General features: G+C 65.5%; 45 protein-coding genes, 2 tRNA genes and 1 pseudogene. 24 read left to right on the top strand and 24 right to left on the bottom strand.

Annotated features, from left to right (window positions below; translation table 11 throughout):
- The first annotated feature begins 196 nt into the window (after positions 1–196).
- Both ACFPMG_RS21450 and ACFPMG_RS21445 read left to right on the top strand, forming a co-directional pair.
- On the top strand, positions 197–1,075 hold the full coding sequence (locus tag ACFPMG_RS21450; protein WP_376997218.1) for a DNA/RNA non-specific endonuclease: 879 nt from the start codon (positions 197–199) through the stop codon (positions 1,073–1,075).
- On the top strand, positions 1,072–1,320 hold the full coding sequence (locus ACFPMG_RS21445) for a hypothetical protein (RefSeq protein WP_149651370.1): 249 nt from the start codon (positions 1,072–1,074) through the stop codon (positions 1,318–1,320). Before ACFPMG_RS21450 ends, ACFPMG_RS21445 begins: the two co-directional genes overlap by 4 nt.
- Positions 1,321–1,384: 64 nt before the next feature.
- On the opposite strand, the gene ACFPMG_RS21440 is transcribed toward ACFPMG_RS21445, so the two are convergent.
- The 6 genes from ACFPMG_RS21440 to ACFPMG_RS21415 all read right to left on the bottom strand — a co-directional run bounded on the left by ACFPMG_RS21440 (position 1,385) and on the right by ACFPMG_RS21415 (position 8,029).
- Entirely contained in the window at positions 1,385–2,173 is a 789-nt protein-coding gene (locus ACFPMG_RS21440) for a JAB domain-containing protein (RefSeq protein WP_376997217.1), read from the bottom strand.
- A gap of 22 nt (positions 2,174–2,195) precedes the next feature.
- A complete protein-coding gene (gene argH, locus ACFPMG_RS21435; protein WP_376997216.1) occupies positions 2,196–3,737 on the bottom strand; it encodes an argininosuccinate lyase in 1,542 nt (513 codons plus the stop codon).
- Between the two features lie 65 nt (positions 3,738–3,802).
- Positions 3,803–4,735: a DMT family transporter gene (locus tag ACFPMG_RS21430; RefSeq protein WP_376997215.1), complete on the bottom strand. Its 933-nt coding sequence runs from the start codon at positions 4,733–4,735 to the stop codon at positions 3,803–3,805.
- 27 nt (positions 4,736–4,762) lie between these two features.
- Positions 4,763–5,989 (bottom strand): ATP-grasp domain-containing protein, encoded by a 1,227-nt coding sequence (locus ACFPMG_RS21425; RefSeq protein WP_376997214.1) that lies wholly within the window; start codon positions 5,987–5,989, stop codon positions 4,763–4,765.
- A complete protein-coding gene (locus tag ACFPMG_RS21420) occupies positions 5,989–7,056 on the bottom strand; it encodes a cysteine synthase family protein (protein ID WP_376997213.1) in 1,068 nt (355 codons plus the stop codon). Before ACFPMG_RS21420 ends, ACFPMG_RS21425 begins: the two co-directional genes overlap by 1 nt.
- Before the next feature lie 7 nt (positions 7,057–7,063).
- Entirely contained in the window at positions 7,064–8,029 is a 966-nt protein-coding gene (locus ACFPMG_RS21415) for a GHMP family kinase ATP-binding protein (protein WP_376997212.1), read from the bottom strand.
- Between the two features lie 262 nt (positions 8,030–8,291).
- Between ACFPMG_RS21415 and ACFPMG_RS21410 the strand changes: the two genes are divergently transcribed.
- Positions 8,292–8,765, top strand: a complete 474-nt coding sequence (locus ACFPMG_RS21410) for an Lrp/AsnC family transcriptional regulator (protein ID WP_376997211.1) — start codon at positions 8,292–8,294, stop codon at positions 8,763–8,765.
- Between the two features lie 36 nt (positions 8,766–8,801).
- On the opposite strand, the gene ACFPMG_RS21405 is transcribed toward ACFPMG_RS21410, so the two are convergent.
- Complete coding sequence (locus ACFPMG_RS21405) at positions 8,802–9,221, bottom strand: thermonuclease family protein (RefSeq protein WP_417281710.1); 420 nt, start codon at positions 9,219–9,221, stop codon at positions 8,802–8,804.
- On the opposite strand from ACFPMG_RS21405, the gene ACFPMG_RS35430 reads away from it, so the two are divergent.
- Positions 9,220–9,651: a hypothetical protein gene (locus ACFPMG_RS35430; RefSeq protein ID WP_465252031.1), complete on the top strand. Its 432-nt coding sequence runs from the start codon at positions 9,220–9,222 to the stop codon at positions 9,649–9,651. The two genes, ACFPMG_RS21405 and ACFPMG_RS35430, sit on opposite strands and share 2 nt — an antisense overlap.
- 103 nt (positions 9,652–9,754) lie before the next feature.
- Here the strand turns inward: ACFPMG_RS35430 and ACFPMG_RS35425 are convergent, their stop codons facing one another.
- The 5 genes from ACFPMG_RS35425 to ACFPMG_RS21380 form a co-directional block, all read right to left on the bottom strand.
- On the bottom strand, positions 9,755–9,853 hold the full coding sequence (locus ACFPMG_RS35425; protein WP_465252030.1) for a hypothetical protein: 99 nt from the start codon (positions 9,851–9,853) through the stop codon (positions 9,755–9,757).
- A 462-nt stretch (positions 9,854–10,315) separates the two neighbouring features.
- Complete coding sequence (locus tag ACFPMG_RS21395; RefSeq protein WP_376997209.1) at positions 10,316–10,993, bottom strand: hypothetical protein; 678 nt, start codon at positions 10,991–10,993, stop codon at positions 10,316–10,318.
- A 39-nt stretch (positions 10,994–11,032) separates the two neighbouring features.
- The gene (locus ACFPMG_RS21390) at positions 11,033–11,614 is read right to left on the bottom strand and encodes a hypothetical protein (RefSeq protein WP_376997208.1); all 582 of its coding nucleotides are present in this window, start codon (positions 11,612–11,614) and stop codon (positions 11,033–11,035) included.
- Positions 11,615–11,666: 52 nt separating this feature from the next.
- Positions 11,667–13,391 carry a class I SAM-dependent methyltransferase gene (locus tag ACFPMG_RS21385; protein WP_376997207.1) on the bottom strand — a complete coding sequence of 575 codons (1,725 nt, stop codon included), beginning with the start codon at positions 13,389–13,391 and terminating at the stop codon, positions 11,667–11,669.
- A 106-nt stretch (positions 13,392–13,497) separates the two neighbouring features.
- Positions 13,498–14,376: an HNH endonuclease gene (locus tag ACFPMG_RS21380; protein ID WP_376997206.1), complete on the bottom strand. Its 879-nt coding sequence runs from the start codon at positions 14,374–14,376 to the stop codon at positions 13,498–13,500.
- Positions 14,377–14,698: 322 nt separating this feature from the next.
- Here ACFPMG_RS21380 and ACFPMG_RS21375 point away from each other — a divergent pair, with 322 nt between their 5' ends.
- From ACFPMG_RS21375 to ACFPMG_RS21345, 7 genes are all read left to right on the top strand, one after another.
- Positions 14,699–15,769, top strand: coding sequence for an IS630 family transposase (locus ACFPMG_RS21375; protein WP_376997205.1), 1,071 nt, complete (start codon positions 14,699–14,701; stop codon positions 15,767–15,769).
- A 357-nt stretch (positions 15,770–16,126) separates the two neighbouring features.
- Complete coding sequence (locus ACFPMG_RS21370) at positions 16,127–16,396, top strand: dsDNA nuclease domain-containing protein (RefSeq protein ID WP_376997204.1); 270 nt, start codon at positions 16,127–16,129, stop codon at positions 16,394–16,396.
- Positions 16,351–17,382, top strand: a complete 1,032-nt coding sequence (locus ACFPMG_RS21365) for a hypothetical protein (protein WP_376997203.1) — start codon at positions 16,351–16,353, stop codon at positions 17,380–17,382. Before ACFPMG_RS21370 ends, ACFPMG_RS21365 begins: the two co-directional genes overlap by 46 nt.
- A complete protein-coding gene (locus tag ACFPMG_RS21360; protein ID WP_376997202.1) occupies positions 17,379–17,930 on the top strand; it encodes a hypothetical protein in 552 nt (183 codons plus the stop codon). Before ACFPMG_RS21365 ends, ACFPMG_RS21360 begins: the two co-directional genes overlap by 4 nt.
- Complete coding sequence (locus tag ACFPMG_RS21355; RefSeq protein ID WP_376997201.1) at positions 17,927–19,876, top strand: AAA family ATPase; 1,950 nt, start codon at positions 17,927–17,929, stop codon at positions 19,874–19,876. Before ACFPMG_RS21360 ends, ACFPMG_RS21355 begins: the two co-directional genes overlap by 4 nt.
- Before the next feature lie 230 nt (positions 19,877–20,106).
- Positions 20,107–21,153: a hypothetical protein gene (locus ACFPMG_RS21350; RefSeq protein ID WP_376997200.1), complete on the top strand. Its 1,047-nt coding sequence runs from the start codon at positions 20,107–20,109 to the stop codon at positions 21,151–21,153.
- A gap of 14 nt (positions 21,154–21,167) precedes the next feature.
- Positions 21,168–21,806 (top strand): hypothetical protein, encoded by a 639-nt coding sequence (locus tag ACFPMG_RS21345; protein WP_376997199.1) that lies wholly within the window; start codon positions 21,168–21,170, stop codon positions 21,804–21,806.
- Between the two features lie 113 nt (positions 21,807–21,919).
- On the opposite strand, the gene ACFPMG_RS21340 is transcribed toward ACFPMG_RS21345, so the two are convergent.
- The 4 genes from ACFPMG_RS21340 to ACFPMG_RS21325 form a co-directional block, all read right to left on the bottom strand.
- Positions 21,920–22,060 carry a hypothetical protein gene (locus tag ACFPMG_RS21340; protein ID WP_376997198.1) on the bottom strand — a complete coding sequence of 47 codons (141 nt, stop codon included), beginning with the start codon at positions 22,058–22,060 and terminating at the stop codon, positions 21,920–21,922.
- Positions 22,061–22,330, bottom strand: a complete 270-nt coding sequence (locus tag ACFPMG_RS21335) for a HigA family addiction module antitoxin (RefSeq protein ID WP_247887856.1) — start codon at positions 22,328–22,330, stop codon at positions 22,061–22,063.
- Positions 22,331–23,006: 676 nt separating this feature from the next.
- Positions 23,007–24,536, bottom strand: a complete 1,530-nt coding sequence (locus ACFPMG_RS21330; RefSeq protein WP_376997197.1) for a DUF6538 domain-containing protein — start codon at positions 24,534–24,536, stop codon at positions 23,007–23,009.
- Positions 24,537–24,629: 93 nt separating this feature from the next.
- Positions 24,630–24,703: transfer RNA gene (locus tag ACFPMG_RS21325), tRNA-Gln, on the bottom strand.
- Positions 24,704–24,902: 199 nt separating this feature from the next.
- Between ACFPMG_RS21325 and ACFPMG_RS21320 the strand changes: the two genes are divergently transcribed.
- The 3 genes from ACFPMG_RS21320 (at position 24,903) to guaB (ending at position 28,299) form a co-directional block, all read left to right on the top strand.
- The gene (locus ACFPMG_RS21320; RefSeq protein ID WP_376997196.1) at positions 24,903–25,931 is read left to right on the top strand and encodes a Ppx/GppA phosphatase family protein; all 1,029 of its coding nucleotides are present in this window, start codon (positions 24,903–24,905) and stop codon (positions 25,929–25,931) included.
- 14 nt (positions 25,932–25,945) lie between these two features.
- Positions 25,946–26,656: an RlmE family RNA methyltransferase gene (locus tag ACFPMG_RS21315; RefSeq protein ID WP_094306430.1), complete on the top strand. Its 711-nt coding sequence runs from the start codon at positions 25,946–25,948 to the stop codon at positions 26,654–26,656.
- Positions 26,657–26,820: 164 nt separating this feature from the next.
- On the top strand, positions 26,821–28,299 hold the full coding sequence (gene guaB / locus ACFPMG_RS21310) for an IMP dehydrogenase (RefSeq protein WP_137105387.1): 1,479 nt from the start codon (positions 26,821–26,823) through the stop codon (positions 28,297–28,299).
- Between the two features lie 69 nt (positions 28,300–28,368).
- On the opposite strand, the gene ACFPMG_RS21305 is transcribed toward guaB, so the two are convergent.
- On the bottom strand, positions 28,369–29,130 hold the full coding sequence (locus ACFPMG_RS21305; protein WP_376997195.1) for a TrmH family RNA methyltransferase: 762 nt from the start codon (positions 29,128–29,130) through the stop codon (positions 28,369–28,371).
- A 149-nt stretch (positions 29,131–29,279) separates the two neighbouring features.
- Between ACFPMG_RS21305 and ACFPMG_RS21300 the strand changes: the two genes are divergently transcribed.
- Positions 29,280–29,528: a DUF1272 domain-containing protein gene (locus ACFPMG_RS21300; RefSeq protein ID WP_376997194.1), complete on the top strand. Its 249-nt coding sequence runs from the start codon at positions 29,280–29,282 to the stop codon at positions 29,526–29,528.
- Positions 29,529–29,549: 21 nt separating this feature from the next.
- Here the strand turns inward: ACFPMG_RS21300 and ACFPMG_RS21295 are convergent, their stop codons facing one another.
- Positions 29,550–30,068, bottom strand: a complete 519-nt coding sequence (locus tag ACFPMG_RS21295; protein ID WP_376997193.1) for a GNAT family N-acetyltransferase — start codon at positions 30,066–30,068, stop codon at positions 29,550–29,552.
- Positions 30,069–30,081: 13 nt separating this feature from the next.
- Positions 30,082–31,248: a murein transglycosylase A gene (mltA, locus tag ACFPMG_RS21290; RefSeq protein WP_376997192.1), complete on the bottom strand. Its 1,167-nt coding sequence runs from the start codon at positions 31,246–31,248 to the stop codon at positions 30,082–30,084.
- Between the two features lie 276 nt (positions 31,249–31,524).
- Here mltA and ACFPMG_RS21285 point away from each other — a divergent pair, with 276 nt between their 5' ends.
- Positions 31,525–32,871: an RsmB/NOP family class I SAM-dependent RNA methyltransferase gene (locus ACFPMG_RS21285; RefSeq protein WP_376997191.1), complete on the top strand. Its 1,347-nt coding sequence runs from the start codon at positions 31,525–31,527 to the stop codon at positions 32,869–32,871.
- A 48-nt stretch (positions 32,872–32,919) separates the two neighbouring features.
- On the opposite strand, the gene ACFPMG_RS21280 is transcribed toward ACFPMG_RS21285, so the two are convergent.
- Positions 32,920–34,146, bottom strand: a complete 1,227-nt coding sequence (locus ACFPMG_RS21280; protein ID WP_376997190.1) for a hypothetical protein — start codon at positions 34,144–34,146, stop codon at positions 32,920–32,922.
- 559 nt (positions 34,147–34,705) lie between these two features.
- Between ACFPMG_RS21280 and ACFPMG_RS21275 the strand changes: the two genes are divergently transcribed.
- From ACFPMG_RS21275 to ACFPMG_RS21255, 5 genes are all read left to right on the top strand, one after another.
- Positions 34,706–35,728 (top strand): purine-nucleoside phosphorylase, encoded by a 1,023-nt coding sequence (locus tag ACFPMG_RS21275; protein ID WP_376997189.1) that lies wholly within the window; start codon positions 34,706–34,708, stop codon positions 35,726–35,728.
- 124 nt (positions 35,729–35,852) lie between these two features.
- Entirely contained in the window at positions 35,853–36,410 is a 558-nt protein-coding gene (locus ACFPMG_RS21270; RefSeq protein ID WP_376997188.1) for a GNAT family N-acetyltransferase, read from the top strand.
- Positions 36,411–36,445: 35 nt separating this feature from the next.
- Entirely contained in the window at positions 36,446–37,996 is a 1,551-nt protein-coding gene (guaA, locus tag ACFPMG_RS21265; RefSeq protein ID WP_137141152.1) for a glutamine-hydrolyzing GMP synthase, read from the top strand.
- 509 nt (positions 37,997–38,505) lie between these two features.
- Entirely contained in the window at positions 38,506–39,288 is a 783-nt protein-coding gene (locus tag ACFPMG_RS21260) for a class I SAM-dependent methyltransferase (RefSeq protein WP_376997187.1), read from the top strand.
- A complete protein-coding gene (locus tag ACFPMG_RS21255) occupies positions 39,285–39,887 on the top strand; it encodes an alpha-ketoglutarate-dependent dioxygenase AlkB (protein WP_376997186.1) in 603 nt (200 codons plus the stop codon). The genes ACFPMG_RS21260 and ACFPMG_RS21255 overlap by 4 nt, the downstream gene beginning before the upstream one ends.
- Positions 39,888–40,678: 791 nt before the next feature.
- Here the strand turns inward: ACFPMG_RS21255 and ACFPMG_RS21250 are convergent.
- The 4 genes from ACFPMG_RS21250 to erpA form a co-directional block, all read right to left on the bottom strand.
- Positions 40,679–40,768: transfer RNA gene (locus ACFPMG_RS21250), tRNA-Ser, on the bottom strand.
- 205 nt (positions 40,769–40,973) lie between these two features.
- Positions 40,974–41,546 (bottom strand): hypothetical protein, encoded by a 573-nt coding sequence (locus ACFPMG_RS21245; protein WP_376997185.1) that lies wholly within the window; start codon positions 41,544–41,546, stop codon positions 40,974–40,976.
- 73 nt (positions 41,547–41,619) lie between these two features.
- Positions 41,620–42,405 carry an exodeoxyribonuclease III gene (locus ACFPMG_RS21240; protein ID WP_376997184.1) on the bottom strand — a complete coding sequence of 262 codons (786 nt, stop codon included), beginning with the start codon at positions 42,403–42,405 and terminating at the stop codon, positions 41,620–41,622.
- A 44-nt stretch (positions 42,406–42,449) separates the two neighbouring features.
- Entirely contained in the window at positions 42,450–42,818 is a 369-nt protein-coding gene (gene erpA / locus ACFPMG_RS21235) for an iron-sulfur cluster insertion protein ErpA (protein WP_040134010.1), read from the bottom strand.
- Positions 42,819–43,010: 192 nt separating this feature from the next.
- On the opposite strand from erpA, the gene ACFPMG_RS21230 reads away from it, so the two are divergent.
- The 3 genes and pseudogenes from ACFPMG_RS21230 to ACFPMG_RS21220 all read left to right on the top strand — a co-directional run.
- The gene (locus ACFPMG_RS21230) at positions 43,011–44,210 is read left to right on the top strand and encodes a deoxyguanosinetriphosphate triphosphohydrolase (protein ID WP_376997183.1); all 1,200 of its coding nucleotides are present in this window, start codon (positions 43,011–43,013) and stop codon (positions 44,208–44,210) included.
- A 61-nt stretch (positions 44,211–44,271) separates the two neighbouring features.
- Positions 44,272–46,032: an arginine--tRNA ligase gene (gene argS, locus ACFPMG_RS21225; RefSeq protein WP_376997182.1), complete on the top strand. Its 1,761-nt coding sequence runs from the start codon at positions 44,272–44,274 to the stop codon at positions 46,030–46,032.
- Positions 46,029–46,518, top strand: a pseudogene (locus tag ACFPMG_RS21220) (SPOR domain-containing protein); the annotation flags it as partial. The gene argS and the pseudogene ACFPMG_RS21220, both read left to right, overlap by 4 nt.

Below are 46,518 nucleotides of genomic sequence, written 5' to 3'. Positions count from 1 at the left end.
GTCCGAGCCCCGCATCGCCCCCTCGCTGGCTGCATTCTCCACGACCGTAGAGAATCACGACAGGCCGGCAGGCAACAGACCTTTTTCCGCGTCCTGTTAGAGCCGACGAATCCTCTGGTAGCTCTCGATCTTCGGCTCACGTGACATCCGTCCGCAAGCTGTCGTAGCTTCAGCCTGTTCGGGGAATGGAGAAGATATGCCTCGCGGACCACATGCCATTGCCCGATGGACGGTTGCCTGCGCGCTTCCGGCGCTCGTTCTGTTCACCCTTCCGGCTACGGCCGATGCCGCGGCAACGGCATGCCCGGCCCACTATGCCGGGGCCGTGGCGCCGGACCTGATAAATTCGAAGCTGGCAGCCAAGACGCGGGAGCTCTGCTACTCAGCGTTCGCCGTTCTTCATTCCGGCGTGACGCGCACCCCGCTTTATGCAGTCGAGCACCTGACCCGGGACAGCGTCGCGGCCGCCAAAGGTCTTGAGCGTCCTGAGGCGAGCGCCTTCCACGCTGAGACAGCCCTGCCACGGGACGAGCGGGCGGAACTGGCCGACTACAAGCGCTCCGGATTCGACCGCGGGCACATGGCGCCCAATGGCGACATGCCGATGGCGAAAGCCCAGCATGAGAGCTTCTCCCTGGCGAACATGATCCCCCAGGTTGGAGAGAGCAACCGCGGGATCTGGAGTGCCATCGAAGGTGCGACGCGGCATCTTGGGAACACCCGCGGCGAGGTCTATGTCGTGACCGGTCCCGTCTTCCAAGGCTCCAACCTCCAGCGCATCGGCGGCCGGGTCCTGGTGCCCACGCACGTCTTCAAAGCCATCTACGACCCACGCCGCCGTGAGGCTGCCGCCTATCTCGTGCCCAACGCGCCGGGGAACGAGTACCAGCGGATCTCCATTGCTGAGTTGGAGGATGTCACCGGCATTGCGGTCTTCCCCAGTATCTCCGCCGAGGCCAAGGCATCGCCGATGTCGCTGCCTGAGCCCCGCGCGCCGGGGCGAGGACGGAAAAAAGACGAGCCGGGCTTCTCTGAGAGCAACGTCCTGAAGTTTCTGAAGGAGTTGATGCGATGATCAAGCCGTACGCCGATGATACCGGGGCCACGCAGATCGGAGACCTCCAGGTCGAGAATGGCTCCGACTGTGTGGCCGTCTACGGATCAATCGACCTCACCCGCGACAAGCAAGGGCTGGAGCATGCCCGAAAGCTCAAGTCCCTGCTCGATGCCGTTGTACAGTCCCTAGAGGCCGAGAAAGACCTGCCGGACCATGTCCCGCCGCCGAAGCCGACGGACACGGTGGACAACCCTTTCAAGTGATGGCGACACCGACCAAGGGGGGGAACGTGAGGTCACCCGCGTCGGCCTTTTCCGAATCAGCCGACTAACGTTTACGGTCCGGCGACGGCCCCGAATCACTTGCCACCGGAGAAGGGCGGCGGCCAACACGGGCATCGGCTGGTTCCTGGATGAGAGTGCAATACGAGCGTCTGCCGACCAGAAGGTATTCAACGAGTTCCACCCCGAGGAACTTTCCCGCCTGCTGGATGTCCGCACAGGATGTCCGGGCCCCCGCCGGGTTCGGCGGGTCGTCATCTGGACCGCTGTGGACGATGACCAGCCCGTGGGCCTCCATCTGCAACGCGCGGCCCATGATCTCCCGAACGTAGATCGCGACGTCACCGAACGTCCCCGTTTGATGGATTTCGTCGGCAATCAGGTGGCGGCGGTCGTCGAGGAACAGGAGCCGCAACGCCTGCACCGTGGAGCAGGCGGCCCGAAGACGGCTGTAAGCCACCAAGCTGTCATGGGCGACGAACACCGGGTGGCGCTCCAGTGAGGGCCGGACCAAGCGGGCTGCGAGTTCGACAACGGCCTGGAACCGGACGACGGCGTGGCCGTCTGAAGCCACACCGCCGGGTAAGTTCCCCACTGAAGCCGCCGCGACCGCCTCCTCCAAGGAACCGTGCGCAGCCAGTAGGCGTAGCGCCAACACATCGCCATCAACTTCCGGGTCTGCCAGTGTGAGCAGGCAGCCCAGCAACGCCTCGTCCGGAATGACCTCCAAGCTACGGTCCACCGTCAAGCCGATCGTGGCCGGATAGGGACGCAAGCCGGGAACCGTTCGTTTCCCGTTTCTCGCTCTTGGGCTGGGTTTGGCTGCGCTGTGCATGTCGATGTTCCCGCTGCTTGGGTCACGCCCCGGCCGGATGGCCCTGGCCCGGCCGGTCGATGACCGCGATGTCGAGCACCCTCTCCACCGCCGATCGCAGGGTCTGCCGTGCCGCACGCCACCGGCGGTGCTGTGCGACCAGAGCCGCGCGGCGGGTGCGCAGCGACGCCCGCACCCGCTCGATCTCCCGAATCGTGGAATCTGGACCTGGACCACCGCCATGCTCCTGGGCGGCGACAACATCTATTGGCTTCAGGTGCGGCGAGCGCTCCCCGTGGAACCATTCGGGATGGGCGTCGCGCGCGGCCGTCGCAAGGTCCACGACACCCTGGACCATCATGCCGCGGATGACGCCGCCGACCTCGTGATGGGCGCGACGGAACGGCATCCCGCGCTCGCGCACCAGCCAGTCGGCCAGCGCGGTGGCATTGGTCTGTCCGGAGATGGCTCGCAGGCGCATCGCCCCCTGGTTCGGTTCGGCTCCGGCCACGATCAGCCGGACCAGGGTCAGCGCGTCGGCCATTCCGGAAGCCGCCGCCCACACCGGTTTGACGCCCTCGGTGCCCACCGCGATGGAGTTCGAGAACGGTGTGGCGTGCATTGCCATCGCTGCCGCCGTCAGCGCCCCCATCGGCGCGGCCGCCATGCCTTTGATGTGCTCCAGCATGTAGACGTTGCGCTTCTGCGGCATCATCGAACTGGTGCCGACCAAATCGTCGGCCACCGTCAGGAAGCCGAACTCGCCGGTGGTCCACAACTGGAGGTCATGGGCGAGACGGCTGACCGTCACGCCGAGGATACCCAGCGCCGCCAGCAGACGGAGGACAGCATCGCGCGAGGCGACGGCGTCGATGGAATGCGCCCAGGGCGTCGAGAAGCCGAGCAGCGCCGCCGTACGCCGGGTGTCGATGGGCAAGCCGGTGCCGCCCACTGCCCCGGCGCCAAGCGGGCAACGGTCCAGGTCGGTCAGCACGGCGTGCAAGGCCTCGGCGTCACGGTCGAGCGCCCCAGCCACCCCGGCGTAGTAGTGGGCAAGCGTCACCGGCTGAGCGGGCTGGTAGTGGGTGTATATCGGGAAGACCGCGTCGGCGCAGGCCTCAGCCCGGCGCAGCAGGGTTGTCTGGAGTCTGGACAGGCCGGTCAGCAGGTCGGCGACCACTTGGCGCAGCCGCATCCGCAAGACGGTGGCCCCAAGATCATTGCGCGAGCGCGCGGTCTGGAGGACGCCACCGATCTCCTCGCCGAGGTCAGCGATGAGGTAGGTCTCATAGAGCAGGTAGACACCGCGCGGCGCCGACCGACCACGCAGGGAGGCGAAGCCCGAGCACTCCATTTCATCGATGCGCCGGAGCAGCGGGGAGACGTGCGCAATCGGCAAGAGACCGGTCTCCGCCATCATCACAAGGTGTGCGCGGTCGACCTGGGTGATCCAGGGCAGGTCTCGGTCTATGGCGTCGTCCGCGACGTCGCCGAACAGGATGGCCTGAGCCTTCGGATGGAGCGTCCCGGCGACCCGGCCGGTGTCGCCGAGGTGGGCCAGGATCTGGGCGTTGCTGATCACCATGAGGGTGACTCCCGGTGAGAAGGGCTTCGGGTGCGTGGTTGGTCAGAGCGTGGCTAGTCGCCGAGTCAGCGGCCGGAGGTTCGGCGGGCCAGCGTGATGCCGACCAGCGCCAGCGCGCCGCCGAGCCACTGGAGGGGGCCGAGAGCCTCGCCGAACAGCATCCAGGCCAGCGCCGCCGCCGCGACCGGCTGGATGAGCAGGCCAATTGACGAGAAGGTGACGGGGAGGTGGGCCAGCGCGTGGGTGATGAGTCCCTGGCCGATGACATGGCAGACGATGCCCAGCGCCAGCACCACGACCCAGCCCCAGGCGGTCGCGGGCAGCAGCGGGCCGCCTTCAAGCCAGGCGGCCACCGCCAGCACCAAGGCAGCGGCGGCGCTCGATCCCGCCATAATCACGCTGGTCGAGTGGTTGGCCCGCAGGCGCTTCACCACCATCAGGTAGATGGCGTAGAAGGCAGCGGTGCTGACTGCGATGGCGTCACCCTGCCATTGCCCCTCCGCAGCACTTCCCACCGACACGAACAGTCCGTCGCCGATTAGCAGTGTCATGCCGGACAGTGAAACCGCCAGGGCGACGATCAGGCCGAGGCCGATCCGCTCGCCGAACAGCAGCCAGCCGATCAGGGCGACGAAGACCGGGGCGCAGTTGTTGAACAGCGTCGCCTTGGCAACCGAGGTCATGGTGATGCTGAGATGCCAGAGTGCCAAGTCGCCCGCCAGCATCAGCCCGGCCACCCCCATCAGCGCCATGTCGGCGGCGGTGACAGGCGTGCGGGCGGTCGTCCGGGGCGCCTTGCGCTCGGCGAGCATGCCGAGCCAGAAGAAGGGCAGCGCGATGACCAGCCGGTAGAAGGCGGTGGCGATCGGTTCCAACTCGCTGACCCGCACCAGGATGGGGGCAAGCGCGATGGCGAGCGCGCCCGCCAGCAGGGAGAGCAGCGCCGGGTTCGCACCGGTGCGCGACGGTCCGGCGGCCGCGATGGAGGTTGAGGACATGGAAGGGGGCTCCTGCTGCTGTTCCGGTCAGGCGACGGTGGCAAGGGTTCCGGTGTCGTCGGCCGCGACACGGAAGCGGATGGCGCAGCGCGCCAGTTCGGCGGCGGCCACGGCTGCCTCCAGGGTGGGGGCGCTGGTGAGCGCGTGGCCGAGGCGGTCCTGGAAATCACCGCGGTGGGCTATCAGCAGCGGGTATGCACGGTAGAGCCGCAGGTCGCGCAGGAAGGGCGCACCCCGTGCCGCCTCCAGACCCTCGGTGGCGAACCACAGTCCGTCGTCGGGTGGCGTGAGGAAGCGAATCGCTGCGTGCTCCTGGCGGGTCGGCGTCACCACCGGCGTCCGGCCGATGGCCAGTTCGACGGTTGCTCGGATGAGGTCGATGCCGGTCGCCTGGCGGACGAGTTCGGGGATGAATCCCCCGGCCAGCCGCGGGTTGACCTCCATCAGGTGCGGGCCGTCCTCGCCGAGGCGAAGCTCGACATGCAGCGGCCCCCAGGTGAGGCCGAGCGCTCTCGCTGCGGCCAGCGCGAAGCCCGTGATGCGGTCCGCGGCGGCTGAGGCAAGCGGGGCCGGGAAATCGTGGCCCATCTCAACGAAGTGCGGCAGGGTGCCCAGGTGCTTGCGGGTCACCCCGATGACGGCATCATGGAAGATCTCCACCGAATACTCGTTGCCCCGGATGACCTCCTCGACCAGCAGTGCGCCACAGGTTGGGTCGGTGAGCAGGGCCCTGGCGTGGGCCGCCACCTCGGCCATCGTGGCGCAGAGCCGGACGCCGACACTACCCGATCCGGCCACCGGCTTCAGGACGACGGGCAATCCGATGCCGATGGCAGCCTGGACGGCATCGGCGGTGCCGGTGACCTCGGCATGGCGCACGCGGTCAATACCGGCTTCGTCCAGGCGGCGGCGCTGGGACGCCTTGTTGCGGCAGGCGGCCACTGCGTCGGCATCCGGTCCCGGCAGGCCGAGTTCGGCGGCCAGGCGGGCGGCGGTGGCGATGAAATACTCCGAACTGGAGGTGATCCCGGCCATCCCCTCGCTGAGCGCCAGCTGCCGCACAAGCGAGCGCAGGACGGTCAGGTCGGCGGTATCGGCCTCGATGCTGCGGACACTGTCTTCGGCGACATAGGGATAGCGCCCGGGCTGGCGGCTGATCAGCACCGGCTCGAAGCCGAGGGCACGGGCAGTTTGGGCGAACAGGCGGCCGGTGCCGGACGTGTTGCTCTCGATGAACAGCAGGAGGCGCGGCATCACGCGGCCTCCGCGATGTCACGCGCCGCCGGGTTGGCCGCCGCCAGCACCTCGTCCAGCGTCCGGCGGTCCCAGTGGTAGCTGCTCCAGCTAGGCCGGACGTCGCTGGGATGCGCCACCGGCTGCGGGGCTTCGGGCAGCACGCCGGTCCAGCCCGGCAGCGTGGCGAGCCAGTCGTCGTTGTAGATGGTGGCGACGTACCGGTGACCCTCGTCGGGGAACAGCGTCACCACCTTCCGGTCGGGATTGGTGCGCGCCCACCAGTCGGCTACCAGGTACGCTGCCCCGCTGGTGCCGCCCTGGTAGAGCGCGTGGTACTGGTGCAGGAGGCGGGTCGCCAGGAACGCCTCGGCGGCCCCGACCCAATGGATCTCGTCGAACTGGCGGTGGTCGACGTTGGGCGGCACCAGACTGTTGCCGAGGCCGCGCAGCAGCCGCTTGCCGTCGGGCTGGCCGAACACGACGCTGTTGGGGGTGTCGACGCCGATAACGTGAAGGTCGGGGTTGAGGTGGCGCAGGAAGCGGGCAATGCCGGACATCGAGCCGCCGGACCCGACGGTGCCGACCAAGCAGTCGACGTGGCCGATGCGCTCGGCGATCTGCTCGGCGACCTCGGCATAGGCCCGCGGGTTGTCGGGGTTGCCGTACTGCGAGGGGCAGAAGCTGCCTGGGTTGGCCTCCAGCGCAGCGCGCAGCCGGTCGAGGCGGGCAGTCTGGAAGCCGCCGACCTCATAGGGCTTCTCGACGATCTCCAGTGTGACGCCCAGTTCCAGCAGGCGCTTGTGCAGGTGCTCGTCGATGGCCGGGTCGCTGACCAGGATGAGTTTGTAGCCGCGCACCGCTGCCAGCATGGCGAGTGCCAGCCCGAAGGTTCCCGACGTTGTCTCGCAGATGATGCCGCCGTGCTTCAGGCGCCCATCGGCCGCCGCGCGGTCCAGCATGTGCCGGGCCGGAAGCAGCTTCATCAGGAAGAAGGCGGCGCCGTGCAGGTTGTCCGTCAGTCGCACCAAACGGGGAAGTTCATAGTCGGGAAAGCCGCGGGCCTCGCGGGACAGGGGCTGGGACATGGTCATCTCAAGCGACATGGCGGACCTCGGCGGCATCGGTGCGGAAATGGAAAGCGGGGGGCAGGCCGAAGGCCTTGAGGCGGGCGGCCGCTTCGGCGATCCGGCGGGCCGTGGCCGGGTTGCGGGGGTCGAAGAGCAGGCCGACGACCGTGCCGCTGTGGGCGACCTGGATGCCGAGCGCCCCGATGGAGGCCGCGATGGCGTTGATCTCCTCGAAGGCGGGCTTGGGCAGGTGGCGCTGGGAGATGCGGGCGCTGGCCGTGGCGACCCGGCCGAGCAGAGTCGCATCGCCGGTGCGGATCGCACGCCGGAGCATGCCGCGCAGCGGCCGGAACGCCTGGATCTCCCACTCGTCGTAGACGGCGGCGGGCTGCTTCAGAGTGTCCACCGGTGAACCGGGGGAGGTGTCGACGCTGAGAACCTCCAGCGTTGGCAGCGCGGGGCCGAGGTGCTCCAGGACGACGCCCTCGCGCTGGGCGAACAGCACGGCGAGATCGCCGTGCATGATGCTGTCGCTGGCCGTCTCGGCCCGAACCGCCAGCCGGGCGACCTCATCGGCACCGAGGGCCGCGCCGTGGGCGTCGGCGACGGCGCGGATAGCGGCCACCACATCGGCGGTCGAGGACCCCATGCCGAGGCCGACCGGGATGTCGCTCTCGACCGTCAGGTAACCGCCCTGGTCATGCAGGCCCAGGGTATCCAGAGCCAGGCGCGCGGCGTCGGCCGCCTTGCGCTTGTCGTCGGGAACGGTGACCAGCGGGCCAGCGGCCGGTCGGAAGACGGCGGCCGATGAAACGATGTTACACGGGAGGGTGACCAGGCCGCGGTGCAGGCGCCCCGTCTCGTCGGGAAAGATCCCTTGGAGGATCTCGCCGTGATGGCCGTTGACGCGGCCGAAACCCTGTTCTTTCCGTTGCCGACCCCCAACGCCAAGGTGAACGGGGGCAAGCCGAGAGATTACGTCTCCGGGCATCCTATACCTCTTCACTGAATGTGTCTGTTTTTGTTAGACGTCTCTCAGGGAATGCGTGCGGGTTGAACCCGACGTCCTGCAAAATCACTCAGTTATTTTTGTTTTCGCCGATGGTTTGCTTCGTGCTCATGAGCAAACTGTAGCGCCATTTAGGTGGTGTGAAATTTCTAAGTTCGCCGTCTGATTTGTCATGATGGAAAAATTGACGTCACGTTGCGAGGCATTCATAAGTATGAAATCTCGTTACGCGAGCAGGAATCCCATGTCGGACGTCGAAATTGACAAGATTGATCGGAAGATCATCAACCTTCTCCAGCAGAACAGCCAGATCACCAATCTGGAGTTGGCGGACGCGGTCGCTGTGTCGCCGCCAACCTGCCTGCGCCGGGTTCGACGGCTGCGCGAAGCCGGGATCATCGTCAAGGATGTTTCGATCGTCGATCCTGGCAAGCTCGGCACCCACATCGAGTTGATCGTGAGCGTCGAGCTCAAAGGCGACGACCGAGTGCTGATGGACGCCTTCGAGAAAACCATGCACGCCCATGACTGCGTAATGCAGTGTTATCTGGTGACCGGCATCACTGATTACGTGTTGGTCGTCTGTGTGAAGAACATGGCCGAGTTCGAACGGTTCTCCCGGGCCACTCTTTACGCCAGCCCACTGGTGAAGCGCTTTATTACACTGACGGTCATCAATCGCGTCAAATACCAAACCAGGGTCCCGATCGAGATCTGAAGCTCCGGGACGCCAATACGGTCAGTGGTCATGCGGTCAGTGGTCCTTCCACATGCCAACCCGCTGTTCTCGCGCGACCTCCTCCTGCACCGCATAGAAGCCGCCGCTCTCGGCGCCGTCATCCGTTGCCCAACCGCCCAAAACCATGAGGTGCCCAAGGTCAGCCCCTTGCACCGAGCATTGGGCGCCGACGGGCTGGCTGGGATGGCTTACCTTCACCAAGCATCGCAACTCCTCGCTTCCGATGAGCCGTTCGAGAACCCGGCGGGAGAAGGTCGCGCAGGATTCGTTTACGTTTCCGCGGTGACATGTCACATCAGATTCCGGAACTCGGATGCCCCACAGCCGAATCCGCATTCCGTCCACGTCGATCATGTTGCCGGAGACGATGGAGAGATTCCTGGCCTGCACCGCGGTGGGCCGATAAAGCACCATGAGAGCCGCCAGGAATGCCATGAGCAGCGCTGGCTTTCTGGTGATCAACGTGATGGGCCGTAACACCACTGGCTTACCCGCAGGAGAGTTCATCCAAACGTATGCTACCTTACAGGCAACAAGACAACCATTGGAGAATCCACCTCTTGAAGCCAATGCCACGGATGTCGCGGGCGAGCCGATAGGTGTTCTCCGTCACCTGAGGGATGGGACCGTAGGTTTTGAAGATCCGCACGTCGCGGGATGTGCCGACTCCGTGGCTCTGAAGGAAGACCGTGATCTCACGGACTACCTTCTGCTTCGCTCAGGCCTGCGTGATCTTGGCCACGCGCTTGGGACCAATGCCCGGGATTTCGATCAGGCGCTGGGGGTGCTGCTCGATGACGTTGAACACCTCCTCGCCGAATGCCAGAGCGCAACTTGCGGCCGTAGACCGGACCGATGCCCTTGATCAGGCTGCTGGCCAGGTACTTCTCGATGCCTTCCAGCGTCGTGGGCGTCGCGGCGCGCAGGAAGGCTGCACGGAACTGCGGGCCATACTCTCGGTGCTGTTCTCAACGGCCGGATGCCTGCACATACTCACCGGGCGTGATGGAGGCCGCGTGCCCGACCAGGGTGACCAGATACTTGTGGCCGCGGGCCTTGATGCGCAAGACGCAGTAGCCCTTCTCAGCGTTGTGGTACGTGACCTGCTCGACGAGCCCGGACAGCGGTTCGCGATCCTCTGCCCGGGGTCTTGGAGTTTGGTAGCGTGCGTGCGGCATGCACTCAGAGTAAGGAGTTCAAGCCCGGGTTGCCATCGGTGGTTCCGTCAGCGCTGTCCACTCACCGTCTGGAGCACCTCGAAGCCCTCGAACTCGAGCGGTCCGATATATAGAAGTTTAAGAGTGCCGGGCAAAAACTTCTACTGGTCCGAGCGAAATCAATGACTTGGTTCCATGTAGGTGGGGTTTTGATCCGCGCCCTGAAGCCGTCCGGATTCAGGGTGTCACGTTAGCAGGACGCTATGCAGATTCTGACGTATGCACGCCTCTGGATGCGTAGCTTGACGATGTTTGGTCAAGCGGCGTAAGTGTGCCAGCTTGGTCAGTGGCCGCCATTTGCATTGATGAAAATTAAGGCAATTCTCTATACAATAGAGCATCGCTTAGGATGTTGCCAACAAGTCTATCGTGATCATTTATGGGCTTTCTGTATTCATTCTTTCTCGGCTTCAATAAGCACCGCAACATTGTTTCAAGTAAGCGGACGGAGGTGACTGCGGCGCCCTTATGTTCCCTTATTTCCTTAGGCTTGCAGTTATGCATTATGTGGATGAATCTGATTCGGAGATTCCCTAGCTGCGCAGCTTGACTATCACTTACAAAGCTGGCGGTTTCTTTTCTAAAATCTGCCATGCCGCGCATTAGGTTATTTTTCCAATGTATTCCTCCGGCAGCCAGATGGTTGCCGATGCGTGTAACAAGCGCCTCTGAAGTGCTCATCCCAACATAATGCACCTGCGACTCGTCTGATACGATATAAATTCCGCACTCATCCTTGATAATAGAAGTGCCATCGCAGATAACGTCCCAATATTTCAACTCACTAATGAGTTTCCCTTTCTTTTCCAAAACTCCTGTAAGCAGGTATGTGGCAAAATCTCTAATTCTCATTTCCTTAAACTCGTCAATATATAAGTGCATTTCCGAAACTCCCGAGGATGCGATAGCTCGACCATAACGACAATAGTTGAAAGGCTTGCCGTAGCGATCTGTGAGGTAGGCAACTGGTTCTAAGGTGCGGAGAGCCAACCGAGCGCCCACCCTCAGGCGCGCTGATCGGCGCAACGGCTACAACGTGGCCGTTGCTTTCCCCTTCTTCCCGTCGCCGTACAAGACCTGGGACATGCGTCGTCCAGGGTCCCTCTTCTCATATCCCTGCCAGAACAGGGCATCGCGTTCGGCGAGAACCGGGCTGCCAGGGTGCGCCGCCTCGAATGCTCCCAGCACCGCGTAATAGCCTGCGCAGGTGCCTTCCGTAACCGTGTGCAGAGCGGCCGCCACGCTGGCCTTAGTCCGCTCTGTCTTCAGCTCTGCGGCGAGCCGGTCCCGTTCTTCCCGGACCGCCGTGAGCTCAAGGCTCAAATCCTCGTAGTAGCTACTTTCCCGGTCTGCTCGGGCTTCCTCGTTGTCAGCCCGTCGGGTTGCCGAAGCGGCCCGCTGCTCGGCCGCAGCCAACTGGGCGCGGGTGTCCCGTAGCTGTTGCTCAAGCCGGGCAGCACGCTTCTGCGAGTCTGCGAGCTCGGCCTCGTACTGCTTCTTCATCCCTGCGGCAGCCCAAAGAATGCCGATCGTTTCCCACTCCGCCTCATCTGCATCCGACATCGTACATCCTTCCGTTTCAGTATTATTGCGTTCGATGCGAAGCGGCATGGCCCAATACCGCTCGTTCGGCAGGTGGCACTCACCGCAAATCTGGCTCACCTTACTTCCATGCGGCCGCAGGACCGTGCCACTCCGGAAGCTGCTGGGTGACCTTGAGCATCAGCCTCTTGGCGGCCAGCGCTTCGAGAACCTCTCCGGCGCCGACGGGCCTGCCCGGCGCCACGCCCACCGGCAGCGACGCCGCAGCCTCGCGCTTAAAGCGGCTGGCCAGAACATCTCCGTGCCGGAGGTAGGCGCGCTCCCACCAGCTGACGATCGGCTCTCCAGCGCGGTCCAGGATTTCGGCGGAGACCAAGCGGTCAGCCTTGCCGTGCCGGTTCACCCGCGGATCAGCGGGCATCAGGTTCCACAGGTCCGCGTTCGGCCATGCCGCGAACGGAAGGCAGTGGTCGATATCGAGCCCGTCCCGTTTGAGCCTGCGTCCGCTCCAGACGCAATACACGGGCTCCCCGGCATCCAGCATGGCCGCGGTCATGCGCCGGACCTCGGCGGTCCCGCGCTCCGGATCGAGCCAAGCCAGGGCCTCCACGATCCGGCCTTCAGGGACCGACCGGCCCTGACTGGCCAGATAGCGCTGCATCAGCCGCGTCCACTCGGCCGTCAGGGCAGGCTCGATCCAGGTGTTCAGCCGGGTGAGCGCGTGCCAGACGTTCAACGGGATGCGGAAGTCCCCGAGCGACCAGAGATACGGTGCGTCCAGCACCAGGGATCCGGCGATCCGGGGCGAGCGCCTCTGCGTCACCCCGAAAACCTGCCGGTCGCTTCCCGGGTAGGTGATGTAGGTGGCGGGCATCCTGGTGATGGTGTTCGCCGCATCACGGATGGCCGCGGCGAGAGCGGTGGCCGTGTCCCCCTGGAAATGCGCACCGACACGCAGTTCCGGAGGGGCCGTGCCGCCCAGGCGCCGGAATGGTTCCTTGACGAATCCGAGACCGTCACCGTTCCGGCTGGTCGGGGTCTGCGGCAGGTCGGCGCCGACCAAGGGCAGGAACGTGCGCACCCAGTACAGTGCAACAAGGCCAAGGGGGAGGACCACCGCGTCGTCGCCGTCCAGCATGGCCAACCCGGGCGAGGCGTCGGCAGCCCGAGCGACCACGCGCAATAGCGCCAGCTTGTAGCTGCTGGACTTGGCGTCGTTCAGCACGATGTGCCGGATCAAGGGCAGGGCGCCCGTGCCGTCGTCCGCGAGCTGGACGACAAGGGTCTCCCAGCTGACATCCGCGCGTCCGAGGCTATCCGGCGCCCGGCTGGCCCGCGTCACCATGGCACCATGTTCGGCAGCCAAGCGTTCGATCTCAGCCCGGCTAACGGGATGCATGGCCCGCTCCGGGTCGGCGGTGCCGTGCCGCAGGCTCATGACCATCCGGCCGCCGGGCTTCAACAGGGTCACGAGCTTGCGGAACGCCCGCGGCCGGTCCGCCGGTGCCACGTGCATCCACACGGCGCTGAGCAGGATGAAATCGAAAGTCACACCGAGGCGGTGGACGAACTCGAGCCCAGGCAGGCGGTCATCGACCCAGCGGATGCGCCCGCTTTCGTGCCGCCGTACTGCCTCTGCACGCATGCCCGCGGATGGCTCCACCGCGACAACGTCGTGTCCCTGGGCCGCGAGCCAAGCCGCGTCGCGACCGGATCCAGCGCCGACATCGAGAACGGTCGCTCCTGCTGGCGGCAACAGATCCAGGATGTCGGCGTGGACCTCGTCGAAGCCGACCGTCTCGTACTGACTGGCGAGTTCCGAAGCCAGACGGTCGTACGTGGCCACCGGATTCCCCATGGGCGCCGTGCCGGTCTTGGAGGTTTCTGGAGTTGTGGAGGTCGGCATCGGGCCAGTCACGGAAAGGGGCACGGAGAAGAAAGGGGGCGGGTGCTCAGGCGGCCTTCTTGAACCGCTCGAACCGAAGTGCCAGCCGCTCGAGATCCGGCTTCAGCTGATCCTCGCGGGGCAAACGAATCACCTGCCCCTTCAGCCCCTTGATGCCGAGCTCGAGCATCGGGCCATCGTGCAGTTCCAAGAGCCGCTCGGAGATGTGGATGCGGTGGTCGGGATCGATGCCGATCAAGTCCGCGTCGTACGCAGCGTGGTGTAGCTTTGACATACAAATGCCGTTGCGGATGTCGGGTTGCCCCAGCTCCTCGTCGCTGTCGGGGATGATGTGCGCCGCATCCACCAGCCGGAGCTCGGGCAGGCCGGACAGCGCGCACCGTCCTTCGTAAGCGGCGACCACCCGCTCGCGGAAGGACGACTGATGCAGCCTTTGCTTGACCTGCCGCAGGGCGTAGCGCTGTTCCTCGACGCCGGGCGGCATCCACAAGGTGGCTTGGTCGGCCACTGGCTTCGGGGCGAGCTTCACGGAGAGGTCGCTCGGGTTCCAGTCGACCACGTAGGTGGGGAAGATCGGCTCATACGCACCGGGTGCCACGCCGTAGAAGTAGATGATCGGAAGCCGTCCATCCATTGCGCCACGCAGCAGCCGGTTCTGCGGATCGTCGGGATTCGTTCCCTTGAAGGCGTAGGCGAGGGTGTCCGTTGCGGTGGCGAGCTTGGCGTCCGACTCCAGCTGGTCATGGTACCAGACGCGGCCGCCAGGCTTGGGGACGACCGTCTTGACGCTCAGCACGCCCCTCATCTGTGCCGGTTTGAAGATGCCCTGAGCCGCGCTGGCAAACCGCACCTGTTCGGTGCCGCAGACGAACCCCTCGGCGATGGCGCTCCACGGCAACGCACTTCCATGGATGGTCTTCAGCATCCGAAGGCGTTCGAAGGCGGCAAGCCGGAGAGAGGCGTCGGGATCGTGCATTGCGTGGTTGCATTGAAGTCAGGGCATTCAGCTTATCAGGTCCCGTTCCAGATGACACGGCGATTGAAGGGTTGGGGTGGTGATCGAGGAGCCTCCCAGGCATGGAAACGGGTACCGCTGGGACTGCTCAACGGATGCTCTCCAGGATAGGGTACGTAGGCATTGTGGCTCGGGCCCCAATGATCAGGTTGAGTGCATCCGCGTTGGCACTCTAGTGCACTGACGCAGACATAGGATTCACAGAGGGCCGCCGACGTGCGATTCTGTCGGCATGGCCCAGACCGTCAGCGTCATCGTTGGACCGGAGGATCGCGCGCGCTTGGCTGTGCTCCTCGGCGACCGCAACCGCCCGCTCAAGCATATCCAGCGGGCAAACATCATTGTGCTCTCGGCCGACCGGCTGCCCGTGCAGGAGGTGGCGCGCCGGGCCGGTGTCAGCCGCCCGGCGGTGTGGCGCTGGCAGGTGCGCTACGCCGAACAGGGCGTCGATGGTCTGCTGCGCGACAAGACGCGCAAGCCCGGCCGGGCACCGCTACCCACCACGACGGTGGCCAAGGTGCTGGCGCTGACCTGTTCGGAACCGCCTGGCGCCGTCACCCACTGGACAGGCCGGGCCATGGCCAAGACGATCGGCATCAGCCTGCGCGCCGTGCAACGCATCTGGGAGGCCAACCGCCTTCAACCGCATCGCCTGCGCACCTTCAAACGCTCCAGCGATCCGGCGTTTGCCGCCAAGGTCGAGGACATCGTCGGCCTCTACATGGACCCGCCCTGCCATGCGGTGGTGCTGTCCATCGACGAGAAGAGCCAGATCCAGGCGCTTGACCGCACCCAGCCCGGCTTGCCGCTGAAGCCCGGCAAGTGCGGGACGATGACGCACGACTACAAGCGCAACGGCACCACCACGCTGTTCGCTGCGCTGAACACGCTGGACGGCACCGTGGTCGGGCGCTGCATGCCCAAGCACACCCACAAGGAGTTCATCCGGCTCCTTGCCGCCGTGGAACGCGCCGTCCCGGCGGGCAAGGTGATCCACGCCATCGTCGACAACTACGCCACCCACACGCACCCGAACGTGCTGGTGTGGCTGGCTGATCATCCCCGCTGGGTGTTCCATTTCACGCCCAAGTCCGCCTCCTGGATCAACGCCGTCGAGGGCTTCTTCTCGATCATCACCCGCCGCAGCATCCGGCGCGGCGTCTTCAAGTCCGTGCCCGATCTCCAGGACGCCATCGCCCGCTACATCCGCGCCCACAACAAGGCGGCCAAGCCCTTCGTCTGGACCAAGCCCGCCCACGCCATCTTCGCCAAACTCGACAGGCTGCCTGCACCTTCTGAATGAGTCAGTGCACTAGGATGACCGTCACCAACACCGCGAGGGCGAGGTTGCCCATCCCCAGCGCGACCAGCATCCCCCGCCAGCCAAAGACATCGAGCAGCAGCTGAGCCACGGGCTCCAGCACCGTGCTGGCGAAGCCGCCCCTTTTCTTTGGTGAGGGTTGGATCACGTCGTATGGGTTCCGACGGCTCTTGGCTGCCTCCGGCGGATCCGCAATGGCAGGCTGCCCATATTGGTGCCACCGCCTACCACCTGAAAAAGAAATTCTTGTGAAATCAGATTTCCTGCTGCATACCCAATGGTAGAGGCTGAGCCTAAAAGGCCAAACAAACCATCGGGTGCAACTACAAGGAGTGGTGCGTGACAACGGCGTCGCCGGATCCAGGCGCGGTGCTCGATAAGACGGATCCCGGCGCTGACACCCAAGCGCGGTTCTCGTACCAGCATTGTTTCGCTGCCCTTCAGTGTCTGCGGCTGTTGTCCGGCCAGCTGGAAGCCGTCTATTGCGAGAATCACGAAGACATCCTGCTCCGGAAGCCGGGGGGACCTATGATGCTCTCCAGGTCAAGACACGCCGCTTCGACTTGGATCCCTTCAAGGCCAATGATGATGCTGTCAAGAACAGCATAGGCCGGTTTGCCAAACTTGAAAAAGCCTATCCGGCTCGGTTTGACAACTTCCATTTCATCACCAACCACGGGTTTTGGAGTGAGAAGGAGAACGGGAACAACCTTTCCTACATTCGCGATCAGATCTGCGAGCGCGGCAACCTCGACGGCCTGACCAAGGCTAACCTGCTCAAGAAGTTCGTTTCCGGCCTGTGCGGTGAGCACGGCTGCGACGAGGCACACGTCGTTGCCGCCATGCTCAAGCTCGTACTGTTCGGGCAGAAGACGGACTTGGAGCGGCCGTACAAGGATCTGCGCGAAACCGTTGGCGATGTCCGGGACTACCGCCGAACGCAGACGTTCGACACTCTCACCAGGGTGGCCGACAACCTCATCTACCTTTGCCAGCAAGCCTCCAGTTGCGTTCTCGGTGGTGAGGTCGCGGACCTGTACAGTTTGGTGATGGACTTCGACGCCCAGCGGGACACCCTGCTGCTGGCGGGCAAGACGATCACCGCGGGCCGGGTTGAAGAGGTCATTCGGCAGTCCCTGATCGAAGACGCGGAGAACCTGTTGGTCGCCTCCGGTGCGGTGTCGGCCGACGTCCTTCCGCCGGGCTTCGACGTGATGGTCGAGAAACTTGAGCGCGGAGGCCTTCAGATGGAGCGCGTCGACGTGCTGAAGGACTTCAAGGCCTCCATGGAGACGCTTTATCTGAAGTGGCTCCACCGCCACGGTGTCGAAGAGGCCAACCGGCGCTTAGTACACCTGAAGGCCCTGGTGAAGGACGACTGCGTCGAAGCGAAGCTCTCCGTTGAACAGCCCGGCCAGAAGTACGCCAGCCCCATGTACGCTCGGCTCCGCCAGCTTCTGGAAGATCGGCTGCGTACCAGCACCCTGCCGATGTACGACTGCTCCAAAGAGCACCTCCTTGGCGCCGCCGGGATCCTCACGGAGGAATGCACGGTCTGGTGGAGTGACCGGTTCGATCTGAAGGCTGTCCGATGAGGCTCACGCTCGCCGACATCGTGACCAGCCTCGATCGCGACGAGCCGGTTCACTTGGCCCGCATGCTCATCCTCCTGCTGGCGTTCAGTAGGCCGGATGATGCGGCGATCCACGGCATCACCAAACTAGCCAAGCTGGATTTCCTGCTCAGGTACCCGTCGTACTTCGAGCGCGCGATGGTCGCCCGCGGGGTGGCGCCCGAGCGCGTGCCGGTGGAGCCTTACGAACGCCGCAGCGTCGAAGCGACGATGGTGCGGTACCGCTTCGGGCCGTGGGACCATCGCTACCGGCGCTTCATCAACATCCTGTCCGCCAAGGGTTTGGCACGGGTCGACACCGATGGCCGCACCGTCCGGCTGTCCTTGACGGCGCGCGGGATGGAGGTTGCGGCCGCGTTGGCGGAAGAAGACGCCACCAAGCCGTTGGCGGCCCGTGCCCGCATGCTCCGCCAGAGGATCGACATCGGGGCGACAGACATCATGAAGTTTATCTACGCCACCTTCCCCGAGATCGCGACGCTCGCCTACGACGAGGCCATCACGCCATGAAGCTGCGCTTCGAGTACCTTCAGCTGCGTTGCCGTGCGAGCGTCGAAACGGTGCGCTTCGCCGAACGGGTCTCGTTCTTCCATGGCGAAATGTCGGCCGGTAAGTCCAGCATCCCGGCCCTCATCGACTTCTGCCTCGGCGGCCGGTTCCCAGGCACCCCGGCGCTCAAGCAGGAGCTCGTCTCCGTCGCGTTGCAGGCGCGGATGGGCACGAACACCGTGGTCATCGAGCGGGTCGCCCAGGACGCCGGTTCGGCGCAGGTCACTTGGCAGACCGCCGCGGGCGAGACCTACATGGTGTCGGCGCCCATGAGACCGCGGGCGGAGCCGATCTTCGGTGAGGACGTCTTCAGTTTCAGCGACCTGATCCTCCGGCTCCTGGGGATCCCGGTCGTGAAAGTCCGGCGGCGCACCTACGACAGTGATTCGCCGCTGGTGCGCCTCAGCATCCGTGACATCTTCAAGTTCGTCTATCTCGACCAGGACAACCTCGACTCGGACTTCTTCCTGCTCGACGTACCGATCCGGAAGGAGAAGAGCCAGGACACCTTGCGGTTCTTCGTCGGCCACCTGAGCGAGCGGCTGAACGAACTCCAGATCGAGCTTCAGCGCCTGAAGCAGGAGCAGCGCGCCCAACGCGACTCCATCACGAAGGTTCGCGCGTTCCTGGCCCCTTTCGGGTTCGACTCTGAGGAGCGCATTGCCGCGGAGCTGGAGGAGCTGAACGGCGAAGCAAGGCGGATCGAAGAGGAGCTTACCGCGCTGCGCGCGGGGTATCGGCCGGAAACGCGGATCTCCGATGAGAACCGCAGGAGGCTGAAGGAACTGGCCGCCCAGGTGGCGACCCTTGAGGACGCGATCGACGAGGTCAACGCCCGCATCGGCGAACAGGAGGCGTTGGCGGCCGAGCTCATGCAGCTCAAGATGAAAGCGGCGCGGGTGGACATTTCCCACCGCGTCCTCGACGGCGTGGAGTTCGAATGCTGCCCGCGCTGCGGGTCCGGGCTCCCGGTAAAAGCCGAACACACGGACGACGCCTGCTACCTGTGTCACACACCGTCCGGCCAGCAGCCGCGCGGGCAGGCGCTCACCGCGGATGTCGTGCGCCAGGACCTGGATGCGCGCATTGCCGACCTCAAGGACTCGTCGTCACGACACCGCAAGTCACTCGGACCGCTCCAAGCGAAGTTGACGGAGGCACGGCAAGCTCGGCGCGAGGTGGACGGTCGCGTGGCGGAGTCGCTTCAAGGGTATGAATCGGACTTCCTGGCACGAAGCCGTGTTGGCGAGCAGCGACTTGCCGTCATCCGGGAGCGCTCCTCGTTCCTGGAGCGCATTCGGGCGCTGCCCGCCGAGATCGCTCGACTCAGTGGCCAAGCGGACCTGCTGTCGGCCGACATCGAGGCGGTGCAGCGCATGCTCGAAGAGGAGGAAGCCAGGCTCGTCGGCGCCGAACAGAACCTGACGAAGCTGGAGGAGAACTACGCAGCCGTACTCGGCGCGATCAAGTTCCCGGCGTTTTCGGCCGACGACCAAGTCGTGCTGGGGCGCAGCAACTTGATCCCTGCGGTGTGGCCCAGAGGCGACGAGAGGCGGGCCTTCTCGTTCTTCACCGTTGGCAGCGGCGGCAAGAAGATCCTTATGAAGATCGCCTTCGTGCTGGCGCTCCACAAGACGGCTGCCGAGCAGCGCCTGCCGGTTCCACGGGTGCTCATCATCGACTCTCCGATGAAAAACATCACTCCGGACGTGAATCCGGACATCTTCAGGAATTTTTACGCGCACCTGTATGCCCTGCTCGGCAGCGTGCTGGCCGAGTGGCAGGTCATCATCGTGGACCAGACCTTCGCGCCACCGCCAGCCGATGTCGCGCCATCGCTGGACAGGATGATGCGCCGGGGTGACCCGCAGAACCCCCCATTGATCGGCTACTACGAGGGTCCCTGACGCTGCGGGGAACTCGTGGTCGGCGCGGTTGATGCTGGCGGTGTCCGCGGAGGTCCCCTATAGAGTCAATGATTTTCCCGGAACCCGGCGGCTAAGCCGTTGAAAGGGCTTAATATTATCTTCATTGACTTTACCCTGCTGGGTATTAAATGTGCATTCCGCTTCATCGTTGACGTTCTGTGGTTGTATCGCTCACGATGTCACGGTCCCGCTCATGGTTGGAGGATGTCGTGACCGTGGCCACCAAAACGCTGAGCATTCTCCTGGCATGTGGCGTTGCCGCCAACGCCTATCTGGCCTGGGAGCTTCACAGCCGCCTGCCGCCATCAACGGCCGAGCTCGACCGCGACTTGGCCGCCTTGGCCGAGACGGCACCCGTCCAGAACTCGGAGGACCCGCAGGTCAAGGCGGAGCAGGCGCTGAGCGCCGCCATCCGCGCCCAGACCCGCGACATGCTCGAGCAGCGTCGGGCCGCCGCGCTGCGCTTCGTCGACCTGCGCTACACGGTGACCGGCGCGGCTGCCCCTACCGCGAACGCCGACCAGCTGGCGGCGCTCGAAGCCGACATCACCCAGCAGCTGGCCACCGTGGCCGAGCGAAAGGCGGCGGTGGACGAAGTGCGCGCTGGGACTATTCACACGCAGCGGCTGGCCAGCCTGAGCCTGGTGGAGACCACCCTGGCGCTGCTGGAACGACGCCACCTTGCACTCAAGTACGGCGTCGCCCTGCCGACGGCGCCAACTCCCTCAGCGGCCGTTCCAGCCGCCGACAAGGACGCGATCGCCGCGCTCGAGGCGGACATTGCCGAGCGCCGTCGCGTCATCGCCGACACCCGGAAGGACGCCGACCAATACAGTGGCGGCCTCATCAAGGTCACCCTGCTCCAGCGCTTGGCCACCGAGCAGGCGACGCTGGCCGCGCTGGAGCAGCGCCTCCTATCGCTCAAGCATGGCTTGCCCCCGGCTCCAGGCCTGCCCCCCGTCGCGGCCGTCGCCGTGGCGGCGGAAGTCCTCGCGCCCCTTGACGCCGACATCGCCGCGACCCGCGCCTCGATCGCAGCGGGCGAGCGCGAGGCGTCGCGCTACACCGGCGGGCTGATCTACGTGACCATTCTCAGCCGCGTCGCCACGGAGCGGATGACGCTGGCCATGCTCGAGCAGCGGCGGCTGTCGATCAAACACGGTCTGACGGCGGCACCGCCGAGCTTGGCGGGCGACGCCGCGCCCAAGCCCAAGGGGCCGCCCGGCGCCGTCGTGACCGACAAGGAAGCCTTGTGAGCGTGGAGGGAAGCATGAACCGTTTTGCCGCTGTCGTGATGGGCCTGGCGCTCGGCGCCGTTTCGCCCGCCTTGGCCGCCGACCTGCCCAAGGCGGCTCCCTCGTCCCCCGCGACTCCAGCCGTAGCGGCCGCCCCGTTCGGGCTGGAGTGGGGGCTGTCCAAGGAGGAGCTGGAAGCCAAGGGCATCAAGCTGGCCGAGGTGCCGACCAACGAGGGCAGCCAGCGGTTCTCCGCGACCGGCCTGGGAAAGCTGGTCGCCGGGGTGGAGACGGTCGTCGTCGACTTCGGCTTCGACAACCGGCTGTGGAAGGTAATCGCGGCCAGCGAGGACTTCCCGAACGACCCGTACGGCTTCAAGGTCAAGGCGCGCTACGGGGAATTAAACGACATCCTGACGGAGAAGTACGGCAAGGGGAAGGCGACCCACCGTACCGGTGGCAGCATCTATGACGAGGCGCGCTACTTTCTGGCGGGCCTCAACGGCGGCAAGAGCTGGCACTTCACGACCTACAGCGTGTCCGGCTTGAGCATCGAACTCAGCGTGCGCGCGAAGGACAGCGACACCGGGTATTGGGTGCTGATCTACAACAACACCGAGCTGGCCAAGGGCTATGACAAGGCCAAGGCTAATCGCGAAAAAAGCGCCCTTTAAAACGAGTTATGTGATGCGTGATGCTTGCGACTGCTGGAGTTGCACCCGCGCGGCTACGCCGTTCGCGGGCTGCGCGAAAGCGTTTGCTAAGGCCATCCGATGCTCACCTGTCATTACCGCGCCGACGCCAGCCCGGTGGACTTGGCACACCATGCTGTGGTCGCCGCGTACGCTGTGCTGGTCCAATGCTCGACCTTGCCGTTGTCCTGCTGCCAGTCCATCTGACCGGCCGCCCGCGCCTTGTCGCATTCCATCTATTCCTTGAGCCGTAGCTCGTACAGGTTCTGGAGGTTGAGCCAATAGACAGCCGGGCGTCCAAGCACACGCTCAAATTCGATGGCAGTGTCAACGCAGATTGGTGCCTTTCCGGCGATGATCTCCGAGATTATATTCGCCGAATGACCACACCGCTCCGCGAACTCAGCTTTGGTCATACTGCGGGCGTCCAGCACCTTCTCCAAAATCCTCCCTGGCGGCACCGCGTAGTCCGGCTGAAACGCCAGCTTCTTGTTGTTCTTCATCATGGTGGTCCCCCGCGATCTCGATTTTGGTGACCTGAAGCAGGTCTACGCTGCCATCTTCTGCCAACGGCAGTGGATTGTTGGCCGGGATGAAGCAGGCGCGCATGCCACAAACCTTTCCACAGCCCACTGTCCCTTGGCTTCCGGCTCAGCTTGTACGACGCTCTGGCGGCTCCTCAGGGAGCTAAACCAGACCTGTACTTCCGGCCAACCACTTAACGTAAAAATAAAGGATTTTCTGAGAAAAACAAGGCGCATGAAAGAGAGAGTAGGCGCGCCACGCATCCCTTGCAGGAAGCGGAGCCTCTGCTCTGGGTGTAACTGGTAATCGAGCGCCCACCATTAAGTTTGCGGCAAAAGCTGAATTCTGTTCTGAGCGCAGTCCCTGGATCCGGTACCTCTTCTACTTCCCGTCGTCGTAGCCTTCTTGGAGCGCGCTCTCGGCGTCATCCCCTTGCGTGAACTGGCAGCCTCGCGGCAGCCAGCTGGTCGATGTCCCGACGCAGCCGATCCCGTCGCGCGCTGACCGCTCTCCGTGGAGTGACGGTCCAGGCAGCGTACGCGCGCAGCAGCCGAAGCCAGTACCGCCTACCGCAAGCAAACCGATGACACCATCTGCGCCAGCTCTGGATCGCCATCCACGACGCCGCCTCCGTTGGAACACATCGCTTCCACAAAATTATGTGTGGCTTCCGGGCTCAGTGTTGGGCAGCAAATGTCCCAAGTCGACGCCAAGCTTCAGCATATTCATCGCCTCCAGCTTGTTCTTCAGCGTGATGTGCTTCAGGTAACGGCTGCCTTCCCCAATCAGGTCGGAGGTGCTGTGGCCCATGATCGCCTTGACGAACACCGGGTTCGCACCGGCGTTCAGGATCAGCGTCTCGAAGGTCCCGCGGAAGCTGTGGAAATCGACGCCGGGCCGGTAGACACCGATCTCCCGTCGGTACACGGTGAAGCGCTCCGAGTAGTAGGCCCCCAGGCGCCTGTCCTGGCCCTTCGGTCGCAGATCCGGCCACAGCCGCTTGCAGCGCGCCCGACGGCGTTCCTCGACGAGGTCCAGGAAGCCGAGCGCCACCAGCATCCCAGAGACTGGCACCTCCCGTACTGAGTTGGCGTTCTTGACACGCAGATCTCCGTCGGCGTGGACCAGGAAGAAGTCGATGCCATCCCGCTTCTTGATGTCGGAGGTGTGAAGCTGGGCGATCTCCTCGAGCCGCATCCCGGTCAGCAGGCCGATGATCGGCAACCAGAAAGCGGCGCTGCGCCGATCGGCGCCGGGGCCAACCCAGAGCCGGGAGGTGAACAGGCGGTTCAAGTCGCGGTCGGACCACATCGCGCGCTGCTCGGACGCGGGCTTGCCGTTCGCGATCGGGTAATCGAAGCCGGAGAAGGGGTTGGTGTCGAACTCGTAGTGCCCATGCTGACGCAGCCAGTCCCAGTAGCCGTGCAGCGCGCTCATGTGGCGCTTGATCGTTTTCATCGACAGCAGCTTCGGCCGCTTGATGCTGCGGGGGGATAGCTGGGCAGCGACTTCGATGTTCTCGCGCATCGTCCCCTTCAGGTGCGGCGAGCGTCCGTGCAACTGAGGGAGCTTGCCCAGCGCCTTCATGAATTCCGAGGCATGGCGGCGCGTGTAGCGGTCGACCTGCTGGTCCCCGTGGTACTCGATCCAGAGGCGGAAGGTACCCCGGGCCTGGAGTGCGGTCTGCTGGGAGCTCCAAGCGCCGGTCTCCAGCATGTTCGCGATGTGGGCCTCTGTGAGCGTGCTGAACAAAGGGGCACCTGACACCGGTGCCGGAACTGGCGCAGCCACGGTCGGTGACGCGAGGGCGGGAACCGCTGACGCTGCTGTCGTCTGTGCGGGGTAGGTGGCAGGGCAGGGTGCCGGTGTCACCGAAAGCAATGGAGAGACGGCCGCGCCGACCGGGCGGCGGATGATCAGGTCGGCCTGCACCCAGGCTGCGGGGCCGATGATGTCCCGCATCAGGTGGCGCGCATCCTCAACCGAGAGCGCCGGATCCCCATCCAGGGCAGCGAAGAGGCGTTCGCTTTCGAGATAAAGGAGACGGGACCGAAAGGCCGCGACCCGCGGGCTAGAGGTCTCGAGCGACCGGTAGACCTCGGCCAAGCCGCCGAGCCGATGTTGCAGGCGCCCAGGGACGCGGCGCCGGAAGTGAAATGTGCCTGCCCGCCGACACACATGCTGCATGACCGCGCACTCCAATGAGTGTGGGGCGGCCTGTAGTGCGATTGCACCACGCCACCCAGGTCACCAGCAAAGATGAAAGCGATTTCAACAGGTTGGTTGGGGGACTAGGATTCGAACCTAGGCTGGCGGAGTCAGAGTCCGCTGTCCTACCGCTAGACGATCCCCCAGACCGTCGCCGGGGCGGCGCTGCGCCGCGTCCCGTCGTGGGCCGCCCTTTTAGCAAAGAGGGCAGGGCTTGTATAGCCCTTTTTTCGGCTCCGATGCCTTGGTGTGGGCGTGCGGACACAATTCAAGGCCAATCGTGGGCTTTCACTGGGACGTGAAACCGGGTTAAGATGACTCCCTTAAGCATGGCGGGGAGGAGACGTGGACCTTCAGGTGCACAGCGAGCGGCAGAACGACACCGGACGGTTGCGTTCGTCGGCCCCTGCGCGCCCGGTTTTCGCAGCTCTCGACCTCGGCACCAACAATTGTCGACTTCTGATCGCCCGTCCAATTCCCGGCGGCTTTCGCGTCATTGACGCCTTTTCGCGCATCGTCCGGCTGGGCGAGGGGCTGACCCGCAATGACCGACTGTCCGATTCGGCGATGGAGCGCACCCTCGCCGCCCTGAAAATTTGCGGGTTGAAGATCGAGCGGCGCGGAGTCACCGCCGCGCGCGCGGTGGCGACCGAGGCCTGCCGCCGCGCCCGGAACTGCAGCGAGTTCATCGATGCGGTGGAGCGGGAAACCGGCATTGCCATCGAGATCATCTCCAGCCAGGAGGAAGGGCGCCTCGCGCTCGCCGGCTGCGCATCGCTGCTCGACCCCAACGTGCCCTACGCCGTGGTGTTCGACATCGGCGGCGGCTCGACCGAGCTGATGTGGCTGGCGGTGGAGCGGGGGCGGCCCCCGCGCATCCTCGACCAGACCTCCATCCAGTGCGGCGTCATCGGCCTGACCGAGCAGTTCGGCGGCGCCGACGCCGACCGCGGCATGTACCGGCGCATGGTGGAGGAGGTGGCGTCGGCCATCGCCACCTTCGAGGCGCGCAACGGCATCCGGGAGCGGGTGCTGGCCGGGCAGGTGCAGATGCTCGGCACCTCCGGCACGGTGACGACGCTGGCCGGGGTGCATCTCGGCCTCTGCCGCTACGACCGGCGGGCGGTGGATGGCAGCTTTCTGCGCATCGACCATGCCCGCGCGGTCATCGAACGTCTCGTCGCGCTGGACTTCGACGGGCGGGCGCGGCATCCCTGCATCGGACAGGACCGCGCGGATCTGGTGATCGCCGGATGCGCGGTGCTGGACGCGCTGTGCGACTGTTGGCCGGTGGAACGCCTGCGCATCGCCGACCGCGGCTTGCGCGAGGGCATCCTCGTGGAGCTGATCGGGTCGGCACGGCAAATCTATTAAGGAAATGTGAGACCATGGTTGGAAAGCCTCCGTCCTCCTCGACGCCGGGTGGGCGCCGCGCCACCGTCCGCGTGAAGTCCGCGGCCAAGCGCACCACCTCCTCGGCCCGCTGGCTGGAACGGCATCTGAACGATCCCTACGTGCACGAGGCGACGAAGCGCGGCTTCCGCTCCCGCGCCGCCTTCAAGCTGTTGCAGCTGGACGAGAAGTTCCATCTGCTGGGGCCGGGCAAGCGCGTGGTCGACCTCGGCGCCGCTCCCGGCGGTTGGACACAGGTGGCGGTGGACAAGGTGCAGACCGGGCGCGAGGGCTGGAAGGTCGTCGGGCTGGACATCCTTCCCATGGACCCGGTACCCGGTGCCACCACCATGCAGGCCGACTTCCTGGAGGAGGGCGCGGCCGAGCGGCTGAAGGAGGCGCTGGGCGGCCCCGCCGACGTGGTGCTGAGCGACATGGCCGCTCCGACCATCGGGCACCAGTCCACCGACCATCTGCGCATCATGGCGCTGGCCGAGGCCGCCTACGACTTCGCGGAGGAGGTGCTGGCCCCCGGCGGGGCGTTCGTCGCCAAGCTGTTCCAGGGCGGGGCGGAGAAGTCGCTGCTGGAGCGGCTGAAGCGCGACTTCGCCACGGTGCGCCACGCCAAGCCGCCGGCCAGCCGCGCGGAATCCTCCGAAACCTATGTGGTCGCCACCGGTTTCCGTGGGGCCAACATGAACGACTAGGTCCACCTCCGGCTGCGGTCCGTTCGCGCAGGTCATGGCTGGCTTGCGCGGATGAGGCCCGGCACACGACAGTTTGTGGTTCAGGCGCCTTCACAAGCCCACGGTCTTGTGTATAGTGCGCCAAATTTTTTTCCGGCCCCTTTTTACCTCCCGGGAGACCGCCGATGGCCCGCTCGTCCACGATCCGCGAAGCTCTGACCTTCGACGACGTCCTCTTGGTTCCGGCCGAAAGTTCGGTCCTGCCGAACGAGGTGGACACCCGGACGCGCCTGACCAAGACCATCGAACTGGGCATCCCCCTGATGTCCTCCGCGATGGACACGGTGACCGAAAGCAGCCTCGCCATCGCCATGGCCCAGGCCGGCGGCATCGGCGTGGTCCACCGCAACCTGACCATTGAGCAGCAGGCCGAAGAGGTCCGCAAGGTCAAGCGGTACGAGTCCGGCATGGTGGTCAACCCGATCACCATCACGCCGGGCCAGACGCTGGCCGACGCGCTCCAGCTCATGGCCGACTACCGCATCTCCGGCATCCCGGTGGTGGAAAGCCACGACTCCCGCGGCAGCGGCAAGCTGGTCGGCATCCTGACCAACCGCGACGTCCGCTTCGCCACCAACCCGAACCAGCCGGTCAGCGAACTGATGACCAAGGACGTGGTGTCGGTGCGCGAGGGCGTCAGCCAGGACGAGGCCAAGCGCCTGCTGCACCAGCACCGCATCGAGAAGCTGCTGGTGGTGGACGAGGCCCATCGCTGCATCGGCCTCGTCACGGTCAAGGACATCGAGAAGGCCCAGGCCTACCCGAACGCCTGCAAGGACGCCCATGGCCGCCTGCGCGTCGCCGCCGCCACCGGCACCGGTTCGGACGGGCTGCGCCGTGCCGAGGCGCTGTTCGACGCCGGTGTCGACGTTCTGGTGGTCGACACCGCGCACGGCCATTCGCTGAAGGTGCTGGATCAGGTGCGCGCCGCGCGCAACATGTCCAACTACACCCAGGTGATCGCCGGCAACGTGGCGACCGCCGAGGCGGCGAAGGCGCTGGTCGATGCCGGCGCGGACGCTGTGAAGGTCGGCATCGGCCCCGGCTCCATCTGCACCACCCGCATCGTCGCGGGCGTCGGCGTGCCGCAGCTCACCGCGATCATGGATGTGGTCGAGGCCTGCGAGAAGATGGGCATCCCGGTGATCGCCGACGGCGGCATCAAGTTCTCGGGCGATCTCGCCAAGGCCATCGCGGCGGGCGCCAGCGTGGCGATGCTGGGCAGCCTGTTCGCCGGCACCGACGAGAGCCCCGGCGAGGTCATCCTCTACCAGGGCCGCTCCTACAAGAGCTATCGCGGCATGGGCTCGGTGGGCGCCATGGCCCGCGGCTCGGCCGACCGCTACTTCCAGCAGGAAGTGTCGACCATGAAGCTGGTGCCGGAAGGCGTCGAAGGCCGCGTGCCCTACAAGGGCCCGGTGTCGGCGGTGATCCACCAACTCGTCGGCGGCCTGCGCGCGGCCATGGGCTACACCGGCAGCCAGTCCATCGCCGAGATGCAGACGAAGTGCGAATTCGTCCGCATCACCAACGCGGGCCTGCGCGAAAGCCACGTCCACGACATCACCATCACCAACGAGTCGCCGAACTACCGCCAGGGCTGATCGGGCGTTTGTTGGAGTGAGGTTCGAGAAGGCGAGGGGCGCTTCCCTCGCCTTTTTCATGCCTGTATTTCAGCGGTTGGCGGTGAAGTGGCTGAACAGGGCCACGCTGGCCGCGACGGTGGCGTTGAGGGATTCCACGGCGCCCGTGGTCGGGATCGACAGGCGTTGGACGGGCAGGGCGGCGGGCACGCCCTGGCCTTCCTCGCCCAGAACCAGACGGACGTCGCGCGGCCAGCGGAAGGCGGCCATGTCGGCGCCTCCGGCGTCCAGGGCGACCAGCGGTCCGGTGGCCCGGTTCACGTCCCCCCACCGGCCGCCGCGCAGCAAGGTCAGCTCGAACTGGGCGTTCGACGCGGCGCGCAGGCATTTGGGGTGGTAGGGGTGCGCCGCTCCATCGAGCAGGATCACCCGCCGGGCGCCGAAGGCGGCGGCGCTGCGCAGCAGGGCGCCGAGGTTGTTGGGATCGCCGAGCGCGCAGATCAGCTCCAGCCCTTGCGGCGGTTGCGACAGGTCGATGAACGGCGTTTCCGGTACCGTGCCGACGAGCAGCGGGAAGTCGGTGCCGGAGGCGTCCAGCGTGCGGAACAGGGCGGGGGCGAGTTGGACGATCTCCAACCCAGCGGGAAGGCGCCAGCCCTCGGCCTGCACCGGATCAGTGACGAGCAGGGTGGAAAAGCGGTCCGGCCAGCGGGCCAGCGCCTCCGGCACCGTCTTCAGCCCGGCCAGCAGGAACTTGCCCTGTTTCTTCAAGCCACGGCTTTCCAGCAACGACTCCCACAGCTTGAACTGCGGATTCTGCGGGCTTTCGATCAGGCGCGGCGGGCGAGTCATGCGGGGCAGGCTTTCAAAGGCGGGCGGTCGTCGTGATCGCGGACCTTACGGCGCGGGGCGCCGCGTTGGGAAGGCCGATCCTCCGCCCCCATTCTCCTACCGCCTTTCCGCTGCTATCATCGCGGAACCACGAAAAGGTGATCCCCATCATGCTTGCGCTGCGGCCCAACTGCGAATGCTGCGACCGGGATCTGCCCCCGGACTCCAACGATGCCTACATCTGCTCCTTCGAATGCACCTTCTGCGGCGACTGCCGGGATGGGGTACTGAAGGGGCACTGTCCGAACTGCGGGGGCGAACTGGTGCGGCGGCCCGTCCGCCCGGCGGCGAAGCTGGTCAACAACCCGGCGTCCACGCAGCGGGTGCTCAAGGCGGGTGGCTGCGCCTCCGCCTTTTGAAGGGCGCCTTGTGAAACGCGCTCAATCCAGGCGCCGGCCAAGGAACAGCAGTGCCCCCCGCTGGGTGGCCACGGTGAAGCCGGCGCGCTGGTAGAAGCTGACGTTCCGTGCGAAGACCCCGGTCACCAGATGCAGGCCGGGCAGACCATCGGCGCGGCAGTCCTCTGCGAAACGGTCCACCAGCGCCCGCCCGATCCCATGATCGCGAAAGCCGGGCCGGACGTTGACGTGGAGATGGGCGGGAAAGGCGGCGAAGCGGTCGGCGAAGACCTCGTATTTCGGGATGATGCGGGCGAGGTCCACCGCCCCGGCGCTGTCCTTGCAGCCGGTCAGATAGCCGATGACGGCGCCGTCATCGGCCACGGCGAACCACACGTCGTCCGGCGCCCGCTCCACGTACCAGCCCGTCCAGGTGCGGAAGAAGGACGCGCGCTCCTCCGCCGAGGCGAACTCCTTGCGCAGCGTGGACAGGAAGAAGATGTCCTCCAACGCGGCGAGGGCGGCCCCGCGATCGGGCAGGGCGGACAGGCGAACCAGCATCGACGACCAGACCTCAGCGGCGTTGCGCCAGCGTGAAGGAGGTGGTGCGCGGCGCCAGCATCGTGTAGCGGCCCTTGGCCTTCATCACGCCGGCGCCCTCCGCGGCCTCCGCCCCATGGCCCCAGAACAGGTCGCCGCGCACCGCACCCTTGATGGCACCGCCGGTGTCCTGGGCGACGACGAGGCGCTTGATCTCGCCCTGCGGCACCGGCGCTTCGCGGACGTCCAGCCACAGCGGCACACCCAGCGGGACGTAGCCGGGGTCCACGGCGAGGCTGCGGCCCGCCGTCAGCTCCATGTTGCGCGCGCCGCGCGCGCCTACATCGGGGCGGAGCTGGAAGAAGACGTAGGACGGGTTCAGGTTCATCACCCGCTTGGCCTCGCCGGGATGCTCGGTCAGCCAGCGGCGGATCAGCGGCATGGTCACCTGCTCCGGCGTCGCGTAGCCGATGTCGATCAGGTGCCGTCCGATAGGGACGTAGCGGTGGCCGTTCTGCCCGCCGTAGCCCAGAGCCACCACCGACCCGTCGGTCATCCGCACCCGGCCCGATCCCTGGATTTCCAGGAAGAAGGCGTCGATGGGGTCGTCCACCCACAGGATCTCCAGCCCCTTGCCCTTCAGCGCGCCGTCGGTGATGCGGGCGCGGCTGGGCAGGCCGCGCTTGGTCCGCTTCGGTGCCTTGTAGAGGGGGACGTTGTAGCGCTCGGTCCGGGTCCAGCTGCCGCGCAGCTCGACCTCGTAATAGCCGGTGAACAGGCCCTCCTGCCCCTCGGACAGAGCAACGGGTGTGAAGTGATCCTCGAAGAAGCGGCGGGCGGTTTCCGGCTGAGCGTCCGGCAGCCCGCGCAGCGCCTCGCAGATCGGGCGCCAGTCCGACGTGGTGCCGGCGGCGGGGTTGGGGCCGAGCGGCTTGCCGGCCGGCTGCGACGCCACCCAGCGGCAGGTGCGCTGAAGGGCGGGCAGGGCCTGCGCGTGGTCGTCGTCGATCCAGCCCGGCAGGCCGCGGAAATCGGCCGAGACCTTCTCCATCCCCGGCCGCCAGGATGCCGCGGTGACGCCGCCGCCCGGTCCGGCCCCGATCGCCGCGTCGCCCGCACAGCCCGCCAGCAGGCCGAACGCAAGAAGGGTGGAGACGCGCGCCATCGCACGCGCCATGACACTGCCGACCGCAGCCGTCATCGCGGACCCCGCACCAGATTTCAAGAAGATGCCGAAGAAGAGGGAGTGCTGGTCTTGCCGCCCGCAAGAGAGCCAGGGCAAGAACAACTACCCCTTTTTTGCCTCAATCATGGGATTGCGGTCAACCGCTCTTCGCGCGGATGGTTTCGATCGGGCCGTCTTGTCACAGGGCGCGCGCCTGGGGCGGCGACTCGAAAGGCTGCCGCGCGTGCGCGGGGGATGACAACCGCCCCCCGCTCGGGTTATCGAGCAGGGAATTTATCCGAGGACAATCCCATGACCCCCGCCGCCCGCCTTCAGGCGGTCATCGACCTGCTGACCGAGATCGACGAAACCCCGCGCCCCGCCGACGCGGTGATGAGCGCCTATTTCCGCGCCCGCCGCTACATCGGGTCGAAAGACCGCACCGCGGTGGCGCAGACGGCCTACGCGATCCTGCGGCGGCACGCCCGGCTGTGCTGGTGGCTGGAGCGTCAGGGCCATCCGCCGACCCCGCGCGCCCGCGCGCTTGCCAACGAGATCCTGGCCGAGGGCAAGGCCGCGGGGACGGTGAAGGCGCTGTTCGGCTCCTCCAAGTTCGCCCCGGACCCGCTGGCGCCGGAGGAGGCGAAGCTCGCCAACGAGCTGGACACCCACACGCTGGACCATCCGCAGATGCCGGAGAGCGTGGCCGTGGAATGCCCGCCCTGGGCCGAGGAGCCGATGCGCGCCGCCATGGGCGACCGATTCGCGGTGGAGATGCGGACGCTGCTGGACTCAGCGCCGCTCGACCTGCGCATCAACCCGGTGAAGGCCAACCGCGAGAGCGCGATCAAGGCGCTGGCCCGCGCCCAGATCACGGCGACGCCGACGCAGTGGTCGCCGCTGGGCTTGCGCGTCCAGGGCCGTCCGCCGCTGGGCGCCGTGGACGCCTTCAAGGACGGTCTGGTCGAGATCCAGGACGAGGGCTCGCAGCTCGTGGCGATCGCGGTGGCGCCGAAGCCGGGGCAGCAGGTGGTGGATTTCTGCGCCGGGGCCGGCGGCAAGACGCTGGCCATCGCCGCTCTGATGAAGAACAAGGGCCGCGTCGTCGCCTGCGACGTGCTGGCCGGGCGCCTGAAGCGCGCCGCCGAGCGGTTCCGCCGCGCCGGCCTGCACAACATCGAAGCGCACCCGCTGTCCAGCGAGCGCGACCCCTGGGTGAAGCGGCACAAGCGCAAGTTCGACCGCGTTCTGGTCGACGCGCCGTGCAGCGGCACCGGCACTTGGCGCCGCAACCCCGACAGCCGCTGGCGCCAGCTCGGCCCCGGTCTGGCGGAACTGGTGCCGCTCCAGGCGAACATCCTGGACAGCGCGGCGCGGCTGGTGAAGCCCGGCGGGCGGCTGGTCTACGCCACCTGCTCCCTGCTGCCGGAGGAGAACGAGAAGCAGGTGGCCGCCTTCCTGGAGACCCACCCCGACTTCACCGTGCTGCCGGTCGCCGATGTCTGGGCGGAGGAGGGGGCGGGCACGCCGCCGGCCGAAGGACCGTATCTGCGCCTGACCCCGGCCCGCCACGACACCGACGGCTTCTTCGCTGCCGTGATGGTGCGCAAGGCGGAAGAGGAGCCGGTGGAAGCGGCAGACGGGGAACAGCCCGAGTGACAGGACACCACGAGGCGCCAGCCATGACGCGGCGTGGCGCACGTGGGACTACCGGTAATCGAAGATCCCCCTGCCGATCAGGCGGCGGACGGTGTCGCCGAAGGCGGCGAACGGATTAAGGCTGATGCCGAGATCGGCGATCTTCTTCGCCGCATCGTCGCCGCCATCCTCGATGGTAAGGAAATAGGCGCTGGCCTGAGCATCCCTTCCGGTTGCCGGGGATGGTGATGCCGACGGCTTGTCGACGCGGATCGGGGAATTGTCCGGCTGCGCCGGCGTGTCGGCCTGGCGCTGGCCGCGCTGAAGGAGCAGCGCTCCGCCAAGCGCGCGATTGGCGGCCTCCGAATCGAGATCGACGGTGGCGACATCGACGCCGGACTGTGCGAAGCCGATGCGTTTCAGGCGCGTCGTCAAGCCCTTCGCCACGTCTTCACCGGTCAGGGTGCCGGCGCGCACGGCGTCGTCCAGTTTCCGGCGGTCCTCGTCGCCCAGCGCTTCGTTGAACATGGTGAGGGCGTTGCCTTTCAGGGCATCGGCCAGTTTGAGCGTGAGGCCGGAGTCCGAGGGCTTGTCCGTGACGACCTGATGTTCCGGGCCGGGCAGCGGCGAGGGGGCAGCGGATTTGGGCCCAATGCCGGGAATGTCGACGGTTTCCGCGAATTTCTGGAACGCGTTGCCGAAAACGTTCCGGTCGAAGCCGAGTTCCTGAAGCTTCTGCTCGGCGGCCTCGCCATCCGGCGCGTACAGATCCGCGAAGCCGGTGTCCGCACCCATGGATGCCAGCGCGGATTTGAAGCCCTGCATGTTTTTGGTGAATCCGCTGGCGTCGCTGAGAATGGCCGTCTGATCGGTCGGCTTTCCATAGGCGCTACGGGTCGCCGCGATCTCGCCCTTGAACGCGTCCTGGACAGGCTTCAGGCGTTCGTTCATCTCGTCCATCGAGATGTCACCGCGCTGCTGGGCTTCCTGAATCTCCTGGGTCTTGCGCCCGACCTCGGACAGCGCACCGGACATCCGGCTGCCATAAGCCTGCAGTTTCTGCCAAGAGTCTTCCGAGTCGGCGAGCCGTTGCTTGTCCTCCTCGTCGCGGGGGCGTTCGGAGACGTAGCGGTTGAAGGTCGCCTTGGTCGCCAGCGATTTCAATCCAGTCACCGCGTCGTCGGCGCTGATCTTGCCGGAGTTGACGAGTCCTTCCAGCATCCCACGGGCCTTGGAGTCGAGTTGCTTGAACACATCGGCGGCGACTCCGCTCAACGCCTGCCCGAGCTTGCTCACGGACACGGCATCCGCGCTCTTGCTGCTTCCCGCGTTTGAAACCGGATGTTCGGGAGAGCCGGTGCCGGACTGTATGGGTTTCCAGTATCCCGTAGCGGACAAGGGAAGGGAAGTGTTGATCGCGCCACTGGCCATTGGTCCGCCTCTCGCTCTTTGCTCACAATAATTTTCGCGCCCTGTATGGTCGCCAATGTCGATTAATGCTCAATTAAATATAGTTAGAAACCTAAGTATACCAGAGTATGTAGTGCGCACAGATTTACTATTGAATGGCCTCTTCTTGAACGGTGTTGAAATGAGATGACAATAAGAGTGTTAACGAGTTGATGGAATTTTATCTGCAGGCCGACGGTGGTGTTGTGTGAGAATGAACAGATGGAGATCGTTTGTTGGGAAGCGGAAGTGAGGGGATCAGCAAGGGGGCGGGCTGCGGCCCGTACAGACGTGGAGTGGGGGTCGTCCTCATGCGGCGACGCGCGGGGGGCTCTGCTGAATTCATGCGGGTCAGAGCGCAAGGTTTGCGGTTAGGGTGCGACCTTTCCCCGCATGTTGGAGCGCAATGATGTGGAACACGTCCCGCTGGCGGAGCGCCGCCCTGTCCGCCCTTTTCCTGCTGGGGCTGGGCACCTCCGCCGAAGCGGCTGAGCCGGTCAAGGTCAAGGTGTTCGTCGGCGCCATGTTCGAGATCGGCAAGAACACCGGCGACCGCGCCGGCGAGTTCCAGAACTGGTACGAGCGCTACTGGCAGTCCGCCGAGCCGATCGCCGTGAAGGGCGCGCTGAATCCGGTCTACTGCAACGCCGACGGCGTCTGCGGCGCGGTTCTCGGCATGGGCAAGGTCAGCTCCTCCGCGTCCATGCAGGCCATCCTGCTGAACCCGCAGCTCGACCTGTCGCAGGCCTATTTCATTATTTCCGGCGTGGCCGGCACGCCGCCGTCGCGCGGCACCATCGCCGAGGTCAACTGGGCGACCTGGCTGGTGGATTACGATCTCGGCCACCGCTGGGCGCCGGAGGAGGGCAAGCCGGGCGAGCCGACCTTCATGCCGCGCAAGGGTTACGAGTCCGTTCGCCTGTTCCAGCTGAACCCGGCCCTGGTCTCCTGGGCGATGAAGCTGACCGGCGACACGCCGCTGAAGGATTCGGACAGCGCCCGCGCCTACCGCCAGCGCTACCCGCAGGATGCCGCCCGGCGCGCGCCCTTCGTCGGCACCGGCACGCACATGACCGGCGACACCTTCTTCCACGGCCCCGGCATGTCCGAGCAGGCGCAGTACATCGCCAAGCTCTACGGCGCCGACGACTACGTCATCACCGAGATGGAGGCCGCGGCGATCACGCTGGTCATCAAGCGCACGCTGGGCTCCGACCGGGTGATGAGTCTGCGTGGCGCGGTGAACTTCGACCAGGGCAACCCGAAGGAAACCACGCTGGAGCATCTCGACCCGAAGCCGGGCGAGACCGCCGGCGGCTTCGCCGAGACGGTGGAGAATGTGGCGGTGGTCGGCACGCGCATGACCGACCACATCGTTTCCCACTGGGACCAGTGGCAGGCGGGCGTTCCGGCCCTTCCGGCCCAGTAACCCGAAGGCCGGCGGTGCGGCGGCCGTCCACCGTCGCACCGGCCCGGCCCTTTTGGCTGACTGGACATCCTCCGGCCCGGCTCCCAGTTTCCAATGGGGTGGGCAACGGGTCCGGAGATGTCCCATGGATGAAGCGCTGGTGATTCGCGACGCGCGCCCGTCGGACGCGGTGGGCATCGCCAAGGTCCATGTCGCCACATGGCAATCCACCTATCCGGGCCTCGTTCCGGATACCTATCTCGTCAACCTGTCGGAAGCCGCTGCGGCGATGCGCTGGCACAACGCCGTCCAGGCGCATGGGCCGGGGCAGGGCGCCCTGGTCGCGGTGGACGCTGCAGACTCGGTGGTGGGTTTCGCCACCTACGGCGGGCGCCGCATTCCCGTGGAAGGGTACGAGGGGGAATTCTACGCCCTCTACCTGCTGGACGAGGCGCAGGGGCAGGGGTTGGGCCGTCGCCTGATGGCGACCATGGCCGAACGGCTCCAGGAGGGCGGCAAGCGCACCGCCGTGGTCTGGTGTCTGCGTGACAACCCGGCGCGCTGGTTCTACGAGCGGCTGGGCGGTGTCCGCGTGGCGGAGCGGCCCATCCGCTTTGCCGGGGCGGAGCTGGTGGAGATCGCCTACGGCTGGCGCGACCTCGCCCCGCTTGCACGCTTGTCCGCGGGGCCCGAAATGCGGTAGTCAGGGGCTTGTCCCCCCGCATCAGGTTGTCGTCCATGTCCGCCGAGCGCGTTCTCATCCTCGATTTCGGGTCGCAGGTGACCCAGCTCATCGCCCGCCGCGTCCGTGAAGCCGGCGTCTATTGCGAAATCCATCCGTTCAGCATGAGCGAGGAGCGGATTCGCGACTACGCGCCGAAGGCGATCATCCTGTCGGGCAGCCCGGCCTCCGTCACCGAAGAGAATGGCCCGCGCGCGCCGGAAGTGGTCTTCACGCTGGGCGTTCCGGTCCTGGGCATCTGCTACGGCCAGCAGACGATGTGCCACCAGCTCGGCGGCACCGTGTCCGGCTCCGACCACCGCGAGTTCGGGCGCGCCTTCATCGAGGTGAAGCAGACCTGCGCGCTGTTCGACGGCCTGTGGGCGGTCGGCTCGCGCGAGCAGGTGTGGATGAGCCACGGCGACCGCGTCACCGCCCTGCCGGACGGCTTCCAGGCCGTGGCGGTCAGCGACGGCGCGCCCTTCGCCGCCATCGCCGACGACGCCCGCCAGTTCTACGGCGTGCAGTTCCACCCGGAGGTCGTGCACACCCCGCACGGCGCGCAGCTCCTGTCGAACTTCGTGCACCGCGTCGCCGGGCTGAAGGGCGACTGGACCATGGCCGCCTTCAAGCAGCAGGCCATCGAGAAGATCCGCGCCCAGGTCGGCAGCGGCAAGGTGATCTGCGGCCTGTCGGGCGGCGTCGATTCCTCGGTGGCCGCCGTGCTGATCCACGAGGCCATCGGCGACCAACTGACCTGCATCTTCGTCGACACCGGCCTGATGCGCGCCGGCGAGGCGGAGGAGGTGGTGACGCTGTTCCGCGACCACTACAACATCCCGCTGGTCCACCGGAACGCGTCCGAGCTGTTCCTCGGCAAGCTGGCCGGCGTCACCGACCCGGAGCAGAAGCGCAAGATCATCGGCGGGCTGTTCATCGAGGTGTTCGACGAGGAGAGCGCCAAGGTCGGCGGCGCGCAGTTCCTGGCCCAGGGCACGCTGTACCCCGACGTGATCGAGAGCGTGTCCTTCACCGGCGGCCCGTCGGTCACCATCAAGTCGCACCACAACGTCGGCGGCCTGCCGGAGCGCATGAAGCTGAAGCTGGTGGAGCCGTTGCGCGAGCTGTTCAAGGACGAGGTCCGCGCGCTCGGCCGCGAACTCGGTCTGCCGGCCGCCTTCATCGGGCGCCACCCGTTCCCCGGCCCCGGCCTCGCCATCCGCGTCCCCGGCGAGATCACCCCGGAGAAGCTGGACATCCTGCGCAAGGCCGACACGGTCTATCTGGAGGAGATCCGCAACGCCGGCCTCTACGACGCGATCTGGCAGGCCTTCGCGGTTCTGCTGCCGGTGCGCACCGTGGGCGTGATGGGCGACGGGCGGACCTACGACCATGTGCTGGCCCTGCGCGCGGTGACCTCCACCGACGGCATGACCGCCGACTGGTACCCGTTCCCGCACGACTTCCTGGCCCGTGTGTCGAACCGCATCGTCAACGAGGTGCGCGGCGTCAACCGCGTCGTTTACGACATCACCTCGAAGCCGCCCGGCACGATCGAGTGGGAATGATATCGGCCGCTTGGGATGGGGTGGGAAACCACCCCTCCTTGCTGTGGGCTTGTTGAAGGCAAAGCCCTTGTGCTGGAGTTCCGAGGGAATTCCAGCACAGGGGAAGCCCGGGCACGACCATTCGTGAGCGGAATTGATCTGTATTCGGTGGGACAAGTCCGTGCCGTCGTCCAGTGTGCCGGGCGTCACCTTGAGCGTCTGCAAAACGCCGCCGTGGTGATCTGCGACGTGCGTTTTGATGGCAAATGGTTGGCGGAGCGGTGGCAACCGGGATTTAACATTCTCTGAAAATCTGTATTCGAAATCAGCGCATTACGAATCCCGTGTCCTGACGATTACGGAAACGTAGCTAGAACTCACTTCGCCGGACAATCCAGACGTTGGCAATGATGATGCCCGCCAAATCGCTTGACGCCGAATCTAATTTGGAACATAAGCGGAACATATAGTGCACAATGGACAACGGAGCATAAGCCGCTACTGTCAACTAACATGGGAATCGAACCGCGATGCCTTTAGAATTCCCGTCACCGCACGAAATCGACCGGCTCATCGGGTCATATGCCTATCGCGATTCTCGTCACCCTCAAAGCGCATCAACGCATAATATTGTTACAAATTGGTTTGCGGCACGGTACGGTGCCGGTAGCTGTATCGATGAGCAACCTTTTGCCACAGGCGACCATGGCGACATCCAAAATGCGCGCCAAAACCATATCGTTAGTCGGGCATTTAGCGGCAAAACTCTTCTCGTTGGAGAAGGAAATTTCAGTTTCACCGCCTCACTTGTTTTTGGTCATCATGTCATACCGATGTCGATCACCTCGACAATACACGAAAATAGCCGTGACATTTCTGATGACGCTAAAATCAACGCCAGAAAGCTATCAAGAGCGGGGGTAACTGTATTCGATAATGTGGATGCAACCCATTTGGATCGGACATCTCATTTTCAGAAATTCGATACGATCATTTTTCAATTTCCCAATGCCGGCAGCCGGGAACCGAACCGAGGGCACAACCCCAACCATGTCCTTGTTCGGCGCTTTCTGAGGAGTGCCGCCGAACACCTTCTACAGGACGGTGAAATTATCGTCACCGTCATTAATAGCTCATATTATGACGGACGCTTCCGCATGGATGAAGCGGCCGAATATGCCGGCTTAAAGAATTTATATGCCATTTCTTTCTTCCCGGGCGATTTTCCATCCTATTCGCACGTCAACACCAACGATGAAGACAGTGCTCTGAAAGAACATCAGTCGTTCGAAACATGGGTTCTCCAACCGTGAGCGCCAACGTTCCTTTGATCACTGCCCGTGAGGAGGGGCAACAGATTCCGGGTCTGACCCTGAACAACGATTGGATCGGTAAAACTGAGGAAAGTCAACTGCTCAAACAGGTGGACGGCGGGAACTGGCGGAATGACCTTAAACGCCGCGTTCAACACTATGGCTTTCGCTATGACTATCGCACTCGCTCTGTTTTGCCTGCCGACCACCTGGGGCCTTTGCCGGGATGGTTGGCAGTGCTCGCCGGGCGTCTTGTCGACAAAGGCGTGTTCTCCACTGTGCCAGACCAGGTCATCGTCAATGAGTACCTGACGGGCCAGGGCATTTCGGCGCATATCGACTGCGTTCCCTGTTTCGGCGACACCATCGCCATTCTCAGCCTTGGCTGCTCCGTCGTCATGACGTTTCAGTGCTCCGCCACCGGTGCGCGGCACGACATGATTCTGCCGGCTTGCAGTCTGCTGAGGCTGTCGGGGCCGGCGCGATACGACTGGTTGCACGGAATACCGGCGCGGAAATCCGACATGATCAACGGCATGAAGACGCAACGCTTGCGGCGCGTGTCATTGACTTTCCGGTCGGTCGTCATCGGCGCATGATGAAAGCGAGGCGCATGGGCAACTGCGCGCTCGTACGCACCAACGCGCAATCCCAGGTGTTTTTGCGCAATCCTGCGCTGATGGCGGAGGGAGAGAGCCTGGGACGAAACTCTCTCTTCTTTAATATTCGCAGCTTTTCGACTGGCACGGCAGTTGTCACAGTTCGCGGATGTCCGTTTATCGGATGTGATGGCACGTTAACCAGCAAAACAATGCGCCAAAAGACGCTGATGTAGTTGGCATCTACCTCCTCGCGCGCGGCCCAGCATTCCCTGCACGAACTCTTCACGGAGGACCCCAAAAAAGGCCACCGCCGACGCCCGTTCGGCCTGCTCTCAGCAGTCCGGCACAGTGATGAACAGGCACTCCCCGTCAAGCGGGTGCGCGATCGCTCCGTGCGCACATCCCAGTATGCATGCGCCGGCAAACTTGCCAGCGGATTTTCGCGGTACTTGACAATACCACGAATTTGCAAGAGCCTCCTCCGACAAAGTTGCCGGCAGGATCATGACGGACTCCCAAACACTTCGAGCTGTTAAGCCGGCGGCTTTTTTCGGCATTTTCCGCTCCAGATCAGCAGGTTACCCCCATGTTGATGGGTGTCCTATGATGGGTAACGGAGCAGCGTCAGGACGGCGGTGATGGGTACGAGGCGCTACCCGCTATCCTACCCATCATCAGGCGCCGGCTTCCGGCGGTCAAGGGCGATGGTTGGCGAAGGAGGTGTCGGGCAAAAAACCAGCAAACATGCGGGTTTGGCGGGGTTCAGCGAAATACGGCGAAGAAGGAATTGGCGGATGGGGTGGTATTCGAACCCACGGTGGGGTTGCCCCCACGCCAGTTTTCAAGACTGGAGCCTTAAACCGCTCGGCCACCCATCCAATCAGCGTTTTCAAGGGCTTACCCTTGAACGCCTGGGGATCAAGTTTACCCTGGTCCCCTTACTCCCCCAATAACCGGCGTCGGTTGCCCGCGCATCGCTTGCTCGCGGTTGGAAGCGGGGGGAACATGCCGTGTCATACGTCGTCGGTCAACTCGCTTTTGATGCCCATCGCGGCGGAAACACGTTGCTTTGAGGCGGACGGGTCACATGCGGATCGGACGGCCCAGGTTCGAGAGCCGCTTCGTCGGTTTCGGCGGCGTCGGGGCGTCGGAAAAATCGGGCAGGCTGGAGGCGCGGCTGATGACCTTGCGGATCATGACGCTGGTCGCCTCTAGGTCCTCGATCACCGTTGCCGACACGCGGCCCGCGTAATGCGGGCGGTCCAGCTTGGTGCGCATCTCCTCGATGATCTTCAACTCCGGCTCGAACAGCTCGCGGGCGCCGATGGGAAGCGCCTGATCGTCCCGCATGCGTTCGAAGTAATTCCGCGTGGCGCGGGCCAGCAGGCCGGTCAACAGCAGGTCGATCCGTTCGAACTCCGTGCGCAGGTCGGTCAGTTTGGCCGTGGTGACGGTCGTCAGACGCTCTTCCGTCAGGGCGACGAGGGCGCGCACCTCCTCCACTTTACGGCGAAAGGCGAGGAAAGAGGAGAACCGGTCCTTCTCGATGTCGCGCTGCGCGCGCGCGCCCAGAGCGATCGCTTCGCCGGCCTGCTGCTCGATGGCCGTCAGCAGCTCTTCGATCGCTTTGCGGCCGCTGTCCTGTCCCCAGACCATCGTCTTGCCGCCTCTCCCCGCGGGTGGACGCTCGCTCGGTTTCCGAGTCGGCCTTGAGGATGCGTGAAAAAATTTAAGAAATGTCTGACCCGTCGCGCAGTTCGAGGATGACCGGCGTGTGGTCGGACGCTTTTTCCGCGCCGCGCGGGCGGCGGTCGATCCGACACTCCACCAGACGATCCGCGGCCTGCGGGGACAGCAGGAAGTGATCGATGCGCAAGCCCAGATCGCGCGGCCAGCAGCCCGCCTGATAGTCCCAGAAGGTGTAGGCGTGGTCGTCGTCGTGCAGGGCGCGGTAGGCTTCGGTCAGACCCAGATTCAGCAAAGCGCGGAACTTAGCCCGCGATTCGGGCTGGAACAGGGCGTCGCCGGCGAAGGCCACCGGGTCGAAGACGTCGCGCGGCTCCGGGATGATGTTGTAGTCGCCGCCCAGAACGAAGGGGACCTCCTGTGCCAGCAGACCGCGGGCGTGGGCGTGCAGGCGGTCCATCCAGCGCAGCTTGTAGGCGAACTTCTCGGTCCCGAGCGGATTGCCGTTGGGCAGATAGAGCGAGGCGATGCGCACACCTGCCACCGTGGCCTCGACGTAGCGGGCCTGCTCGTCCTCCGGCTCGCCGGGAAGGCGGGTCAGCACGTCCTCGTGCGGCGCCTTGGAGAGGAACGCCACGCCGTTGTAGGACTTCTGCCCCACCGGCGTGACGTGATAGCCCAACTCCTCGAAGGCGGCGCGGGGGAAGGCCGCGGTCTCGCACTTGATTTCCTGGAGAAGCGCGACGTCCGGGGACTCCGCGCGCAGCCAGTCGGTGATCAGCGGAAGGCGGGCCTTCGCCGAATTGACGTTCCAGGTGGCGATCTTCACGTCGTGTTCTTCTTGTTCGGCAAAGGCCGGGGGAAAAGGAACCGTCAGGCGGCGAAGGAGTTTCCGCAGCCGCAGGAGGCCGTGGCGTTCGGGTTCTTGATCTGGAAGGCGGCCCCCATCAGGTCCTCGACATAGTCGAGGGTGGAGCCGGCGAGCAGGTCCAGCGAGACGTCATCGGTGACGACCTTCACGCCGTTCTTCTCGAACACATGGTCGTCCTCGTTCGCCGTGGCGTCGAAGGCGAAGCCGTACTGGAAGCCGGAGCAGCCGCCGCCCGACACGGTCAGGCGCAGCATCAGGGCCGGGTCGCCCTCGTGCTCGATCAGGAAGGCGACGCGCTTGGCGGCGCTGTCGGACACGGTGAGAACGCGCGCACCCTCTTGCGCGGTGGCGGGAAGGGCGGTGTCGGGCATGGGACGGACCTCAGGGTTTCGCGGGACAGACGACACGATGACGAATGTAAGGGTGTGTCCGCCTTTCGTCAAAGGCATGTCCGGCCTTCTCATGCCTGACCTGCGGTTCGCCTGCGCGCGGCTGCCGGATGTCTCGGCAGGTCTCCGCCTTCGCCGTTGCACAGCGCGGTTTGCGTCGGTAGTGTCCGCGCCATGACGGCGGACTTCTTCCAGGATCGCCCGGCGCCCTATGGCTGCGACCCCGCACAGACGCGCGGCCGGCTGTTCCCGGAGCCGGAAAGCCCGACGCGCTCGTGCTACCAGCGCGACCGCGACCGCATCGTGCATTCCGGCGCCTTCCGCAAGCTGAAATACAAGACTCAGGTCTTCGTCTATCACGAGGGCGACTATTTCCGGACGCGCCTGACCCACAGCCTGGAGGTGGCGCAGATCGCCCGCTCGATCAGCCGCGCGCTCGGGCTGAACGAGGATCTGGCGGAGGCGGTGGCACTCGCCCACGATCTCGGCCACACGCCGTTCGGCCATGCCGGCGAGGACGCGCTGAACGCCTGCATGGCGCCCTACGGCGGCTTCGCCCACAACGACCAGACGCTGCGCATCCTGACGATGCTGGAGCGGCGCTACGCCGATTTCGACGGGCTGAACCTGACCTGGGAAGCGCTGGAGGGCGTGGTCAAGCACAACGGCCCGCTGCTGCCTCTCCATGATGGTGCAAAGCTGCCGACGACGCTGGCCGCCTTCCAGGAGCGCTGGGACCTGGAGCTTCACACCAACCCGGGCGCCGAGGCGCAGGTGGCGGCCCTGGCCGACGACATCGCCTACAACAACCACGACATCGACGACGGGCTGCGCGCCGGCCTGTTCACGGTGGATGAGGTGGCGGAGTTGCCGCTGGTCGGCCCGGTGGTGCGGCAGGTCTGCGACCGCTATCCGGGGCTTGAGCGCTCCCGTCTGATCCACGAGACGATCCGGCGCATGATCAACAACATGATCGTCGACCTGCTGGCCGAGACGCGGGAGCGGCTGGACCGCCACCGGCCCGGCAGCGCCGCGGAGTTGCGCGCCCTGCCGGAGGCGGTCGTCAGCTTCTCCCCCGCGATGTTCGAGGCGCAGCGGCCCTTGCGCGCCTTCCTGAAACAGCGCATGTACCGCCATTACCGGGTAAACCGGGAAATGAGCAAGTGCAAGCGGGTGGTCACCGCCCTGTTCGACCTGTTCATGGCCGAGCCGAACACCCTGCCGACGCAATGGCAGGAGGATGTCGCAAGGCAGGGTGGGCACGGGGACCGGACGGTGCTGGCGCGGCTGGTGGCCGACTACATCGCCGGCATGACCGACCGCTACGCGCTCGCCGAATACGCCCGCCTGTTCGACATGGACGCCAAGACCTGAACGGCCCAGACCCAAACGGCTAAGACCTAACCGGCCCAGACCTAAAGCAAGAATTGAAACGATGAACATCTTCAAGGTCTTCGAGAACGACATCCGCAAGCTGCTGGACGAGCTGGCCGCCGAGGGCCAGATCCCGGCGGGGCTCGACACCGCGCGCCTGACGGTGGAGCCGCCGCGCGAGGCGGCGCACGGCGACCTGTCGACCAACGCGGCGATGATCCTGGCCAAGCCGGCGGGCAAGCCGCCCCGCGCGTTGGCCGAACTGCTGGTGGCGAAGCTGAAGACCCGCCCCGACGTGGCGAGCGCCGAGATCGCCGGTCCGGGCTTCGTGAACCTGCGCCTGACAGCCGACGTCTGGCGCGACCGCATCCGCGACGTGCTGACCGCCGGCACCGCCTATGGCGAGAGCATGCTGGGCGGCAAGCGTCCGGTGAACGTCGAATACGTGTCGGCCAACCCCACCGGCCCGCTGCACGCGGCCCATGGCCGCGGCGCCGTGTTCGGCGATGCGCTGGCCGCGCTGCTGGAGAAGGCCGGCTACGCCGTCAGCCGCGAATATTACATCAACGACGCCGGTGCCCAGGTCGATGTGCTGGGCCGCTCCACCTTCCTGCGCTATCGCGAGGCGCTGGGCGAGAACATCGGTGAAATTCCGGCCGGCCTCTATCCCGGCGAGTATCTGAAGGAGGTTGGGCAGGCCCTGGCCGAGCGCGACGGCAACAAGTGGGTCGGCGCGGACGAGACCGACTGGCTGCCGGCCTGCCGCGACTTCGCCATCGCCACGATCATGGAATGGATCAAGGAGGACCTCGGCGTCCTTGGCGTCCGCATGGACGTCTACAGCTCCGAACGCGCGTTGGTGAAGGCCGGGGCGGTGGACACGGCGCTGAAGGCGCTGGAGGACCGCGGCCTGATCTATGTCGGCGTGCTGGAGCCGCCGAAGGGCAAGAAGCCCGACGACTGGGAGCCGCGCCCGCAGACCCTGTTCAAGTCCACCGACTTCGGCGACGACGTCGACCGACCGCTGAAGAAATCGGACGGGTCCTTCACCTACTTCTCCAACGACATCGCCTACCATTTCGACAAGCACCGCCGCGGCTTCAACCTGCAGATCGACGTATGGGGCGCCGACCATGGCGGCTACGTCAAGCGCATGCAGGCGGCGACCACGGCGATCACCGAAGGCAAGGCGTCGCTGGATGTGAAGCTGTGCCAGCTCGTCCATCTGATGAAGAACGGCGAGCCGGTGAAGATGTCCAAGCGCGCCGGCACCTTCGTGACGCTGCGCGACGTGATCGAGGAGGTCGGCCGCGACGTCGTCCGCTTCATCATGCTGACCCGGCGCAACGACCAGACTCTGGACTTCGACTTCGCCAAGGTCGTCGAGCAGTCGAAGGACAATCCGGTCTTCTACGTGCAGTACGCCCACGCCCGCTGCCGCTCGGTCCTGCGCCACGCTGCAACGGCGTTGCCGGGGGCCGACCTGTCGCTGGCGGCGCTGGCCGCCAAGGCCAACCTCGCCCGCCTCGACAGCGAGGAGGAGATGGCGCTGGCCAAGCGCATGGCGACCTGGCCGCGTCTGGTCGAATCCGCCGCCGAGGCGCACGAGCCGCACCGTGTGGCCTTCTACCTTTACGACCTGGCCAGCGACTTCCACGCGCTGTGGAACAAGGGCCGCGACGACACCAGCCTGCGCTTCCTGATCGACGGCGACGAGGAGGTCACTGTGGCCCGTCTGGCGCTGATCAGCGCGGTCGCCACGGTGATCGCCTCCGGCCTCGCCGTGATGGGCGTGGAGCCGGTGGAGGAATTGCGGTCATGAGGTATGAGGGCGATGCCAACCACGCCAGCGATCCCTACGGCGCGCCGCCGCAGCGGGGAGGTCGGCGTGGTCTGCTCGGCCTCGGTCTGGCGGTGGTCGGCATCGTGGCCTTCGCCGGCGCGATCGTCGTCGTCTACAGCGGCAAGGGGCAGAGCACGCCGGACGGCGGCCCGCCGCTGCTGATGGCCGACAGCGCGCCAACCAAGGCCCGTCCGGAGCAGCCCGGCGGCATGGAAGTGCCGCACCAGGACAAGCTGGTCTACGAGCGGTTGAACGACCGCGGGTCGAAGTCGCAGATCGAACGGCTGCTGCCGCCGCCCGAAGAGCCGCTGCCGCGGCCGGTCGTCGCGCCGCAGATCCCGCCGTCGCCGACCCTGCCGGAGGCGCCCGCGGTGGCCCAGCTTCCGCCGCCCCCGCCGGGCTCCACCACCACGGTGCCGCGCCAGGACGGGGAGGGGGCGCCGCCGCCCGCCGCCGCTCCGGCCC

Origin of the sequence: Azospirillum himalayense, from assembly GCF_042657465.1 — a bacterium.
GTDB lineage: Bacteria > Pseudomonadota > Alphaproteobacteria > Azospirillales > Azospirillaceae > Azospirillum > Azospirillum himalayense.
This window is presented reverse-complemented; position numbering and strand designations above follow the sequence as displayed.

What these genes read in the sequence shown, in the direction of transcription:
- ACFPMG_RS21415 (WP_376997212.1), bottom strand. Translation starts at nt 8,029, where the DNA reads ATGCCCGGAGACGTAATCTCTCGGCTTGCCCCCGTTCACCTTGGCGTT.
- ACFPMG_RS21425 (WP_376997214.1), bottom strand. Translation starts at nt 5,989, where the DNA reads ATGCCGCGCCTCCTGCTGTTCATCGAGAGCAACACGTCCGGCACCGGC.
- guaA (WP_137141152.1), top strand. Translation starts at nt 36,446, where the DNA reads ATGTCCGCCGAGCGCGTTCTCATCCTCGATTTCGGGTCGCAGGTGACC.
- ACFPMG_RS21360 (WP_376997202.1), top strand. Translation starts at nt 17,379, where the DNA reads ATGAGGCTCACGCTCGCCGACATCGTGACCAGCCTCGATCGCGACGAG.
- ACFPMG_RS21300 (WP_376997194.1), top strand. Translation starts at nt 29,280, where the DNA reads ATGCTTGCGCTGCGGCCCAACTGCGAATGCTGCGACCGGGATCTGCCC.
- ACFPMG_RS21410 (WP_376997211.1), top strand. Translation starts at nt 8,292, where the DNA reads ATGTCGGACGTCGAAATTGACAAGATTGATCGGAAGATCATCAACCTT.
- ACFPMG_RS21315 (WP_094306430.1), top strand. Translation starts at nt 25,946, where the DNA reads ATGGTTGGAAAGCCTCCGTCCTCCTCGACGCCGGGTGGGCGCCGCGCC.
- argH (WP_376997216.1), bottom strand. Translation starts at nt 3,737, where the DNA reads ATGGTGATCAGCAACGCCCAGATCCTGGCCCACCTCGGCGACACCGGC.
- ACFPMG_RS21355 (WP_376997201.1), top strand. Translation starts at nt 17,927, where the DNA reads ATGAAGCTGCGCTTCGAGTACCTTCAGCTGCGTTGCCGTGCGAGCGTC.
- guaB (WP_137105387.1), top strand. Translation starts at nt 26,821, where the DNA reads ATGGCCCGCTCGTCCACGATCCGCGAAGCTCTGACCTTCGACGACGTC.
- ACFPMG_RS21295 (WP_376997193.1), bottom strand. Translation starts at nt 30,068, where the DNA reads ATGCTGGTTCGCCTGTCCGCCCTGCCCGATCGCGGGGCCGCCCTCGCC.
- ACFPMG_RS21445 (WP_149651370.1), top strand. Translation starts at nt 1,072, where the DNA reads ATGATCAAGCCGTACGCCGATGATACCGGGGCCACGCAGATCGGAGAC.
- ACFPMG_RS21440 (WP_376997217.1), bottom strand. Translation starts at nt 2,173, where the DNA reads ATGCACAGCGCAGCCAAACCCAGCCCAAGAGCGAGAAACGGGAAACGA.
- ACFPMG_RS21380 (WP_376997206.1), bottom strand. Translation starts at nt 14,376, where the DNA reads ATGCTGAAGACCATCCATGGAAGTGCGTTGCCGTGGAGCGCCATCGCC.
- ACFPMG_RS21450 (WP_376997218.1), top strand. Translation starts at nt 197, where the DNA reads ATGCCTCGCGGACCACATGCCATTGCCCGATGGACGGTTGCCTGCGCG.
- erpA (WP_040134010.1), bottom strand. Translation starts at nt 42,818, where the DNA reads ATGCCCGACACCGCCCTTCCCGCCACCGCGCAAGAGGGTGCGCGCGTT.
- ACFPMG_RS21305 (WP_376997195.1), bottom strand. Translation starts at nt 29,130, where the DNA reads ATGACTCGCCCGCCGCGCCTGATCGAAAGCCCGCAGAATCCGCAGTTC.
- ACFPMG_RS21275 (WP_376997189.1), top strand. Translation starts at nt 34,706, where the DNA reads ATGATGTGGAACACGTCCCGCTGGCGGAGCGCCGCCCTGTCCGCCCTT.
- ACFPMG_RS21375 (WP_376997205.1), top strand. Translation starts at nt 14,699, where the DNA reads ATGGCCCAGACCGTCAGCGTCATCGTTGGACCGGAGGATCGCGCGCGC.
- mltA (WP_376997192.1), bottom strand. Translation starts at nt 31,248, where the DNA reads ATGACGGCTGCGGTCGGCAGTGTCATGGCGCGTGCGATGGCGCGCGTC.
- ACFPMG_RS21420 (WP_376997213.1), bottom strand. Translation starts at nt 7,056, where the DNA reads ATGTCCCAGCCCCTGTCCCGCGAGGCCCGCGGCTTTCCCGACTATGAA.
- ACFPMG_RS21270 (WP_376997188.1), top strand. Translation starts at nt 35,853, where the DNA reads ATGGATGAAGCGCTGGTGATTCGCGACGCGCGCCCGTCGGACGCGGTG.
- argS (WP_376997182.1), top strand. Translation starts at nt 44,272, where the DNA reads ATGAACATCTTCAAGGTCTTCGAGAACGACATCCGCAAGCTGCTGGAC.
- ACFPMG_RS21405 (WP_417281710.1), bottom strand. Translation starts at nt 9,221, where the DNA reads ATGGCATTCCTGGCGGCTCTCATGGTGCTTTATCGGCCCACCGCGGTG.
- ACFPMG_RS21430 (WP_376997215.1), bottom strand. Translation starts at nt 4,735, where the DNA reads ATGTCCTCAACCTCCATCGCGGCCGCCGGACCGTCGCGCACCGGTGCG.
- ACFPMG_RS21285 (WP_376997191.1), top strand. Translation starts at nt 31,525, where the DNA reads ATGACCCCCGCCGCCCGCCTTCAGGCGGTCATCGACCTGCTGACCGAG.
- ACFPMG_RS21245 (WP_376997185.1), bottom strand. Translation starts at nt 41,546, where the DNA reads ATGGTCTGGGGACAGGACAGCGGCCGCAAAGCGATCGAAGAGCTGCTG.
- ACFPMG_RS21340 (WP_376997198.1), bottom strand. Translation starts at nt 22,060, where the DNA reads ATGGAATGCGACAAGGCGCGGGCGGCCGGTCAGATGGACTGGCAGCAG.
- ACFPMG_RS21260 (WP_376997187.1), top strand. Translation starts at nt 38,506, where the DNA reads ATGCCTTTAGAATTCCCGTCACCGCACGAAATCGACCGGCTCATCGGG.
- ACFPMG_RS21345 (WP_376997199.1), top strand. Translation starts at nt 21,168, where the DNA reads ATGAACCGTTTTGCCGCTGTCGTGATGGGCCTGGCGCTCGGCGCCGTT.
- ACFPMG_RS21390 (WP_376997208.1), bottom strand. Translation starts at nt 11,614, where the DNA reads ATGCCGCTTCGCATCGAACGCAATAATACTGAAACGGAAGGATGTACG.
- ACFPMG_RS21335 (WP_247887856.1), bottom strand. Translation starts at nt 22,330, where the DNA reads ATGATGAAGAACAACAAGAAGCTGGCGTTTCAGCCGGACTACGCGGTG.
- ACFPMG_RS21230 (WP_376997183.1), top strand. Translation starts at nt 43,011, where the DNA reads ATGACGGCGGACTTCTTCCAGGATCGCCCGGCGCCCTATGGCTGCGAC.
- ACFPMG_RS21330 (WP_376997197.1), bottom strand. Translation starts at nt 24,536, where the DNA reads ATGCAGCATGTGTGTCGGCGGGCAGGCACATTTCACTTCCGGCGCCGC.
- ACFPMG_RS35430 (WP_465252031.1), top strand. Translation starts at nt 9,220, where the DNA reads ATGAGCAGCGCTGGCTTTCTGGTGATCAACGTGATGGGCCGTAACACC.